This is a genomic window from Runella sp. R5_40 (genome assembly GCF_057652295.1).
Genome location: NZ_JBYFCH010000012.1, coordinates 115,343 through 172,027 on the forward strand (window position 1 = coordinate 115,343; position 56,685 = coordinate 172,027).

At 41.3% G+C, this 56,685-nt stretch carries 40 protein-coding genes and 1 pseudogene (1 of these 41 running past the window's edge); 21 read left to right on the top strand and 20 right to left on the bottom strand.

The window, feature by feature from the left end:
• The 6 genes from AC23N5_RS19865 to AC23N5_RS19890 all read left to right on the top strand — a co-directional run.
• Nucleotides 1–91, top strand: partial view of a TraJ family protein gene (locus AC23N5_RS19865; protein WP_487756944.1) — the 3' end only. It extends 962 nt beyond the left edge of the window; 91 of the gene's 1,053 nt are visible here — the last part of the coding sequence; its start codon lies beyond the left edge, outside the window; it ends in the stop codon at nucleotides 89–91.
• A 227-nt stretch (nucleotides 92–318) separates the two neighbouring features.
• Complete coding sequence (traK, locus tag AC23N5_RS19870) at nucleotides 319–939, top strand: conjugative transposon protein TraK (RefSeq protein WP_183980699.1); 621 nt, start codon at nucleotides 319–321, stop codon at nucleotides 937–939.
• Entirely contained in the window at nucleotides 939–2,267 is a 1,329-nt protein-coding gene (traM, locus tag AC23N5_RS19875; RefSeq protein WP_487756945.1) for a conjugative transposon protein TraM, read from the top strand. The genes traK and traM overlap by 1 nt, the downstream gene beginning before the upstream one ends.
• A gap of 7 nt (nucleotides 2,268–2,274) precedes the next feature.
• The gene (traN, locus tag AC23N5_RS19880; protein WP_487756946.1) at nucleotides 2,275–3,198 is read left to right on the top strand and encodes a conjugative transposon protein TraN; all 924 of its coding nucleotides are present in this window, start codon (nucleotides 2,275–2,277) and stop codon (nucleotides 3,196–3,198) included.
• Complete coding sequence (locus AC23N5_RS19885) at nucleotides 3,195–3,737, top strand: conjugal transfer protein TraO (protein WP_487756947.1); 543 nt, start codon at nucleotides 3,195–3,197, stop codon at nucleotides 3,735–3,737. The genes traN and AC23N5_RS19885 overlap by 4 nt, the downstream gene beginning before the upstream one ends.
• A 4-nt stretch (nucleotides 3,738–3,741) precedes the next feature.
• Nucleotides 3,742–4,194 carry a hypothetical protein gene (locus tag AC23N5_RS19890; protein ID WP_487756948.1) on the top strand — a complete coding sequence of 151 codons (453 nt, stop codon included), beginning with the start codon at nucleotides 3,742–3,744 and terminating at the stop codon, nucleotides 4,192–4,194.
• A 358-nt stretch (nucleotides 4,195–4,552) separates the two neighbouring features.
• Here AC23N5_RS19890 and AC23N5_RS19895 read toward each other — a convergent pair whose 3' ends face one another.
• The 4 genes from AC23N5_RS19895 to AC23N5_RS19910 all read right to left on the bottom strand — a co-directional run bounded on the left by AC23N5_RS19895 (nucleotide 4,553) and on the right by AC23N5_RS19910 (nucleotide 6,676).
• Nucleotides 4,553–5,215 (bottom strand): transposase, encoded by a 663-nt coding sequence (locus AC23N5_RS19895; RefSeq protein ID WP_487756949.1) that lies wholly within the window; start codon nucleotides 5,213–5,215, stop codon nucleotides 4,553–4,555.
• Entirely contained in the window at nucleotides 5,127–5,408 is a 282-nt protein-coding gene (locus AC23N5_RS19900) for a transposase (protein ID WP_487756950.1), read from the bottom strand. Before AC23N5_RS19900 ends, AC23N5_RS19895 begins: the two co-directional genes overlap by 89 nt.
• Before the next feature lie 147 nt (nucleotides 5,409–5,555).
• Nucleotides 5,556–6,407 carry an IS3 family transposase gene (locus tag AC23N5_RS19905; RefSeq protein ID WP_487756979.1) on the bottom strand — a complete coding sequence of 284 codons (852 nt, stop codon included), beginning with the start codon at nucleotides 6,405–6,407 and terminating at the stop codon, nucleotides 5,556–5,558.
• The gene (locus AC23N5_RS19910; protein WP_487756951.1) at nucleotides 6,404–6,676 is read right to left on the bottom strand and encodes a transposase; all 273 of its coding nucleotides are present in this window, start codon (nucleotides 6,674–6,676) and stop codon (nucleotides 6,404–6,406) included. The genes AC23N5_RS19905 and AC23N5_RS19910 overlap by 4 nt, the downstream gene beginning before the upstream one ends.
• A gap of 1,170 nt (nucleotides 6,677–7,846) precedes the next feature.
• Between AC23N5_RS19910 and AC23N5_RS19915 the strand changes: the two genes are divergently transcribed.
• Nucleotides 7,847–8,788, top strand: coding sequence for a RepB family plasmid replication initiator protein (locus AC23N5_RS19915; protein ID WP_487756952.1), 942 nt, complete (start codon nucleotides 7,847–7,849; stop codon nucleotides 8,786–8,788).
• Nucleotides 8,789–8,802: 14 nt separating this feature from the next.
• On the opposite strand, the gene AC23N5_RS19920 is transcribed toward AC23N5_RS19915, so the two are convergent.
• The 6 genes and pseudogenes from AC23N5_RS19920 to AC23N5_RS19945 all read right to left on the bottom strand — a co-directional run.
• Complete coding sequence (locus AC23N5_RS19920; protein ID WP_487756953.1) at nucleotides 8,803–11,340, bottom strand: toprim domain-containing protein; 2,538 nt, start codon at nucleotides 11,338–11,340, stop codon at nucleotides 8,803–8,805.
• 13 nt (nucleotides 11,341–11,353) lie between these two features.
• A complete protein-coding gene (locus AC23N5_RS19925; RefSeq protein ID WP_487756954.1) occupies nucleotides 11,354–11,593 on the bottom strand; it encodes a hypothetical protein in 240 nt (79 codons plus the stop codon).
• Between the two features lie 21 nt (nucleotides 11,594–11,614).
• Nucleotides 11,615–12,154, bottom strand: a complete 540-nt coding sequence (locus AC23N5_RS19930; protein WP_487756955.1) for a hypothetical protein — start codon at nucleotides 12,152–12,154, stop codon at nucleotides 11,615–11,617.
• 272 nt (nucleotides 12,155–12,426) lie between these two features.
• Nucleotides 12,427–12,921, bottom strand: coding sequence for a hypothetical protein (locus AC23N5_RS19935; protein ID WP_487756956.1), 495 nt, complete (start codon nucleotides 12,919–12,921; stop codon nucleotides 12,427–12,429).
• A gap of 107 nt (nucleotides 12,922–13,028) precedes the next feature.
• Nucleotides 13,029–14,600, bottom strand: a complete 1,572-nt coding sequence (locus tag AC23N5_RS19940; protein ID WP_487756980.1) for a TraM recognition domain-containing protein — start codon at nucleotides 14,598–14,600, stop codon at nucleotides 13,029–13,031.
• Between the two features lie 165 nt (nucleotides 14,601–14,765).
• Nucleotides 14,766–15,206 (bottom strand): annotated as a pseudogene (locus AC23N5_RS19945) (YWFCY domain-containing protein); the annotation flags it as partial.
• Nucleotides 15,207–15,309: 103 nt separating this feature from the next.
• Between AC23N5_RS19945 and AC23N5_RS19950 the strand changes: the two are divergent.
• From AC23N5_RS19950 to AC23N5_RS19985, 8 genes are all read left to right on the top strand, one after another.
• Nucleotides 15,310–15,741 carry a hypothetical protein gene (locus AC23N5_RS19950; protein ID WP_487756957.1) on the top strand — a complete coding sequence of 144 codons (432 nt, stop codon included), beginning with the start codon at nucleotides 15,310–15,312 and terminating at the stop codon, nucleotides 15,739–15,741.
• Complete coding sequence (locus AC23N5_RS19955; RefSeq protein ID WP_487756958.1) at nucleotides 15,723–17,714, top strand: hypothetical protein; 1,992 nt, start codon at nucleotides 15,723–15,725, stop codon at nucleotides 17,712–17,714. The genes AC23N5_RS19950 and AC23N5_RS19955 overlap by 19 nt, the downstream gene beginning before the upstream one ends.
• A gap of 191 nt (nucleotides 17,715–17,905) precedes the next feature.
• Nucleotides 17,906–18,790 carry a hypothetical protein gene (locus AC23N5_RS19960; protein WP_487756959.1) on the top strand — a complete coding sequence of 295 codons (885 nt, stop codon included), beginning with the start codon at nucleotides 17,906–17,908 and terminating at the stop codon, nucleotides 18,788–18,790.
• A 66-nt stretch (nucleotides 18,791–18,856) separates the two neighbouring features.
• Entirely contained in the window at nucleotides 18,857–21,766 is a 2,910-nt protein-coding gene (locus AC23N5_RS19965; protein WP_487756960.1) for a T9SS type A sorting domain-containing protein, read from the top strand.
• Between the two features lie 51 nt (nucleotides 21,767–21,817).
• Nucleotides 21,818–22,987 carry a type IX secretion system outer membrane channel protein PorV gene (gene porV / locus AC23N5_RS19970; RefSeq protein WP_487756961.1) on the top strand — a complete coding sequence of 390 codons (1,170 nt, stop codon included), beginning with the start codon at nucleotides 21,818–21,820 and terminating at the stop codon, nucleotides 22,985–22,987.
• Nucleotides 22,980–23,423: a DUF1896 family protein gene (locus AC23N5_RS19975; RefSeq protein ID WP_487756962.1), complete on the top strand. Its 444-nt coding sequence runs from the start codon at nucleotides 22,980–22,982 to the stop codon at nucleotides 23,421–23,423. Before porV ends, AC23N5_RS19975 begins: the two co-directional genes overlap by 8 nt.
• A gap of 24 nt (nucleotides 23,424–23,447) precedes the next feature.
• Nucleotides 23,448–28,445 (top strand): helicase-related protein, encoded by a 4,998-nt coding sequence (locus tag AC23N5_RS19980; RefSeq protein WP_487756963.1) that lies wholly within the window; start codon nucleotides 23,448–23,450, stop codon nucleotides 28,443–28,445.
• A gap of 149 nt (nucleotides 28,446–28,594) precedes the next feature.
• Entirely contained in the window at nucleotides 28,595–29,998 is a 1,404-nt protein-coding gene (locus tag AC23N5_RS19985) for an AAA family ATPase (protein ID WP_487756964.1), read from the top strand.
• A 62-nt stretch (nucleotides 29,999–30,060) separates the two neighbouring features.
• Here AC23N5_RS19985 and AC23N5_RS19990 read toward each other — a convergent pair whose 3' ends face one another.
• The 6 genes from AC23N5_RS19990 to AC23N5_RS20015 all read right to left on the bottom strand — a co-directional run bounded on the left by AC23N5_RS19990 (nucleotide 30,061) and on the right by AC23N5_RS20015 (nucleotide 40,528).
• Nucleotides 30,061–30,168 (bottom strand): WCX domain-containing protein, encoded by a 108-nt coding sequence (locus AC23N5_RS19990; protein WP_487756981.1) that lies wholly within the window; start codon nucleotides 30,166–30,168, stop codon nucleotides 30,061–30,063.
• Between the two features lie 369 nt (nucleotides 30,169–30,537).
• Complete coding sequence (locus AC23N5_RS19995; protein ID WP_487756965.1) at nucleotides 30,538–31,476, bottom strand: hypothetical protein; 939 nt, start codon at nucleotides 31,474–31,476, stop codon at nucleotides 30,538–30,540.
• An 11-nt stretch (nucleotides 31,477–31,487) separates the two neighbouring features.
• Nucleotides 31,488–33,797, bottom strand: a complete 2,310-nt coding sequence (locus AC23N5_RS20000; protein WP_487756966.1) for a DUF4062 domain-containing protein — start codon at nucleotides 33,795–33,797, stop codon at nucleotides 31,488–31,490.
• A gap of 35 nt (nucleotides 33,798–33,832) precedes the next feature.
• Nucleotides 33,833–38,284 (bottom strand): tetratricopeptide repeat protein, encoded by a 4,452-nt coding sequence (locus tag AC23N5_RS20005; RefSeq protein ID WP_487756967.1) that lies wholly within the window; start codon nucleotides 38,282–38,284, stop codon nucleotides 33,833–33,835.
• A complete protein-coding gene (locus AC23N5_RS20010) occupies nucleotides 38,284–38,931 on the bottom strand; it encodes a TIR domain-containing protein (RefSeq protein WP_487756968.1) in 648 nt (215 codons plus the stop codon). The genes AC23N5_RS20005 and AC23N5_RS20010 overlap by 1 nt, the downstream gene beginning before the upstream one ends.
• 157 nt (nucleotides 38,932–39,088) lie before the next feature.
• Nucleotides 39,089–40,528, bottom strand: a complete 1,440-nt coding sequence (locus AC23N5_RS20015) for a hypothetical protein (RefSeq protein ID WP_487756969.1) — start codon at nucleotides 40,526–40,528, stop codon at nucleotides 39,089–39,091.
• Nucleotides 40,529–40,727: 199 nt separating this feature from the next.
• Between AC23N5_RS20015 and AC23N5_RS20020 the strand changes: the two genes are divergently transcribed.
• The 4 genes from AC23N5_RS20020 to AC23N5_RS20035 all read left to right on the top strand — a co-directional run bounded on the left by AC23N5_RS20020 (nucleotide 40,728) and on the right by AC23N5_RS20035 (nucleotide 46,984).
• Nucleotides 40,728–42,113 (top strand): toll/interleukin-1 receptor domain-containing protein, encoded by a 1,386-nt coding sequence (locus AC23N5_RS20020; protein WP_487756970.1) that lies wholly within the window; start codon nucleotides 40,728–40,730, stop codon nucleotides 42,111–42,113.
• A 21-nt stretch (nucleotides 42,114–42,134) separates the two neighbouring features.
• Nucleotides 42,135–43,844 carry an nSTAND1 domain-containing NTPase gene (locus AC23N5_RS20025; RefSeq protein WP_487756971.1) on the top strand — a complete coding sequence of 570 codons (1,710 nt, stop codon included), beginning with the start codon at nucleotides 42,135–42,137 and terminating at the stop codon, nucleotides 43,842–43,844.
• A gap of 5 nt (nucleotides 43,845–43,849) precedes the next feature.
• The gene (locus AC23N5_RS20030; protein ID WP_487756972.1) at nucleotides 43,850–46,762 is read left to right on the top strand and encodes a tetratricopeptide repeat protein; all 2,913 of its coding nucleotides are present in this window, start codon (nucleotides 43,850–43,852) and stop codon (nucleotides 46,760–46,762) included.
• A gap of 63 nt (nucleotides 46,763–46,825) precedes the next feature.
• Nucleotides 46,826–46,984 (top strand): hypothetical protein, encoded by a 159-nt coding sequence (locus tag AC23N5_RS20035; RefSeq protein ID WP_487756973.1) that lies wholly within the window; start codon nucleotides 46,826–46,828, stop codon nucleotides 46,982–46,984.
• Here the strand turns inward: AC23N5_RS20035 and AC23N5_RS20040 are convergent.
• From AC23N5_RS20040 to AC23N5_RS20055, 4 genes are all read right to left on the bottom strand, one after another.
• Nucleotides 46,977–48,239, bottom strand: coding sequence for a type II toxin-antitoxin system HipA family toxin (locus AC23N5_RS20040; RefSeq protein WP_487756974.1), 1,263 nt, complete (start codon nucleotides 48,237–48,239; stop codon nucleotides 46,977–46,979). The genes AC23N5_RS20035 and AC23N5_RS20040 overlap by 8 nt on opposite strands.
• Nucleotides 48,226–48,537, bottom strand: coding sequence for a helix-turn-helix domain-containing protein (locus AC23N5_RS20045; RefSeq protein ID WP_183978438.1), 312 nt, complete (start codon nucleotides 48,535–48,537; stop codon nucleotides 48,226–48,228). Before AC23N5_RS20045 ends, AC23N5_RS20040 begins: the two co-directional genes overlap by 14 nt.
• Nucleotides 48,538–48,677: 140 nt before the next feature.
• On the bottom strand, nucleotides 48,678–49,598 hold the full coding sequence (locus AC23N5_RS20050) for a toll/interleukin-1 receptor domain-containing protein (RefSeq protein ID WP_487756975.1): 921 nt from the start codon (nucleotides 49,596–49,598) through the stop codon (nucleotides 48,678–48,680).
• A 105-nt stretch (nucleotides 49,599–49,703) separates the two neighbouring features.
• On the bottom strand, nucleotides 49,704–52,538 hold the full coding sequence (locus tag AC23N5_RS20055; RefSeq protein ID WP_487756976.1) for a COR domain-containing protein: 2,835 nt from the start codon (nucleotides 52,536–52,538) through the stop codon (nucleotides 49,704–49,706).
• A 173-nt stretch (nucleotides 52,539–52,711) separates the two neighbouring features.
• Here AC23N5_RS20055 and AC23N5_RS20060 point away from each other — a divergent pair, with 173 nt between their 5' ends.
• Both AC23N5_RS20060 and AC23N5_RS20065 read left to right on the top strand, forming a co-directional pair.
• The gene (locus tag AC23N5_RS20060; RefSeq protein WP_487756977.1) at nucleotides 52,712–55,663 is read left to right on the top strand and encodes a potassium channel family protein; all 2,952 of its coding nucleotides are present in this window, start codon (nucleotides 52,712–52,714) and stop codon (nucleotides 55,661–55,663) included.
• Nucleotides 55,660–56,685 (top strand): tetratricopeptide repeat protein (locus tag AC23N5_RS20065; protein WP_487756978.1); only part of this gene is annotated, 1,026 nt, incomplete at its 3' end. The genes AC23N5_RS20060 and AC23N5_RS20065, both read left to right, overlap by 4 nt.

A 56,685-nucleotide genomic window follows, 5' to 3' on the forward strand; every position in this document is an offset into this window, starting at 1 on the left:
GGCATCGAATAAAGCTCAAAACATGGCCAATAAAGTACAAACCTCCACTCGTTTTAAAAACTGGAACCAAATTTTACAGCGTAAAAAATAACACTACAAGTATGAAGCCGCATACCGCAAATTATCAGAATAACTTAGTCCAAGTTTTACAAAAGCGCTTATTGTACTCTACAATCCTTTGTTTTGTGGCTTTTGGAATTGCTTCTGTGTCGTTGCTTTTTGCATTTAATGAGTATGAACAAAAAACCAGTAAGGCATATATTCATCACCGAGGTAGCACCCTTCAGGTAATGATAAAAACCCAATCTATCCGTTAAAATGAAAGAGTTATTAGAATTGGAGAAACAATTTCAACGCGCTAAATACTTAACATTTACCGTAGTAGCAGGCTGTCTTACAATTGCACTTGCAGCAGTCGTACTTTCTCTAAACTACGCCCACAATTTTTCAAAACGCATTTTTATTTTGAATCGGGGTGTTGCGTTAGAAGCCTTTTCAGGAAATGTGATGGACAACCGCGCTGCTGAAGCAAAACACCACGTTGCACGTTTCCATGAACTGTTTTTCACCGTTTCACCAGATCCAACATCTATAGAAACCAACGTAAAAAAAGCCTTTTTCCTTTGCGATGAAAGCGCAAAAAAACTGTATGACAATTTGCGAGAACAGCGATTTTACGACCAAATTATAACGTCCAACATCACACAACGCGTTAATATTGATTCTGTTAGTATTGATTTACGCTATTATCCCTACCCTGTAGTAGCCTATCTAAAATTAGTGCAAGAGCGAGCAACTGCACGTAGTACCAGAACCCTTATTACCCAAGTTGAAATGGTGGATGTTAATCGTTCCGATGCAAACCCCAATGGTTTTTTAATGAGAAACTTTAGGGTATATAGTACCAGTCAGCCAATCGAAGAAAACATTGTAAGATAATGACCTCTAACCAACCATCAAGACTGGGGGAAGTAAGTGAACAAATGCAAACCAGCAAAAAAATAGTCGCACTTTCGCTCATCCCAGTGCCCGTTTTAATCATTATTGGGCTTCTAGGTTACCAAAAAGACTGGATAGTAAGCACTGAGCCAGCTGTACCAGAGACACCCCTAAGTTTACAACCGCCGTCTGCCAATCTCAAGGAATTTGATCACCAAAATAAGTATGCCTCAAACCCCAACGGGATTACCGTATCTGGCAGTTTACTCGATGAAACAGCCAATCAAAACACCCATAAACTTACAGGTACTAACCCCGAAAATGATGGTTGGGGAGAAAACACTTCAACTCAAGTGTCAACCGTTGAAAAGCAGGTCCAGAAAAAGGAGCTTTTGGGTATGTATCAGCAGGCTCAGAGTCAGACAATTGGAAGACAGAACTCAACTATCCAGTCATTGTACAAAAACGCAGCTGCTCAAAATGAGATAGAAGACCCTACAACGAAGGCGGCCAATGAAGAGTTAGTAAAAACACTTCGTTTTAATAACAGGCTACTCGAACAGCAAGTATCGGGCAAAGCGCCGACGAATATCGACTTAGAAAACTGGAGAAATGGTTTAAAAGAAAGAATACACCAATATGAAACACCCAATATTGATACAATGTTTCAAACGTCACCGTTCAGTGATAAAATTGGTGAAACTAAGTTGAAGTTATCAACTGAAAGGATAAATATCCAGGCTAATCATGCTCGCAACGGATTTTATGGTTTAGGTGGCAAAAAAACGGATGCTGGTGTTGTCAATCCTAATACCGATGCTCAAACAATTCCTGCGGTCGTTCACGGAGAAGGTGAAGGAATAACGGTTGAAAATGGGATGTCCATTTGGATTCGCCTTACCCAAGAAACGCAACTTATCGTTGGAAAAAATAAGCTAAAACTTCCAGCCAACAGTCTCATTTCAGGAAATTGCTCCGTAAATGGTGATCGGCTAAAAATTATCGTAACTAATATTCGGGTCGAAAACAGTTTACATCAGATTCATCTCGTTGCATTTGATTTAGACGGGAAAGAAGGACTGTATATTCCAGGTTTGCAAGAAAAAACAAAAATCGCGCAGAGTCTAAGTCAATCAGCCAGTGGGAGTGTCTCACCATATATGTTTCTGCCACAAGGAAATGTAGGTCAGCAAGTAGGGGCTCAAGTTGCTATCCAAGCCACCAATGCAGGTTTCAACGTTGCGCGTGGACTTATCCAGCAAAAAATGTCCCAGCCGAAAGTTACAATTAAATCTAATCACAGAATTTTACTGCGTGTTCGTTCCTAATACTTTTATGAAAACCTTCATTTTTTTACTTATTGCGGCAGGGTGGGGGAGGAGTTGCTTAGGTCAACTACCCGATACCTCTCGTATTTTTGTTACGGCAAATCCCTACTTATTACCCATTTCCAAAGCAGCCATTAAAGGATCATATCCAATAGAAGTCGCCTATCAAAAAACAACCCACATCATTTTTCCTGCTCGAATTAAAGATTTTGACGCAGGCTCCGACGCTGTAATCGCCCTCGTTCCTGAAAATGTCACCAATGTTTTACGCGTAAAAGCAAACATCAAAGGGTTTGCCGAAGAGACCAACATGACCATTATTACCGAAGATGGCGGTTTTTATTCATTTTTAGTGAATTACAACGAAAACCCAGAAGTATTTAACATCAACATTGCCAACAATCTTCAATCGGATGCGAAAGTTGCTTCCCACCTTGGAATTGGTTCAATCAACCCTTTTAATCAAACGCAAGAGGCAAAACGTATCATTCCGACAAATGAATTGCTATCGTTTTGTCAGAAAGTAAATACAAAAAGTGCGTTCCTCGTTGGCATCGGGATGGTGAAAAACGAGTGTACTGCAATGATTATGGGTGTTTATCGCAAGCAGGATGTTACCTTTTTACAAATCAAACTACAGAATGAGAGTGAGCTCGACTATGAATGGGATTTTATCAAATTTTTCGTCAAAGAACGTCATACGATTAAACGGATGGCAGTGCAGAATGAAGAATTGACTCCTCTATATATACATCCAGAATCTATTCAGACCATTGGTGCAAAAACCGAGCGAAAAATGGTGTTTGCACTACCCATCAAATCTATTACTGACAACAAACTAATCAGTATAGAAGTTTATGAAAGAGGGGGCGGGAGGCACTTGACTTTTGAAATAGATGATAGCGTACTTAATCAAGCAAAAAGTATATGAGAATCTATGTGACTGCCCTCATGTGGTTGGCATTTAACCTTACCTCTTTTTGCCAGCAGTTGAAAGGCCAACGGTCCCTCGAAATATCAATAGCCAAAATAGACTGCTTGCGGTCAGCAAATAATTCGGGTTTTAACATCGAATTGAACCGTGGAAAACTCATAGGTAATCGCTTAATCCGTCAATGGGGGATTTCCTATTTAAGAAAAGACTACGCTGTTCTAAAACAAGATGTCCCAGTAGAGACAATGACCATTCACTTCGCAATGGGCCGAATATTATTTCAGCAGAAAGGAGTAGCAGGACTTGTTACTTTGGGGGGTGTAGGAGGGTATCAGTTGATAAATCGAGGAAAAAGTATTCTTGATAACTCAGCTTATCAACTGACTAATCAAAATAGGCTAATTGTTGGTGGAAAGGCCAAAGTGAGTTTAATCGTTGCTTCTACCATCTCCGTTTTTACTGAAACGCTTTGGTTTCCTACCTCAGATGTCCAAAAATTTCATCTCGCGCTCGGGGCTTCAATTTTCTTTTTCTAATTTCATGAAAATCATCAAGTTACTACCATTTGTACTACTCATTTTGGGCTGTGATGGAAATCTTAATGTGGCTCCATTAACCCCTGCGCTCGAATCATTGCCTGATTTTAATTTTCAAATACGAACGGTATCAGGAATGGAGACGATTCGTCAGTCAGAATATCAAAGATTTGAGTTATATGTAAAACAGCAAGGTGCGGAAATTCTTGCTACGGACTACATTTTTGAATTTTCGGTCAATGAATTTGATGGAAATATCGAATTTAACAAAGCTATCTATCGTCAGAACGACCAGATTCGTATTCCATATACTACTCTTACGAAGGCACAAAATCTGCTTTACTTCAACTACTACCCCATTAAACCAGCTGTAGGAGTACATACAGTGACATTTACGCTCAAAGACGCCCAAAAACGTGTAAAGTCAGTCCAAAAGAAAGTGGTGGTGTCACTGTAAATAATCCATTTGAAATTATGAGTGCTCGCCCCTACTTACTCTTTTTTCGCTTCAACTAGCACCTTAACACTAAGTTAATAATTGGACTTTTAAAAGAATCTTCAAGTCAAAACAGGTCTTTTTTACCTATAAATTTGGGTTAATAAAGTAAACAGTTTCACGCATTTTGTGTAGATTTCACAGGCAAAAATGTAGGTTTCACGGAAAATTAGCAACTAAGTGGAGCGTTTTGCACGATTATTGCTAGAAGGCTTGGCCCGATTTATTCGTATTTGCATCTTTCAAAGAGCCTATTGACAAGCATAGGTTTTTTAGCTCAACTTTGGCTCCGTATTCGATACTTTAGTAACGAAGCTGTTTAAACTTTCTGTTTTTTGTTGATTTTTCGTAAAAAGATGACTGAGAATGCCATAAAATGCAGCGAAACCCAATTTCTTACAGAAAATTCAAATCTCACTAATAGTGCTTTAAACCCATCAATCCAAGCGTTGGCATGTTCGATGACAGACCTATCTTTGTAAAGTTGCTCATCAAAAATATGTGTGCCTGATTTGTAAAGCTCTTGATTTGTGGAATTTCTTGGATTAGGCTTTACATTGAGGATAATTTCTTCCCTTTGGCAAGCCTCTTTAAATTCTTTTGAATCAAATCCTGAATCAGCATTTAAGAATAGACCTTTAAGGTTGATTCCTGCCGATTTAAGGATATTACATATTTCGTCAAATAGTGTTTGTATCTCAAAAAGATCATGGTGTTGGCCTTCTTGCGGTGTAGACATGCCAAGCATAATACCCTGGCTATCAGACAAAAACAAGGCATTTGTTGTATTAGATGATTTTCGTCCCTGATAACCTACGGCATCACCTCCATTCTTTGCTGGCGTATGACTACCATAAAATTCAGCACTTGACAAGTCCAAAAAACTTTGCTTCTCAGATAAAATATTTATCCATGCTTTTTGCCAACATCCATCTTTTGACGGCACGGGCCGCCCCGCACTCATTGAAATGATGATATACACTATTCCAACTCAGTACTTTACCGCTGAAAAACTGTTTAGTTGGCAATTCGCGCCACTGACAACCTGTTTTTAAGCGATGAAATATAGCATCTACTATCTCATTTATTGGAACTGTTGGCTCAAAACCACGTTCTCCAACACTCAAATACGGTATTATCCATTTTTCCATAATATCTTTACTGACGATTCCCATTGTAGTGAGTTTTATGATTAGTCACCACAAAATTCAGCCTAATTTGGGAATCTTTTCAAAAGTTTAAACAACTTCTGAATAAAACTATGGACTATCCAAAAGAAACAAATGAAGAGTTTTCTTCCAGAATGGACATGTCCTGCTCCCCTAAGCCGCAACCGCTTTAAAGTAGAGATTTTGATTTTTGTCAATAAACTGTTGTGGGGTTAAATATCCCAGTGCTGAATGCGGTCTATCAAAGTTATAACTGTTCCACCAGATGTCCAAATCCCGTTGAACTTCTTGTACTGTCTTAAAATATTTCAGATTTAAACATTCTTTTCGTTGTGTACCGTTCAATCGTTCTACCAAGCCATTTTGGGTCGGTTTTCCTGGTTGTGAAAATCGAATTTCAATCCCATTTTCTTGTGTAAATTTTTCTAAAACACGACTTATAAACTCGGGTCCATTATCACATCTGATATAGTCAGGTTTACCTTTCTGAGTTATCAGTTCTTGTAATAGCTTTACGAGTTTTCTTGCTTTAATGCTTGGTGCAGCAAAAGATAAAAGTACCTTTCTTGAACACTCGTCAAGTACGTTTAGAACTCTCACTTTACGCTCATCACTTAAAAGAACATCGCTTAAAAAGTCCATCGACCATCCTTGGTTTATTTGTTCGGCAGGTAATGGGTTTATGGCTACCCTTTTGATTTTTTTGCGTGCTTTGGGGCTTCTTAAATTCAATTTTTCAGCCTTATAGATTCGATAAACCCGTTTTTTATTCCATGGTTTGCCCTGATTACGACACCAATGAAACAACAAACGAAAACCCCAATTGGGTTGCTCAATAGCTTTACCTTTTAACATTGCAGCTATTTGAGCATCTTCATTTTTTCTTTTGTGTTTGTAATAAATACTCGCTTTACGTTGCCCTAATACTCGGCAGCATCGCCTCACAGAGGCCTCTTTTTTTGTGCTAATTTGATTAACTGCATGCTGATGAGTAGTAGAGCTTATAGCTTTTTTAGTAACTCGTACCCCTCCTTGAGTATGTCATAGTCAAGGCTTTTGTCCGCTAACAGTTTTTTTAACCTTGCATTTTCTGATTCCAATTCTCGCATGCGCTTGAGCTCGTCTGTGCCCATGCCTCCATACTTACTTTTCCAATTATAGAAGGTTGCTGGTGAAATACCATGTTCGCGGCATACATTTTCAACACTCTTGTCTTTGCCTACACTACCCAATATCGCTACGATTTGAGCATCGCTAAATTTACTTTGCTTCATTGTTTTACCATTTTGATTGTGAAACCTAAGAAATTCCCTCCAATTTTAAATGGTTACACCTTACGGGAGCAGGACAGTAGAATTACAAGTGATTCCTAAGTATTCTTTGGTCATTGAGTCTAGCCTTTCGGCGGAGATTAAGGCGGCTTTTGTCAAAACAATAGATAAAGTAAACCCAGTTTCAATTGGAGTACATCTTCGGATAGTTAGGGTGAGATAGATAGGATAGTGTGGTCTTGTTTGGTTCTTGCCTTCTGATGCAGTTTCGGAACCTGAATTGTTGAAATCAATCTATTATAAGGCCTTTTAATTAATTTTATAGTTCCACGTATCCATCCTTTGTTGGTAGGTGATTGATTTTGATTGTTTTTTGTTTTGAAATTTTTTGAAAGAAGAGAATTGTTGAGATAACTTTTCCCCTAGAAGAAAGACTGTATTTAATTGTTTAAAAACTGGTTATATTTTTATTTAAGATTGATGATTAAAATATTGATGATTTACGGGGCTTATAATTCATTGATTACAAGAGGGTTATGTAGTCTAATTCTGTCAAAATGTAGTCTAATTCTGTCAAAATGTAGTCTAATTCTGTCAAAATGTAGTCTAATTCTGTCAAAATGTAGTCGAACTCTGTCAAAATGTAGTCTTTAATTCTGTCAAAATGTAGTCGAACTCTGTCAAAATGTAGTCAAACTCTGTCAATTAATATGACTGACATTATTATTTGACAGAATAAATTTTGAATGTGATAAAATTAAATATTATTAAATTTGTTTTTTTTGTATTATTAAATAGTTGTACTTTTGTAAACCTAGATTTCCTACTTCAGAAGCTACATATTGTCAAAATACTTGTTTTAATTCTGTCAAAATGTAGCCGTTTTTCTCTTTTATTGTTTGTAATTATTTGGTATTCAGTGATTTATATGTATTTCTTGTATTGCTGTTAACTGTCAAGGTGTTGAGAAGTCGTAAAAATGGCATTTTTTACGGTATTATATTGAAAAAACTTCATCTACTAAAAAAAAACAATTTTGTAATATATTGATATACAGTAATTTGCATTTAATTCTGTCAAAATGTAGTCCAACTCTGTCAAAAAATTAAAATTTCTGACACTTTTTTTATTTGACAGAGTATTTTTTTTAACTTGCTTTCAAATCAAAGAAAAATGAAGTTAAAGCATTACAATAGACAGCCAAATGCTTCGATTATGACTCGCCAGAGTTTTTCGCTTCTGGAGAAGAGAGTTTTTTATATCGTGTTGAATCAATTAAGTGAAGCAGATATAAATCTAAAGCAAAATAAGCAATTTAGAATACCCGCCAAGCTCATTACCCAAAATTATCGACAAATGCTTGGGATGGCCCAGTCGTTGATGCGTAACTGTCAGATATGGCTAAGAAACGATGAACAAAAGGAGTTTCAAGCTTATAATGTATTTTCATCAGCTCGATATAGTGCCAAAGAGGGCATCTTTGAAATAGGGTTGTCGTATGAGGTGATACCCCACATTGCTCAAATTAAAAGTGGCTATACAGAATATGAATTAGCAATTGCGCTATCGCTCAATAAAACCTATTCGCAAAGGTTGTATGAAATGCTATCGCGTTGGAAGAACTTTAATGGTGGTACTTGGTCTCAAGTCTCAGTGGAAGATTTGAGAGACTTACTGGGGGCCAATGAGGAAACCTATGATGATTTTGGGCAACTAAAGAGACGCGTGTTGGATCCAAGTTGTGAAGAAATTTCGGACAAAACTGATATTAGTTGTAGCTACCAAATACAGAAAACAGGCAGAAAAGTAACTCACCTGAGTTTTTACATTCAAACTCAAAATTCGAAAGCAATACAAGAACTGCAAGAAATTCGTGAGGCATTGAATGCCCTAAATATGGATGACCGTTGGAAATACATGCACGAACGGTTGGAAATGTATGATTTTACTAAAATTCAAAGGAACAAGATCCTTCAAGATGAAGACTTGGCTAATCGCTTTGTAAACGCCGATATGGAAATACAAGCTGGCAAAAGAAAACCCAATGATGCAACGGCATATATGGCTGTCATTCTTGGCTTTAACGAAAGTAGGGCAAGAAAAGCAAAAAAATAAATGCTCGGGAGTATTTAGATGACTAGCTTGCTTTGTGCTTTAGCGGGGTTCTGACTCAAATTCAGATTAGCAAGGGGGCGCGGGGATAATTTTAAAAGGCTACTGTCGGGGAGCTTTTCGCCATTACGCTGTTGTAAGATTTCATTAAAGTCTTTTTGTGTACGGCTGGGGCGGCTAATTAGAAATAGAGGATGGCTTTGCTTTTGGTTAATGCTATCCGAAAGTCTGTTGAGTGCTCGAATGAGCATATTTGTGTCGTTGGGAAAAGAAATGACAACATGGGTGCATAATTTGTCTTTACTAGGCGTTTGTAAGTGGCTCAATTGACTGGCTTTTGCCTTGAACTCATTTCCTTCTTTTGTTACAAACTTATTCAAGCTAGCGGTTAAGTCGTTAATGTATTTTTCGTGTTGATGTTCAAGTGATTGCAACGTAGAGCCTTGTAACTTGTGCGAAAGTTCGAGCCGAAGATGGTTTTGCCCCTTTATGAAATTAACATCTTTTGTTGGAAGATGCCCGTTGTTTTCAATTTTAGCGTTCCCAATCAGTTGCTGTACACTTTGGATACCAATAGGTGGGGCGCTATAGGTGATATAAGGGGTTAGGTTAAAATCTTGCTGTTCGCTGGGATGTTTAAGCCCAAGGTAATTAATTGCAAACCGAATTCCAGCATTATCACCATCCTGCGCAATTACCACTTCAGCCAATGGATTTCGGTTAAGAATATGTTGAATATGCTCCATTTGATGTTTAGCTGGAGTGCCACAAGTGGCAATATAAAGCCGACGTTCATCAGCTGTTTCGGGGTTTAATTGAGCGAAGGACAAAGCATCAATTGGACTCTCACAAACTATAAGGCGATTGGCTGATATGGGCTCAAAAAGTTCTGCCACTTTGTTAGAGGGAATAGAAAGTTGAGTGGAGAGATTAGCTTGATCAAGGTAGCAAAAGTAAATTTCATTATTACTTAGATTTCGGTAAAGTGTACCCAAGGTATTTATAGGAACGTGTTGATATTGAGTTGTTAATCTAAAATGGGCGTTAGATAACCAAAGTGCTTCACGCCTTTCTACGCTAGGAAATTGTTTAAATTTATCGTTCCTTATGTCTAACGACGCTAAATTTCCATCAATTGCAAATAACGGGAAAGCCGTATTTTGGAAGACTAAGTCTTTGGATTTTAAGCGGTTTAAATATTTGTCAATGAAAACTTCATTCAGAGCGAACCGATTGATTTGCCCATCAAGTTTTGTGAAGAAAAACCTATCTTCCTGGTCATTAGATTGGAGTTGCTCTTTGGTAAAAAGCAATGTACCCTTGGAAAGCACCACGTTTTTTCCTTTGGTATTATTGAGTACGAGTGGTTCAATTAATTCGTAGGCCAATTGTTTTAGGCCAACATTCAAAATTTTTGACACAAAAGCAGGGTGGCTCAGGGTTGGAAGATTGATTGCCCGATTGAGCAGATAACGGTTGTCTTTCAATAGGATAGGCGTATAGGTTTCTTTTAAATCGGCCTCTCTGAGTGTTGTATCTTTCAAAAAATAGCTTTCAGAAACCTCTCGAAGCGGGGCTAATTTGGCTACCTTGTGTTGGTATTGGGTATCTCCTAAAATTTGGTCAACAACAGCAAAGGTGCTCTTCCAATTCTCATTTTCCATGCGATGAATAAATTGAATTGAGTCACCTTTGAAGCCTTCGCTTCGTTTCCAATTTCCTTGGGCGTCTTTGTACGGTTTTCCCAAATCGTTCAGGTCACAAAACCCTTTATATCGGTACTTACCTGCGATGTTACAAACCGCTAATCGTTGCTTATCCCCCTTAATCCCTGTTTTATAAATTCTCCAAACACCATTTTTACTTGTTTTTTGGGCGTCCAGATCATAGCCGTAGTGTTGTAATACAATCTCAATATCTAATTCTTTTCTCAGCCAATCAAAATCACGTTTGCTGGGGGGCTCGGCGTGTGCAATCTTGGTAATTTTTGGAGGTAAGCCATTTTGAATTTGATAAATGTTTCTTATGTCAAGTTTGTTCCTTTCAGCAACTTTTTCCAGAGCGGTAGAGTCCCATAGTTTTCGGGATGAGGTGGACTGTAAAATACTGGCATAAAGTTGATGGATGTTCAACTGTGGGAGCGAAATAATCTGAGATGGTAATTGCTCTCCCCACGCGGTTGCTTTTCCAGTGATACGCTGCTGATAAGTGTTTAAAAAGTCATCGGCCTTGAAGCCAGCAATACATGGATATAACTCTACTTTGAAATTGGGTACGCCAACAGACAGTATTCTTTTTGATACATTTCTAAGTGGTATTGATGTTGGTAGTTTTGTATATAAGCGATTGGGGTTTGCTTCCTTTAGGGCCTGATTTAATCGTTCAATATTTTTTGGCGTAGAATCTATCCAGAGTTTAATATGTGTAATGGGACGCCCCTTCTCAAAAGTATTGATTGCGAAGTCGCCAAAAATCAAATACTTGACTTGATGTTCATTAAAAAAATGCAAAAGGTTAAGTTGTTCAGAGTGAGCGTAATTTGTGTGTATATCCAAAGTTTTACGAAAATTATTCGTTTAAAAAAATACTGTTGTTTGCGAAAACCGCCATAAAGTTTTTAAGAATGATATCACGTTGTTCCTCGTCTAAATTGAACCAGTCGGTTGGGTGCTCGACCCTCAAACGAGGAAGCGTAAGTTTTAAATCATGTTCATCTATCCCCATTTCAACAGGTTCAAGAATGTGAGTGCCAAATTTCTGTTGAAGTTGTAAAATGAATTCTTCTTGGGCTTGTTGGGAGTATTTCATTAAAATGTTGGCTAGTTGTTGTTAAATGCGAAACCCTTTTCTAGTGTTAAGGTTGTCTTGAACATCTTGCGAAGGGGTTTGGCTGTTTGAAGTGTCGATACTGGGTGTTGCTTTTTGCTGAAATGATTTTTTAGGCTTTTCGACTTCAAATCGGAAAGTAATTTCTCCATTAGGAAATGTCGAGGATTGGAGTAAAATAGGACCAATATAGCCTACTTTTTTCCCGAAGGCATCAAACAATGGGAGGGATTCGACAACAGATTGTTCTTTTAAAATAGGGAGCTTGGATTTTGTAAAATCGTTAAACCAAGCCTGGGATAATCGTTGAAATGGTGAGAGTGAACTAAGATTCGGAGTTGGGCTCGATAACTGAAGGTCATTTTTTATTAAAACTTCTAGTTCAGGTTTAAGCCATTTTAGCAGCGCAATCCTGGTCGGTTCTCGTTCTTTGTCAATGAGTTGTTCCACTATTTGTGTTTCTGACAAAGATTTGGCAGCTTCCCTTAGAATTTTTGGACGAATCTGGTCATAAATTTTTTGGGCTTCTTTTTGTTTAAGCATCTAATAAATTTTATTTTGATTTAATTTCGCAAATTAACTAAATTAAAATAATTTAACGAAATTAAATTTATTAATTAAATTTTAATATCTTTTATAAACTAAAAAATGCCCAAATCACCGCATAAAGAAAGCAAGTTGAAGTCACACTAAATGAATGGATTATCAGTATCGAATGTTGCTAAATCACTAACGTGGGCTGTCAATGTGGAAATAAGATACCATGTTGCAGCATTACCTCATGAAGTTTTGCCACAACAATCAGAGCTTGGTAATTATGAAGGGGTAGGCGTGGTTCCTTTTTCTAATAGGCAGTAATACTGATAGGCGGTGTTTACGATAGAAGGGTGATACATGAATTCTTCTATCGAAAGCCCATGCTTTTTAGTAAAAGTCATAAATTTCAACAAAGTAGAGGAGGTGTTTTTTCCAAAAGAAAGATCGCGTAGCTGAAAGTATTCTAAACCAGCCATTTGAGCAATGTCTTTTACTGAAAGTACTCGCTCAAATTTGCCTTTTATTTTACTCAAATCGCCCTTAAAATGTTTGGTTTGGTCGTCTAATAGTTTGGCTTTTATAAATTGTACACATCCGCTAAATACTTTACCATAGTAAAATTTTTCGCTTTCGGGATGTGAAACTATCTGGCTGATTTTTTCAAAAATAACTGTTTGTTCTTCCTCGCTAAGTGAATCAAAGGAAGTGGAGCTAAGTTCTTGAATTACAACAAATTGTTCAGTTTCTGTTAACGATTTTTGAAGCTTTCGCATGATTTAATTGCAGGGTAAATTGTATTATGTTTGTAAGATAATGCAATTTAAGCATCTTATAAGATTAAATCAAACTTAATTATATAAAATAGTTTTATTTAATAAATCTACTTTTTTGAGGAGTTTGATATACCATTTCTTTTATTAATGGATATACCAAAAGAAACAGCTTCATTCTCGACCAGTTCTCTGACATCCTGTTTTACTTTTTGGTAGCATGAAGAGGTTAAATGCTCTCTAATGAGCCGCTTGGTAGATTCACTTTGGGTGGCATAGCCCTGAGAATAACCCATTTTTATAGCAAATTGCTCAAAATCCTTAATTGGTGGCAGTTGTTTATGCTTTTTTGTGAGCGTTTTGTCAATAAGAATTTGTCCTTTGAAAGTCTTCAAATCAACCTCTTCCCCAAAGTTATCAACTGTTTGACCAACAAATTCACCCTGTTTGAGGGTCGCGATTTTTGATGGAGGAATCACATCTTGTTGCTGAGTTTGTAAGTTAAGGGATGTATCAGTTCTTGAAAATGTAATACTTTCCTTCAATTGGTTCGTTTTACCAAAACGTTTTGACAATGTTTCAGCTGAATTAAACACGACTACCCCCGAAAAGAAATTGCCAACGGTATTCATAATCACTTTGGCTTCTTTGTCACCATAGTCACGAGTAAGTTGCTCAAAATCTTGAAAACCAAGCCATGGAGCGACTTTGTTGGAACGAGCAGTAGCAATTAAGGTATCAATCCCTTTAATGAACATGGTGGGTAATTCATCCCAAAACAGGGCCGATTTTAGTCTTCCCTTTTTGTTGACCATTTTGAGCATCCGAGAAGTATAAAGCGAAAATACGGTACCGTAAATTCCAATTCGTTCGGGATTGTTTCCTGTACAGAGAATTTTTGGGGCTTCAGGGCTATTAATATCCAAGGACAAGTCGTTGCCAGTCATTATCCAATAAATAGTTGGCGAAGATATTCGAGTAATCGGAATTCGTACGGAAGCAATTTGACCAGCGAGTTGCTCAATGGCGCCGTCTTGCCAAGCATCTTTGAATGGTTTTACATACACTTCTAAATCTTGGTATTTACTCATTATCTCAAACATAGAACCGTAGTCTTCGTTTACAAATTCAATAACGTGTGGGAATGTGCATACCTGTGATAGCTGTTTGTAACGATTGAGGGCATTTGTATCTTGTTCAATTTCAGGTTTTTGGGTCTCAATTTGATGTAAGTTTTTGTATTTTACACTGGCAGAACGCAAGTACCAAATAACGGCGGTTAGAAAGTTGATGGCTGATTCAACAAAAAAGTCGCCTTGTTTTTGTACCCAAGTTCGATTCAAATTCAACATGATGGTTTGAGCTGCTTCGTAGGCGTCCATGATGTCGGTCATTGAATCTGGGAAAAGGGGGTTACAACGGTGTGAGCGCTCAATATCATCGAAATTGATGACTAAAAATTGGGGAATGAGTGGTTCTCCATTTCCCTTTTTTCCCCAAGCATAAGGATTTTCGGCCAACGTATGTCGGTAGGCATTGTAAGCTTCGAGGGTTAAGTCAGGATACTTAAAATCATAAACATAGGCAGTGTAACCTTTCCAAATGGACTGCCAAATTGCGGGTATCAGTACCGCAAACGATTTCCCCGAGCCAGGGGTCCCTAACACCATTACTGATCGCATTGGGTTAATAATGTTTATCCAGCCTTGGTGCCACTTTTTCTTAAAGTAATATTGAGTTCTGAAGTGGATAGAGTACTCATTTTCAACGTATTTCTCATTCTGAGGAAATGTTTCGTTTTCTTCGTTAAAGATGTCATCATTTAGATTCCCCAAAAACAAACGGCTAGCGTATTGTAGCCCTTTTATAAGAAAAAATACGCCAGTTACAGTGGTGAAAATATAGAGTAAATGGTTGCCAATGTTAGAAATGTTGATGGGATAGTATAACAAAATCGTACTCCCGAAAAAAATAAAAAAACCAATAAAAACCGTCCTTTTGACCTTTTCAACGGTTATGCTTGACTTAAATGTTCCTTTTGACCCGAGTCCGTGAAAGACCAACAAGGCGAAAATAATAAGTTTAGACGTAAATGGGTTATTGAATAAGCGATATTTATCATTCAGTTTGCCTAAAAAATTTTTTAGAAATTCAGATAGCCATACGTAGTTAGAAAAAAGAGATAAATCAAACCAAAAGTGGTGGCATGACAGAAGTAAAATGCTGATAATGAGCAATAAATCAACGCCTTTGTGGTATGATTCACCATTGTTGGATGCGAGTCCCATATATTAAATTGATTTTTATAATTTAATTATATTTAATTTTATTGTGCAATAATATTATATTTGTACCGATTTATAACAACCAAATTATTGTACGGGCAAAGTAATGAGTTACACAATTGACCAATTTGTGGCCTATCTTCACCGAGAAGGTTTTGAGGCTGCTTCTTCCGAACGGACACAGTGGCATCAGTTTTATGACAAGAAATTAGATGAGCATGTCACCATTAGAGTGTATCTACCTCTATTGAAGAACGATTTCTTTTCGGCGTCTTCAGGGGTTAGGATGTATTTGTATCATGAAGTTTTACAACGATATGTTGGTGAAACGGCCTACTATGAATGGACAGACGAAGCAGATTTAGAAGATGCACTCAAATTGAGAATTGAAGTATTTAAAGGCGCTTATCTTTCAGGTCAGTACCGTAGTCCGCTGAATATCAATGGCTACGTTTTTAAAAATGGATTACAGCCTTATTGGGTTTGTCGAGAAACAGGTGGCACCTTTACTGATGAGGAATGGAAAGCAATGCAATGATGAAAGGTCTTTATTTGTTGGTCTTGATTTTGTTGGTTCGTACTTTGAATGCTCAAACACCCAGAATTAGAATAAACTCTTTTCTTCAGGGAAGTGGCACTGTATCGGTGAGGGTATGGAGTCCAACAACGGGCTACGATTATACAATGCAATATGATTTAGGAACACCTTACCAAAATCAAGACCCTGAAATCCCATCACCGCCAGCGGGGAATAATTATAGTATTTTGGTGACAAACCACTCGAATCAAAGTTTGTCATTTGCGCTTACTCAAACAGGGATTAATTGTGATGCTTCTCGGACTCGATATACGAATTTTGCAGGGCCAGATTACGGATTTGTTGATCTTTTGGCCAATGAAGTAATGTCAGGGCAGTCTTTCTATATCGCTAAAGACACCCTAAAAATTCGTACGAACGCCAGCTATGGGCAGGTTTGTACGCAAACAACTGCCCAAAATAGTTACCAAACGGGAGAATTGTTTGTGAATTTGTTTTCGGGGAATGGTTACATTCGACTTCAGCCAATTCGTTACATAGACAGAGTGCTGTATTTTTCGTCTGTTAATGAAAATTGCGTGTTAAATGGCCAATTTAAAGTGTATGTCAATGGAAACGCGGTTTCTTATACGCCTGATTTCTTGGGCTATGGGTTGGCATTTTTGCGGCTGAGTTCATCAACTGAACTGTCTGTAGGGGATGAAGTATGGGGTTTTAACCAATGTACTGGCCAAATTTCAAATGTCGAGTACCCCCGCGATGTTTTTGCCTATTTAGAGGTAAAGGATGGTTTTTCGCATACTGGAAACCGAATAACACCGACTTATTCGTTACCTCCTTATGGATTATACACAACACCCGTTGAGGTTAATCAATGCACGCCTGTAAAATTATCTTCTCATGTACTGTATGAATTGGGTTTGAGTAATTCAGGGAATAACGATAATACGTATCGTGAAGAGGGACCTTACAAAATCAACGGACAACTGGTACAAGAATCTGAGATGTGGCATGGATTTGTTCCCCCTAATGCGGGTACGTATATACAGCAGGGTAAGGTGTTTACTAATAATGGACTCATCAGCTGGTTTACTCGTCAGCCAAGAGCAGCACCTGTAAAATGGGAAGTCAACTACCGAGGTATCGTTGGAAATGACGAAGGAGATAATACCTTTTATATGAACGGTTCTGGCTTTGCCCAAATGAAAGATGACAACTATGATTTATTTCAGACTACTTATTCCGAACACGACTTACCAAAGAACAAAAATAAAATGCCAACTTCTAACCCTGCTAACTATACGTTGGAGGCGACAAAGGAGGGCGTCATTCGTTTTTGGCATAATGGCGTAAAAATCGACTCACTAGTGGAACGGGTTAAATTTGAAGTTTTGGGCGGAAAAGGTCTGCTGAGTGAGACGGGGTCAGTCCCGTACGGGAAAGAAGTGGTATTTACTCCACAAGACACGGGCTATTATTATGTAAAAGCTACATTTAATGGACAAATCGCCGTCAAACAATTGTTTCATGTAAAATCAAACCCTCCGAAATTATCGGTGGGAGATACGCTTAAAGTAGTGACAAATCAACAAGTAATGATTTCGATAACCAACTGCGCAGGAACTGTCAAATGGGACGATGGTAGTACTGGTAGTTTTATTCAATTTAGCGCCAAAGAGAGTCGCACGGTAACGGCGAGTTGCCAACCCGAGACAGGTTGTTTTACAAAAACGGTGCAAACGTATGTACAAGTAAAACCCCCGAAGCCGACTGTTCAAAGTTCATTGACGGACGTTTGTGAAAATACCATGGTTACTTTTAGTGCGGGAGGCTGTACGGGACAGTATTTGTGGTCGAATGGAGCGAGCGGGAACCAAATTACTTTAGTAGCAACCCAGCCGCAGTTATTGTGGGTCAAGTGTCAAGATACAGCGGGCACATCAGACCCCAAATTTATTCAATTTCGGAATTAATCAATTAACACAGGTCTTCCCCAAAGACATTTATCCAAAAACACACCTCCTTTTGGGGGAAGGGGGCTTATTTTATGAAAATATCAATTTGTGCCTTTTTTGTACTTCTATTATGGAGTTCAGTGATTGCTTTTGGGCAAGACACCACCTTTGTTACCATTCGTAAGTTACCATCAAAGGTTTCTCTTACAATGAATACAGATTCAATTTATCTCGGACAAAAAGCCACGCTAACTGCATCAGGTTGTGCTGGAACTGTTACATGGTCAACGGGACAAACGGCAGCCTCCATTCAGGTATCGCCAACTACTCAAACATTCTACAGCGCTTTTTGTACCTCAGCTTTTGGTTGTGTAGGAGTGAAAGATTCACTGAAAGTACTAGTAAGAAAAGCTCTTGTCCCTAAAGCTAGTCCTACGACGATTTGTGCAGGCGATTCTTCCGTTTTAACTGTAGCAGGTTGTACAGGTGGAACGTTGACGTGGAATAATGGAGGTGTTGGAACGAGAATAGTCGTAAAACCCAACGTGACTACGCAATATTCTGTTACATGTACTCAAGGAACACTGGGTACGTCACAACCTGTGTTAGTGACGGTAAGCGTCAATGCCACGCCAACAGTTCCAGTTTTAACGGCTAATCCTCAAAACGTAAAAACGGGAGAAAGTGTAACTCTGGCTGCCACCGGTTGTAGCGGGACGATTACATGGGCGCACGGAAAAACGGGAGCAAGTATTACAGAAACTCTGACCAAAACTACCGTATTTTCGGCATTTTGTACATCCACGCAAGGTTGTAAAAGCCCTACCGCCAGTGTCACTGCGGGGGTAGATTCTCCGATTCCGATTGTCAATGCAACGCCCAACGAACTTTGTGAAGGGCAAAGTTTGACTTTGAAAGTATCGGGTTGTTCGGCAACAGGTACGTACGAATGGCGAAATGCCAGCGACCAGCTTGTCAATAGTACGTCAACTTATACCCTAACTGTTATGGGCAACCAAACGTTAAAAGTTGTTTGTAAAGATAGCGCAGGTACATCCCAACCCCGAATTGTAAGCCTTAAAGTAGCGAACTAAACGCCCAAAAGTGGGGAGTAAGTATTGTTGTAAATAAGCAGCTATTCCCCACAAAAACTTTACTAGATGATTTCAAGAATTGTTTATTTAACGCTGTTGAGTCTGGGACTACTGTTGGTAATGTCGCAAAATTCTCAAGCGCAAGATTCTCTGTATGTAATTGTGGGTCAAACGCCTCCTGCGCCGTTGCTTTCCGCCAACAAAAACCCAGCTAATGTCAATGAAAAAGTGGTACTTGTGGCCAATGGTTGTACAGGACAAGTGGTTTGGTCTGACGCAACCATTGGCGCAAGTCGTATCGTAGCTTTGGAACGAACCACAGAGTTTAGGGCGAGGTGTGTCACAGCCCAACGGTGTACCAGTTCAGAAACTAAATTAGAAGTGCAGGTAAAACTTTCACCCCCACAAATCGAAGGATTAAAAGAAGTCTGTGAGGGACAAAATGTGACATTGACTGCGCGTGGGTGCCCGCAAGAAACGCGTTGGCAAGACGAGGGCGTTGGAGAAGTTCGGACATTTCGACCCTCGGTAACGACGACTTACTATGCAAAATGTATTCAGAATGGCTTGGTGTCAAATAACGCCGACGTTTTGGTGACAGTTAATTCTAAGCCAGCTCCGCCTACAATAACAAAGAATGAACAGACAGCAGACAATGTAAATGAGATTTCATTACATGCCAATTGCAATGGAGCAACTGTTAGGTGGGATAACGGCTCAACGCAACCCAGTATCAATGTCATACCAGTTCTTGCAACCAACACATATTCCGCAGTATGTATCTCACCCCAAGGGTGTCAGAGTGAAAGCACCCGTTTTACCTTATCACTACAAGTCAGTAAACCAGAATTAACAGTTTCTAATCAAAAGGTGTGTGCGGGTCAATCGGTTTCTTTGATTGCCAGCAATTGCAATGGCTCATATGTTTGGTCTTCGGGGGAAAGTACTGCAGTCATCAACCCAATAGTGAGCAATACCAGTCAGTTTTGGGTGAAATGTAAGACGAGTGCGGGGCTATCTGAACCCACATCGGTAACGATAGAAATTATCCCAACCCCAACTTCTCCCGTGCTTACGGCACAACCTAGTTCATTGCTATTTGGACAATCAACTCAAATAACCGCATTTGGTTGTAATGGAGTGGTAAAGTGGTCAAATCAAACTACAGGTAATACCTTACGTGTAACACCTAATGGAACCAGTACGTATGAAGCCTATTGTGAAACCCAAACGGGGTGCCGAAGTGCTACGTCTAGTGTTGTAGTGACGGTTTATCCATCTACCACGAGACTGATAGCAGCGCCTGCGGCCATTTGTGCAGGTGAAAAAACCAGTTTAAAAGCCATTGGTTGCAAAGGAACGGTAACGTGGTTGTTTGGCTATAAGGGGGATAGCGTGCAAGTTGCTCCGACGCGGACAACCACCTACTTTGCCGTATGCCAAACGGGCGACGTGAAAGATACGAATGCAGTAGAAGTCTTGGTTTACCCTTTGCCCAATGAACCAACGCTAACGGCAAACAAAACGCAACTCCAAAGTGGAGAGTTAGTGGTGTTAAATTCACAAGGTTGTAGTTACCGAACAATATGGGATACAGGCATTGTAGGTGAGAAAATACAACTATTCCCCCAAATTTCGACGGAATATGCGGCTTATTGCCAGAGTGAAAAAGGCTGTGTGGGAAAAATGGCCCATATCAAAATCCAAGTAAATGCCGCTACCTTGACGTTAACAGCCAATCGCCCCAAAATATGTCAGGGTGAAACATCTACCCTTGTGGCAGATGGCTGTCAAAATGGAACACTAACTTGGGAGCAATTTCCTAACCAAAGGAGTAATTCCTTGCTGGTTCAACCAACTGTAACCACCATTTACAAAGCAAAATGTGAAACACTTTCAGGAGTATCAGAAGCAGTAATTACAGTGACAGTAAATCCTAAAACAAAACTTTTGGTTTCAAATGTTGAGTTATGTGAAAACGCTACGATTGATTTGCGAAAGCAAGTTTTGAATGCGAGCTCTTTTGGTAATTTACTGTTTAGAAAGAGTACGCCAAGTTCAGCTAATATCTCTTATATTCAAACACTTACTCAAAGTGGTACGTATTATGTAATTGGAACGAATCCTAATTCATGCCTCGACACTGCCCAAATTGCACTTATTGTTAACCCTAAACCAGCCATCCCTTCGGTAAATACCCCTTTGGACTCTGTGATGGCAGGAAGTAGTTATTTTTTACAGGGAAAGGGTTGTGAAAATGGAACCATACATTGGTGGGTCAATGACAAAAAAGAAACAGGAGGAAAAATCAATCTTGTGGCGGAACAAAATACCCGCATAAAGGTCATTTGTGTAAGTACGAAGGGTGGATGTGCCAGTGATACCAATTTCTTATCAATACCTGTCAAACAAGGAGTTCCTGCACTGGCCATTTTATCTTCAAAAGCCTGCGAAGGAGGAACAGTATCGCTTGAGGTAAAAGGATGTGCTCAAGGTTTGTTGGTAGGCACACCCAATGATTTTCGTATTCTGCCCGTCACTTTTTCGCTATCAGTACCATTAAATAGGGATTCAATCTTCTACAATGGCACTTGGGTTGGTACCAAGCTCAAACGGGGAGATTCCCTTTTTGTCGTCTTACCTGCTTACTGTTACACAGGCAATATCAGTTCTACGTTCAAAAGTACTCCTCGCCGCCTTGAAATCCCCATTCAATTTGTATCATTAACTGATTTGTATTTTTATCCTAATCCTGCGTCGGGCAAAATTCGTATCAAGGGGCGAGATTGTGTCAATGGGCTCCGCCTCAAGGTATGGGATTTGGTAGGGCGTCTATTGATGGATGATTATGGCATCAACGTTGACAATGAGATTGAACTGGATGTCTCTACTTTGGCTTCAGGGGAATACCTTTTGGAAATACAAACGGCATCGGGAGAAAGTAATGTCAGTAGGTTATTGAAACACAGTAAGTAAAGGCGTAATAACCAGTTAGCGAGGTGCAGTAAAACCACGAAAAATAAAAAAATGAATACTTGGAACATCAACAAATTCCTGTTTGGAGTCGGCATCACGTTACAGAGTATTTGCCAGGCTCAAATTAATACACAACGTATTCCAGTGTCCGCCCTTGAATATCTTTATATTGTCCCCGATGCACGTCATGGAAGCATGGGCGCTGGTGCTGCTTCTTCTCCATCGGCGTATAGTACGGCTACAAACGTAGCCGTACCTGCATTTTGTCAAGATTTTCAGGCATTTAGTTTGAATTATACCCCTTGGAATATTGACTTAGTGAAAGACATGCGAATGCTACATTTTAATGCTTACGGGCGTACAGATGAAAATGGGCGTTGGAATGTATCTCTAAGTCATTTTAACTACGGTAAAGCTGAATTGAGGGATGATTTTGGCAACTATCAAGGAGAAATTAGCTCTTACGATATGAATTTGCGACTCGCTCACGCACGTAAGCTGACCCAAAATCTATCAGTTGGCGTTGGTTTACGTAGCTTTTATTCTAACCTATTCAGTAGAATGGCGTGGCAAGGATTTCAATTACGGCCTGTTTTTGGGGTGAATGCAGACCTAGGGGCTTATTGGCGCCAAGAGCGTAGCGAAGAGCGAGACTGGTTTTCAGATTGGGGAATTAGTATTCACCATTTGGGGGGGCGGATCAGCTACGGAGATGATAAGCGGTTGAATTTTCAGCCTACTTTATTTCGGGCAGGAGTGGCTCTTTCGCATCCTATTGATAAAGAGGAGGGAAGAGAAGTACAGTTTTATTTGGATGCCCTCAAACAACTCGTACCAACGCCACCCGTGTATGGAGTTGACGGAAAGCTTGAGCGCGGAAATGACCCGACGAAGCAATCGGGAATGAGGACAATTTTTACGAGTTGGGCAGACGCCCCAGATGGGATTAAAGAGGAGATTCAAGAAATTTGGTGGACCATGGGAGGGCATTACCAACATAATTCAACTTTGGCACTCCGCCTAAATTATTTTACCGACCACCGCAACAAAGGAAATCGCCACTTACTGACCGTAGGATTGGGTTTGATGAATCTTAACGGGAACAAAAGTGCATTGAAGATGGACTTTGATGCTTCATACACTTTATCTGTAAAAGGGTATAATCCATTGAACCATTCATTTCAAATTGGCTTATTAGTGAAACGTCAACCAGATGAATAGCACGGATTTAGACTTTTTTGAACTCTACTTAACTGATTTTTTGCGGTCGGATTTTCCTGAGTTGTTGCAAAAATTGAGTTCATCAGAAATAAAAACCCTCTTGACCATGCGGGCGTCAAATGCAACCACGGTGTTTGAAAATGCTCGCCGAGAGGGTTTAACGGTAATGGCTGCCCAAGAAGTAGCTATTCACTCACTGGTGAAAGGTCTTGACTTCTCAATTTATAACTTCTTGCATGATACGTTAGAAAAAGAGTTTAAACAGATTTTTGAAACCCTCACTCAACAGCAGCGCCTTGTTCCCATTTTATTGTCTTTTTGTGCCCCTTTGAATGATTTTATTCTTCAGTACGAAATAGATGATACGCCTACTAAACAAATTAGGTACAGTTTGATTGTGAACACATTAAGTCAAGCATTGGCTAAAGTGGTTTGAGACGTTGGCAGCTAAAAAATAAACATGGCGTTTAATCCTAAACAACACTTGGTAACCAATACTGAGGCGATAGCTCTTGCGTTGCAATTGCAAAAAGAAGGAGCCAGTCCAACGTCTGAGCAAGCCGATTTAATTCGTCGCTATGCAGGTTTTGGTGGAATAAAAGCGATTTTACTGCCATTTGAAGACGACAGTGCTTGGCAAACGAAAGCAGATATTGAATTACGCCCCCTTATTCAAACACTGTGGGAAACAATAAAAAATGCGGTAGGCGAACAACGGGCCGAGGAATACTGGCAAAGCCTTAAAAATAGTGTATTGACCAGTTTTTATACTCCTCCAGCGGTGATTGAAGCGCTCGGAGAAGCTATCCAACAAACGGGATTTGAAGTAAATAACTTTTTAGACCCTTCGGCGGGATTGGGGCAGTTTTCGGAAGGGTTTCAGCAAAAAGGTTTATCCCTCCCCAATTCCCTTTTGATTGAAAAAGACCTGCTGACGGCTACGCTGTTGGAAACGCTGTATGCCAAAAATCAAGTAAAACAACAAGGGTTCGAAGACATCAGCAGTCGCTACTTGAATACCTTCGACTTGGTAGCCTCCAACATTCCTTTTGGAGATGTGGCGGTATGGGATGCAACCTTTGCCAACAGCAAAGACAAAACCAAACGCCAGGCTTGCCGAAGTTTGCACAGCTATTTTTTTGCCAAAGCAGTGGACGTAGTTAAAGAGGGTGGGGTAGTGGCCTTTTTGACAACTGATGCGTTGATGAATAGCCCAAGTAATGAGCCCATTCGGCACTACCTGATGCGGAATACAAATCTGATAAGCTCAGTTCGCTTACCTCACAATCTATTTACTGATTTTGCGGGTACAAGTGTTGGCAGTGATTTGATTATTCTCCAAAAAGATTCCCAAAAAACAAACTTTAGCCACCGCGAACGGCTCTTTACCCAAAGTCCACGGGGAGAGTATCCGAGCAGCCGCTATTACGAAAACTTGGGGCGTATTGTCCATACCCAGCTTCAATTTGATACCGACCAGTATGGTAAACCCGCGCGGATTTTCATTCATCAAGGGGGAAGCGAAGCCATTGGTCAAGAATTGAAACGAATGCTGGATGAGGATTTGGGTCAACACCTCAAACTAATTGTACCAACTGAAAAAGCGCGGGTTGTCATTAGTAAAGCCCCACCTACGCCTCAACTTGACCTTTTTGCGACGCTTCAACCAACGTTAGTGATTGAACTTCAGCTTTTTGAAGGCATAAAATACCCTCACTTAAAAGAAGGTTCGTTGGTAGAACAAAACGGGCTTGTGGGAAAAGTGTACGAGTTGGCCGAGGCAAAACCTTCTTTTCGTCCTCTGGAAATCTCGAAGACCCAACAGGAAAAAGTGAAAAGTCTGATTCAGCTTCGAGATAACTACCAACTACTCTACAATTTTGAGCAGGAATTTCAAGCCGAAAATGCAGGATTACGCCAGCTGCTAAATGAATCGTATGAGCACTTTATTGCCCAATACGGTCAGCTAAACCGCAAAGAAAACGTTGGAACCATCTTGCTCGACCCGCAAGGAAAAGAACTGTTGGCCTTGGAGCGGGTCAAAGAGGGGCAGTTTATTAAAGCCGATATTTTTGAACAGCCTGTTTCATTTTCCACAAAACAACGCATTGAGACGGCCGAAGATGCCCTACTTGCGTCGTTGAATTGGTTTGGGAAAGTCAATCTTGACTACATGCAAGAAGTGAGTGGTTTAAACGACGAAAAGCTGCTGAATCAGTTGCAAGACCGCCTGCTTTTTGACCCGATTCAAGACGAATATAAAACCCGAGAGATGTTGCTTTCGGGCAATGTTTTTGAAAAATTGAGGACGATTGAAGAATACCTCGAACAAAATACGACGGAGCGGCATCAGGCACAGGTTGAAAAAACGTTGGAAGCACTACGCGAAAGCCAGCCAGAAAAAGTACCGTTTGAACTGTTAGAATTTAATTTTGGCGAACGTTGGATACCGACGCAAGTATATCAAGACTATTTGAGTCATTTGTTTGACCTACCCATTCGGATTCAGTACGCACCATCTACGGATACGTTTACGGTGAGACCCTTGCGAAGTACCCAAAGTAATGCCAAAATTACCACTGAATTTGCCGTAAATGCCCAAACCCGCACCTACGATGGCCTAGATTTAGCAGAATATGCGTTGCTGAATACCAATCCTCACATTACCAAAAAGTTGTGGGAAAATGGCCAGGAAATGACGATTAAAGACCAGGAGAAAACCCAATTGGCGGCCAGTAAAATTGAACAAATTCGTCATCAGTTTCCTGTTTGGCTAAACGAGCAGTCAAAAGACCTCAAAACAGAGATAGAACAACGTTATAATCAACTGTTTAACTGCTACGTCAAACCACAGTACAATGGTCAGCACCAACAATTTCCGCACCTCAATTACAAAAACTTGGGGATAACGAGCTTATACCAAAGTCAAAAAGATGCCGTGTGGATGTTGCTTCAAAACGAGGGAGGCGTAGCTGACCACGAAGTAGGTTCGGGTAAAACCCTGATTATGTGCGTGGCTGCCTATGAAATGAAACGACTGGGTATTGTCAATAAACCCATGATTATCGGTCTCAAAGCCAATGTTCACCAGATTGCAGAAACCTTTCAATCGGCCTACCCAGAAGCGAAGCTGCTATATCCCCAAGCCAGTGATTTTAGTCCCGAAAACCGTGTCAAGCTATTTAATGACATCAAAAACAACCATTGGGATTGCCTCATTCTGACCCACGACCAATTTGGGAAAATCCCTCAGTCGTACCAAATCCAGCAAAAGACGGTTCAAGCGGAATTGAACAACGTAGAACTGGATTTGGAAGTAATGCGTCGCCAAAACAACGAAGTATCCAAGGCTGCTTTGAAAGGACTCGAAAAGCGCAAAGCAAACTTGACGGTTGAGATGGCTCGTATCAACCACCAACTCAAAGAAAAAAGAGACGATGTCCCTGATTTTCAGCAAATGGGTATTGACCACCTGTTTATTGACGAAAGTCACCGCTTCAAAAATCTGATGTTTACCACTCGCCATAACCGAGTGGCGGGTTTAGGTAACCAAGAAGGTAGCCAAAAGGCCATTAATTTGCTGTATGCGATTAGAACGATGCAGCAACGAAAAGGCAAAGACCTATGCGCCACTTTTTTATCAGGGACAACCATTAGTAATTCACTGACTGAACTCTATTTGATTTTCAAGTACCTCCGCCCCAAAGAACTGCAAAAACAGAATATTGTCAATTTTGACGCATGGGCTGCGGTATATGCCAAAAAAACTACCGATTTTGAGTTTTCGGTCACCAATAACCTGATTCAGAAAGAGCGCTTTCGATACTTTATCAAAGTACCTGAGTTGGCCATGTTTTATAATCAGGTTACCGATTTTAGAACGGCCGACATGATTGGCATTGAGCGCCCTCAGTTGAACCAAAAACTCATACACGTATCGCCTACGCCTCAGCAAGAAGATTTTATCCAAAAACTAATGAAGTTTGCCGAAACGGGCGATGCGACCTTGCTCGGGCGTCCCAAACTAATCGAAGGAGAAGAGGCGGCGAAGATGCTAATTGCGACTAATTATGCCAAGAAAATGGCCTTGGATATGCGTTTGCTCAATCCAAATTACGACGATCATCCCAACAATAAAGTGAGTCAATGCGCCCAAAAACTGGCCGAACACTATCAGCAAACCCTGCCCCACAAAGGGACACAGCTGGTTTTCTCGGATTTGGGAACGTACAAACCTCAGCAGTGGAATGTCTATAGCGAATTGAAACGAAAGTTGGTAGAAGAGTACCAGATTCCACCTTATGAAATCAGGTTTATCCAAGAGTGTAAAAATGAAGCCCAACGAACCAAACTCTTTGCAGACACCAACGCAGGCAAGGTAAGAATTCTGTTGGGCTCGACCGAAATGTTGGGTACGGGCGTGAATGTACAGCAGCGTATTGTGGCCTTGCACCATTTGGATATTCCTTGGAAACCCTCCGAATTAGACCAACGTATAGGGAGAGGGGTTCGTAAAGGAAACGAGATTGCAAAATTGTACGGCAACCAAGTCCACAACTATGTGTATGCCGTCGAAAAGACCTTGGATAACTATAAGTTCAACCTGTTGCAGAACAAATCGTTGTTTATCAGCCAAATCAAAAACTCCAACTTGGCCACTCGACGAATTGACGAAGGTAGTTTGGACGAGAAAAATGGCATGAATTTTAGCGAATACATTGCCATTTTGTCGGGCAATACCGATTTATTGGAAAAAGCCAAGATAGAAAAGCGGTTGGGCAGATTAGAGTCCGACTTATTGATTTACAATAAAGACGTGATAACGGCGCAACAGAGGTTGAATGCCCAACAACAACAGACCGAAAAAACAGCGCAAAAATTGGAGAGCCTGCTGGCGGACAGAAAGCTGTTGCGAGAAAAACAGGCTTATACCGAAACGGATCAAATTTCTGGCCAGCTTAAAGTGGCAGGCTTAGAAAGTGAAGACCCCAAAGAAATTGGTAAAAAATTGGTCAGTATTGATAAAAACAATCGTAGCGCTTTAGAACAAAAGGTGGGGGAATTACACGGGTTCCCGCTAGTGGTATCCACCAGTACTCATTTTGTAGATGGATACGCCCATAAGGTGAATTATTTCTCGGTAGTTTCACCAAATGGCGTAAAGTACCAACATAATGGCGGACAGATGCCGCGAACGCCAGAGTTAGCCGCGCAGTTTGCCCATAATGCACTTGAAAAAATCCCTAAATTAATAGAAGATCAGCGCAAGCGGGTAGGGGACTTCAAACGTGATATTGAGCAATTACGAGATTTTATATCGAAGCCGTGGCCCTACAAACAAGAGCTTACGCAGCTCCGCCAAGATTTGCAAAGCATAGAGCGTAAAATTCAGGATTCGATGACAGTAAAGGTTTCGGAGAAAAAAGAAGAGAAAAGGGTGGGGGTGAAGGTGGGGTGAAACAACCAACTTTTAGAACATATAAGATTCTTAGTGGCATTGCTTTCATATCAAACTCAGCGACATCTTCTCAAAAAAACATAGGTATCGCTAAAATTTATATTGTTTTTTAGCGATACCTATTATATTTGTGCCAAAATGTACTGATTATGGACATAATAGGTAGAATTGCTGAGATTCGAGAATTCGATGAGATAATGGCTTCTAAAAAGTCAGAATTTGTGGTGGTGTATGGGAGAAGGCGAGTGGGGAAAACGTATTTGATTCGGCAATATTTTAATAATAAATTTAGTTTTTATTCAACGGGCTTAGCACAGGAAAAAACTGATGTTCAGTTAGCTAATTTTAATGCTGCTCTCCGACAAAGCCCTTTTTATGAAGAACAAAAAGACGCCAATAATTGGATGGATGCCTTTCGGAATTTGATAAAGATATTGGAAGCAAATCCTGATGAGAAAAAGGTGGTCTTTATTGATGAATTGCCGTGGATGGACACCAGGGATTCTGGGTTGATTTCGGCAATTGATTTTTTTTGGAATAGTTGGGCAAGTGCCAGAAACGACATCAAATTTATCGTTTGCGGTTCGTCGGCCTCTTGGATGATTGATAATCTTTTGAGAAACACCAAAGGACTCTATAATCGGGTTACGAATCGGATAAAATTAAAACCCTTTACGTTGAGAGAAACAAAGGAGTACTTGACGGCAATGGGAGGAAACTACGATAACTATCAGGTGATTGAGTTGTATATGGCGTTGGGGGGAATTCCGTTTTATCTCAACTTGGTGAAAGCCCAAGAAAGTGCTTCGCAGAATATTAATAGGATTTTTTTTAGTGAACAGGCAAAATTGAGAGATGAATACTACCTACTTTTTGCTTCATTATTCAAGAACTATCAGAAGCATGTTGCCATCATTAGTGCTCTTGCCCAAAAGAAAAAAGGCTTGTTTAAGAGCGAAATTGTGAAGGCATCCAAAGTAAAAGATGGTGGTACACTCACTACTATTTTGAAGGAATTGGAAGCTAGCGATTTCGTCAGAAAATACAATATGCCTGGGCAGAAAGTACGGAATATTATTTATCAACTGACCGATAATTTTACTCTTTTTTACCATAATTTTATTGAGAAATCAGAGGAGACAGACTTTAATTTTTGGATAAATACTATCAATACGTCGCGATATTATGCTTGGGCGGGCAATGCTTTTGAGATGGTATGCCTACTGCACAGTCAGGAGATTAAAAAAGCCTTGGGTATTGCAGGTGTTCAATCAAGTACGTATGCTTGGTCTAACACAAAATCACAGATTGATCTCATTTTTGACCGTAAAGACAACGTAATCAATTTGATCGAAATAAAGTTTTCGCATCATAAATTTACCATCACGAAAGACTACGAAGCTAAACTACTCAACAAAGTGAGTGAGTTTAGAGAATCCTATAAAACCAACAAAGCCCTTTGGCTCGTGCTGCTGACGACCTACGGCTTGGCTTCGGTAACTCACACAGGAGCGGTGCATGATAGTTTGGATATGGGAGTGTTGTTTGAGTGAGTTTTCATTGAACTGTGTCAATGCTAATTTTCGAGTTTATCAATTTGAATCTTGCGGACAAATTAAACATAATATTGCAGTGCAGCTTTAAGAATCCCAGCTACTTTATTACGAAGAGAGGCTGGTTCCAATACTTCAATGGCGCTACCATATTCTAAGATTTTTGTAATTTGAGTATGTTTTGGATTGTGTAAAACGAATAAAAAGAGTCAGTCGTTAGCTTGTTGAATCTCACCCGCTCGGGCGGGCTCCGTCAAACAAGCTAAATGAAAGTGAAATTCTCTGTAATGACTGACTCTCAGTGGCAAGTTGTCAAAAAAAATAATTGATAACCAAAGTGAATGCCACATTTTGGATTAACAACACGGGTTCCCAATGGCGAAACATGGAAAGTAAGTACAAAGCATTAAATCAGTTCAGTTCATCGGTGAAGACGCAGGAATTGATGGGAATAAAAAAATAAATGACCGAAACTGTACTGATTGCACAGAGTCTTGTCCCAAGCTCATAAAAAACTAGTGAAAACGGTTAGGAGACCTCTACACCTTGGCTTCTACTTTTTTGTTTTGGTACCAATTTAGCCAATCAATGTGCTCTCCCATAAAAAGACGATACAGACTTTTGGCCGCTTCTTGAAGTTGGGCGGGGTCTTGACTTTCTTCAATTTTGACCCGAACGTTTTCGTACCGTTCATGGACTTTCTGCGAAATACGGATATTCCGTTTCCATTCGCTGAAGTAGTATATTCCTTCTAAGGCGGCATACAGGGGTGGCAAAAAAATCACCAAAAACTTGGTAGCTTTGAGCAAATACAGGTGCTCGTGAATAAAAGGTGAATGGGTGTATTCCATCCATTCAAAGGCATATTTAGCCACGACCACTCCTCCAAAAACGTACAAAATCACCTTTAGCCAAAACTCCAAACGGTGTTCTTTTTCTTCGTACCCTTCAATCCGAATCTCGGTGTGGTACTTTTGCTGGCTGTTGATAAAAGCAATGAGTGACTGTTTGATTTCAAAAAGGTTATAGACATGGGTAGGTACGGGTACGTAGCTTTTTTCTAACTCACGTAGTTCGCTCGGGATTTTAAAGTGGATTTTATCGGTGGCTCTCATTCCTTCTTTATAATTGAGCGGTGTGGTAATGAGCGGCAGGCCATTTTCGGCAAACAACGTACGCACTCGAAGGTACTCCGCCCAGTGGCGGTGCTGGAGAAAACGTAGTTTGGCCCGCGAAGCCGAATAACCCAGCAAAACAAAAGTACCCGCGACGAGCAGTACCTCCGCCGTGGGAAGCACTACCCCCGCCCACAGAGGAGGAAGGTACGCATGAAAGGCCACCAACGTGGAAAAGAGAATGACCGCAACTAAGCCACAGCCAATCCCAGCCAGCCAATTGCGAAGGATAAAATGATTTTTGAAGCGAATGGCTTGGATATCGTAATACTCCAATGCCTCATTAAAGGTGCGAAACTTCATCTTGATAAGTATTAAAAGTGATACCAGCTCTCATCGCTTAACTCCACTACCAACCATTTTTGATTCTCTTGTAGTACACCTGCCTCAGCGAGAGGCCGCAGGGCGGCGTAGCCTTCTTGCCGCATGGCTTTGATGGCTTCTTTGATGCCTGGCACTTGCTCGGGTGGATATTGGTTGTTTTCTATAAGATGTTTGATAATATCAGTGGTGTATTTGGTATTGAGGGCAAAGTAAAAAGTAAAAGCTACGATTTGTCCTTGGGTGGCTTGCCAAAGCTCCGCAAAGAGCGTACGGCTCTCCAAAAAGTGAGTAAGGGCTTCCCCGATTTGATTTTGTTTCAGATAGAAAGTGCCCAAACGAGCTAACGAAATTGCGAGCCCGTTTTTGTAGGAGAGGTTCTCAGGGCTGCTTTCATAAATCTCTTTCGTTATGCTGAAATCTTCTTGATAATTGACGAGCGCGTTCTTCCAATCGCCCGTGGCTTCGTAAATGCCGCCCAATTTAGAATACGAAATTGCGAGCCCGTTTTTGTAGGAGAGGTTCTCAGGGTCAGTTACAAGCAACTTTTGGTAAATAATACCGTATTGGGAATAGGCATACTGTTCGCCCGTTATGTTGCCTGTGTTATTGAAATATACGCCAACGTTAAAATTCAAAAATCCAATGTCCCAGCTTGGATAGGCTTCCAAACTCTTATTGATTTGGTACAGTAGTTTGGCGTAGGGTTCGGCAGCGCTTAGGCGGATGCGTAGTAAATTATAAGCATCCGCTTCCAAAATATAGTTGAGCCTATCCAACAGTGCTTGAGCATCCGTTTCCAGTGTTTCATGGTTTTTATACAACAACAAATCCTGCACCACGGGGCTGAGGCGGTAGGTGTTTTCGGTTTGGGCTATCCAGCCTTTTTTACTCAAGCTCTTGAGGGTTTTGCGTACTGCCAAATCAGTTCGGGTGCTGTCGTTGGCTAACAGGGAGTTAATAAAACCCAAGGTATAAGGTTCGGCGGGTAACAAGGAGAGGCTGAGCAACACAAAGCGTTGCTCTTCGTTGAGCTTCCCAAAGTCGTAAAGGGCATCCAGAATTTCGTCGGTAGTGGCGGCTTTTGCTTTTACGGCGATGGTATAGTCGGTCTTTACTTCAAAGCTATGTTCACCCAGATGCAAACCTTCTTTTTCTAATTTTTGCAAGAAATTTGCCATTTTTATGCCCAATTCGGCACTTTCTTGCATGTTTTTTGCAAAAATCTCAACCAATAGCGTATGGTAACGGATGGCTTCCAACAGCCGATTCAACAGGGTCTCAAAATCGAGGCTATCTTCCTTGTAATACCGTTTAAAAAGTGTCTTGGCCAGAGGCGGGGGAAGGTGCGTAATGGGCAGTTCTTGTTCATTTTCGAGTACACCTTGGCAACGGCTCGTGATGAGTACGTGCCAATGAAACCCCTCAAAGGTTTGCCTGAACACACGGATGTCGTCGTCGTCGTTGGCGTTATCAAGTACCAACAAAAAATCATCGTGCACACCCGATAGGGCATGTTTGAGGGCGGCGATCTGCTGAGCTTCGTCCATGCCTGCCAAGTCGAGGTTGAGCTTAGGAGCCAAGTCTTTGAGGGCATTCACGATGCCGTTTTCACAAAACAGCCAAGCATTGTGTTTGTAGGCGTAGAGGCTTTCGTTCCAGTACTTGGCGGCGAGGGTGGTTTTTCCAATGCCGCCTTCGGCGTTGATGAGCATCAGTTTGCCACAATTATCGAGTCGTTTCCTAATTTCCCGCAGTTCGTCTTCCCGTCCAATAAAAACAGTAGGCTTATCGGCGCCGTTGGGGCTGAGGAGTTTGGCGGGTTGAGAAAAGCGATGGATGGGAATATGCGGCAACAGACACTCCAACAAATCGGCTCGGAGTTCGGTTGGATTGGCAAAGGGGTGTGTGGGTTTCCCTCCAAATTTGGCCAAGAGCTCGGCGTGCTTGGCAGGATTATCCAGTTGTGTGGGCTCAAACGTACTAAAAGGAAAGCAAAAAATCTTCTTACCTTTATCTGCCAAAGCCGTATCGAGTTCGATTTCGGTGTAAGTGCGGGTTTCGTTAGGGGGAAACGAGCCTACTTTGTTGCCCAAAATGAGCAGGTAAATATCGGCAGCCTGAACCTCCCGCACGCACTCCTCCACGAAAGGCGTTTGCGAGCCATCGTCCCACATGCGTTCCATGATGTTGCACAGCTCAAACGAAGCCGCCAATTGATTCTCAAACAGACTTTTGACCAAAGTACGGTACTCTTTGAGGTCTCTGAAAGTAGAGGAGATATAGACTTTTTGTTTTTTCATTATCTATTTCATCGTTTTCAAGTTTTGTACGTTTGCTATCCTTGCTCCAACTCCCCAAGCCACTCATTGACCATCTCCAAGTGTTTCTTAAAATTGACTTCCTCAGGGATTTGGGTGACCAATTGTTGGAGTAGTTGCTGGGCATTTTGGAGGATAGGGACAGCCTCTTGGGCCATGCCTGCCATCCGAAACACATTGCCGATGCGTAGAAAATCCAAGGCATAATCAAAAAGGTACTGCACCGAGCTTTCATCTATGCCAAGCAGAACTTCATGGAGGGTTTTGGCCTCGACGTAGTGGTTGAGGGCTGTTTGAACATCCCTTTGATTGAGGTAGAAATCGCCCATTTTGCTCAAAGACGTGGCCAAATCCTGCTGCCAACTTGTATTCTGCTCATCCAAGGAGGCCAGCTTTCGGCATATTTTCAAATCTTCGCTATAATTTTCTTCGGCTTTTTTTGCATCTCCCAAGCGCAAATAGAAATCGCCCATTTTGCTCAAAGACGTGGCCAAATCCTGCTGCCAACTCGTGATCTGCTCATCCAAGGAGGCCAGCTTGCGGTTGATGCGTAAGCCTTCGCTATAATTTTCTTCGGCTTTTTTTGCATCCTCCAAGCGCAAATAGAAATCGCCCATTTTTCTCAAAGACGTAGCCAAATCCTGCTGCCAGCTTGTATTCTGCTCATCCAAGGCCGCCAATTTTCGGAGTCTTGACAGAGCATCGCTATAATTTTCTTCTGCTTTTTTGACATTCCCCAAGCGCAAATAGAAATCGCCCATTTTTCTCAAAGACGTAGCCAAATCCTGCTGCCAACTCGTGATCTGCTCATCCAAGGCCGCCAATTTTCGGAGTCTTGACAGAGCATCGCTATAATTTTCTTCGGCTTTTTTTGCATCCCCCAAGCGCAAATAGAAATCGCCCATTTTTCTCAAAGAGGTAGCCAAATCCTGCTGCCAACTCGTGATCTGCTCATCCAAGGCTGCCAATTTTCGGAGTCTTGACAGAGCATCGCTATAATTTTCTTCTGCTTTTTTTGCATCCCCCAACCGTAAATAGAAATCTCCGAGCTTGCTTAATGAGGTAGCCAAGCCATTTTCGTAGCTCAGATTTTCGGGACTGCTTTCATAAATCTCTTTAAATACTCTAAGCTGTTCTTGATAATTCAAAAGCGCGTGTTGGAAATCGCCCGTTTGCTCGTAAATACCCCCTAATTTTTCATACGAAATCGCCAGCCCGTTTTTGTAGGAGAGGTTTTGGGGGCTGCTTTCAACAATTTCTTTTTCAAGTCTATTGTATTCTTGATAGTTGTTCAGGGCGTTTTTCCAATCGCCAGTCGCCTCGTACGTGCCCCCCAATTTAGAATACGAAATGGCCAGCCTGTTTTTGTATGAAAGATTTTCGGGACTACTTTCATAAATCTCTTTACTGAGTTTATGACTTTCTTGATAATTCAACAGAGCGTTTTTCCAATCGCCAATCGCTTCATAAATATTACCCAAACGAGCCAGAGAAATGGCCAAACCATTTTTATAGCTCAGGTTTTCGGGACTGCTTTCATAAGTTTCATTACTTAGTCGATTGCATTCTTCATAATTTGACAGGGCGTTTTTCCAATCGCCAGTCGCCTCGTAAATGCTCCCCAGTTTTTCATACGAAATTGCCAAACCGTTTTTGTAGTTCAGGTTTTCGGGACTGCTTTCATAAGTTTCATTACTTAGTCGATTGCATTCTTCATAATATGACAGGGCGTTTTTCCAATCGCCAGTCGCCTCGTAAATGCTCCCCAGTTTTTCATACGAAATTGCCAAACCATTTTTGTAGTTCAAATTGTGAGGTTCTCTTTTTAGCAAATTCTGATAGATAAAACCGTATTGTTCCGCATAGTATCGAGCATTAGTAATGTCCCCGATATTGTTGAAGTAAACTCCCGCATTCAAGTTGATATTTCCAATCTCCCAACTTGGGTAATGGGCCAAACTTTTGTTCAGTTGGGGCAAGAGTTTTACAAAGGATTCGGTGTCTTTTAATCTGATATTCAATAGATTATATCCATCTGCATCCAAAATATAATTTAGTCTATTCAGCAAATCCTGTGCGTCGGTACCGAGGCTGGGTTGGTTTTTGTGCAATGCCAAGTCCTGCACCACGGGGCTTAGTTTGTAGGTATTATCGACTTGGGCTATCCACCCTTTTTTACTCAGACTTTTCAGGGTATTACGTAAATCTAAACCAGTACGATGGTCATCATTGGCCAAAAGGCTATTGATAAATGGCAATGTGTAAGGTACAGATGGCAACAACGATAAATTTACCAATAAGAAACGTTGCTCCTCAGTCAGTTCGCCAAAATCATAAAGGGTATCTAAAATCTCATCGGTAGTAGCAGCTTTTGCTTTTATGCTTACAGCGTAGTCCGTCCGTACTTCAAAGCTATACTTTCCTAAATACAAGCCATTCTTATCTAATTTTTGTAAGAAGTCTGCCATCGTTATGCCTAACTCAGAACTTTCCTTCATGTTTTTGGCAAAAATCTCAATCAATAAAGTGTGGTAGCGGATGGCTTCCAATAGTCTGTCCAAGAGGGCCTCAAAGTCCAGATTGTCTTCTTGGTAGTACCTCATGAAAAGGGCTTTGGCCAAGGGTGGGGGCAGATGCGTAATGGGCAGCTCTTGTTCGGGGTCCAGCACGCCCTGGCAGCGGCTCGTAACGAGAACGTGCCAATGAAAACCCTCAAAATGCTGCTTAAATCCCCAAATGTCTTCTTCGTCGTTGGCATTGTCGAGAACCAACAAAAAGTTGTCGTGAACGGCCAATAAGGCGTGTTTGAGGGTTTTTATCTGTTGGGCTTCATCCATACCCGCCAAGTCGAGGTTAAGCCTGAAGGCCAGTTCTTTGAGGGCATTCAAAATGCCATTGTCACAATAGAGCCAGGCTGCATACTGGTAGTTTTTGAGATTTTCCTTCCAATATTTTGCTGCTAAAGCTGTTTTTCCGATTCCTCCTTCACCATTTAATAAGATAAAAGTTCCACTCTCTATCAATTTCGATTTGATTTCCAAAAGCTCATTTTCTCTTCCCAAGAACAAAACACTTTCTATCGGGATGGTTTTACTAATTATCTCAGCAGAAAGGGTTCCCTCTAATATTTTAGTAGTTATAATTTCACCTAATTCATATTTACTACTGTAAGTATAAGTCGAGAGATTTCTCAAATACGTGGGGAGGTCGTCATTTTTTTTCTTAAATAATAACACCTTTTTCCCTTTATCAATTGCATAGTTTAGTTCAGTTTCCTGAGTTTTGCTGATGAAAGTATCGCCGAAAACTAAAATAAATATGTCGCTAACTTCAATTGGCTCATACAATCTGAGTAACCATTCATCGCCTGTTGCAATCTGAGCATTTGAAAAACATCTGAAATATATATTATTTTCCAAAAAATTATAGTTTAATTTAGATTCAATTAAAGGTATAATATTTTTTAAGAATTGTAAGTCGGAGTGTTTATAGGAAAAGAAAATATTTAATACCTTTCTGCCTTTTTTTAAATGCCTTTTTACCTTAATGTCACCAGATAGTACGTCTTTTACATAATCGTTTGATTCCAAAAAAATATCAATATCTCTCAATCCGTTGAATAGAATGGCAGAGAGTTTTTGGTAACTCTCTAAAAGACCACTTGTATCTCGTTGATTAATAATAACTTCCTCGCCAAACGAGTATTTGGGAATGGCTGGAATAAACACCTTTTCAAAGAACGTTTGAGAATGCTCTACAGTATTTTTGAAAATGAAGTCATCACATAGTTCTGATAATTTTTTAGCAAAAATATCAAACCACTTCGCAGCTAAATCTCTTTCCGAAATAGAATCAATCCTACTTGGAATCGGCAACCTGAGAATTGTTTTACGTGTAATAGGTAGTTGCCTCACGGCCTCATTGATGTGTTTACCAATTTTGTAAATCCCATCTATTCCCTGCTCAGTTGCTGTAAATAGTAACACGAGTATATCAGGAAGCTGCACCGTACAGACGCCACCAATGTCGGATATACCCGTCCGACTATCAACAAAAATAAAATCATAATTCTCTTTCCATGAATTCCTTAGTTTTTCAATAAACATTCCTCCCTTTTCTTGGGTGAAAAACCGATCAAAACTAAAAGACTGAACTTTATTGAAATATTGGTCATCTTTTTTGCCCGATTTAATCAAATGTAAACTGCCGTTATTGCTTATATGATAATGTACTATTGTATCTTCCCACAAATCTGATTGGGTCATCAATAATTCGATAATTCCATCTTTTTTTGAATGGTCTTCGTTAATAGCAGGAAAATATTTTTCCAGGCCAGGCGCTTCAAAATCCCAGTCAATCATCAAAACTTTTTTACCCCAAAAGGCGATTTGAGTAGCTACATTTGCGAGGGCCATACTTCGGCCTACTCCACCTTTATAGGAATAGAATGTAATAATTTTTCCGTCCATTAGCTTGTAATCATCAAAGGTTTGAAAGTCCAACTGTCTTGATAACCCCTATAACATTTTGCCAATGAAAGGACTTTAGCTTCATAGTGCAATTTGAAATCTTCAAAATCACAATAACTACTATTATCATTTGGAAGAGCATTTGCATTCATTATTATTTTTATCTTTTTTGATATTGCTTCTGCCGATTTTCGAATTTCTGCCTTCCACGCTCTAAGGTCATCTTCATAAATATAGTCATCTATATCTTTTGTCTTGAATAAATCCCAATAGTCAAAATTAAGTGAATTGATATCTGTGGGTTCGACAAAGAGAATCGGTAGTATTGGGGTATAATGTTGGAAATGCGGACTCAGCTTCTCATAAATGTATAGCATATACGCATATTCATGTAAGGCGTAGTGGTCTGGAAGCCAATAGTTTGCTGAAAGAATAGGAACAAAGAACTTTGAACTTTGTATCGCATTAATAATTTTTCGGTTGAAAGCATCACCGATTTTGATCTCTTCTTTATCAATAAAGATATTAGGTTCTGGAATATGCAAACGAAGCTGCTTTTCTAACTCGACTAAGAAATAATTGTATAACCAGCTCTTGGGAGGCTCTGAGCGTCTATAACTAATAAAAATGTCGTATTGGTATGCCATAAATATATTTAGGTTTGAGACTGGGTATCTTCTTCTATTTTCTATCAAAAAGTCTTGTTTATTATGTTTTTAATGCTACAAACCGAGCCGATGAAGCCAAAAAGATGCGGTAGGTTTTCATGTTTTGGGTGGTTTGGATTTTCAAAATACAAAAAAATCAAATATGCACCCCAGGCGTGAGGGAGGCTACGCGGTCGGCCCATTCGCTGTTTTCCTTTTCGAGGGCAAGGCGCAGGTTTTTGCTGGCTTTATTTAGCATTTTGTCATCGGTCGCCGCAAAGATTTCAGCCTGAATTTTCTCCAATACCCCTTTCATTTTTTCGGCTTCGTATTGGTTGCGTTCCCATTCCTCAAAAGACCGCACCGTTTCCAATACCGCATACACCGATGGCACTACAATCAAGAGCAGATTGAGCCACGGCAATAGAAAATCAATGTGTAGGTGAAAAAAGGCCCAATGTTTTTCGTGCAAAAAATGCTCTACTTCAATCACCACCTTCACACTAAGAGACCCATAAAATACCCACTGCAAGACGTGCAAGACTTGGTGGATCATTTTTTCTTTGGTTTTGAGGGGTTTGAGTCGGGTTTTTTCGTGGTAGTCTATTTGGTCTTGGGCAAAAACCCAAAGTTTGCGTTTGGCATCCTCAAAAACGCTGGCTGATTGAGGTTTCTCGGTCAGAGATTGTTCAAAAGCCAAGATAGCGGGCAAGATGGCAATGGGCGTATGCTTGGGCTTTTTGGTGTCAAAAATTTCTTCTTGGCTCACCAAAGGTAAGGCTATTTTGGCCTGTTTGAACCACTGCAACGTACGCAAAAACTCGGCATTGCGGCGGTTTTGGAGGAAGCGGTTTTTGTAGCGTCGGGCAAAAAACAAAATCAAAATAGCCGATAAAATGATGAACAATACCTCATAGCCAGCCAACGACAGCTTAGACTCGGCACTTTTGAAATCGGAGTGAAAGGCCAAACCAATGGCAAAAAATACCACGCCCACAATGGCGAACAACAGCCCCACGTACCAAGCGGGCTGAAAGAATTTTTCCTTGTTCTTGACGGCCCCAAGGTCTAATTGATCAAAAAGTATCTCTTCGTCTTCTGGGACAGACTTGACCCGCAGCCCCCTGATGATGTGTACCTCCTTGCCTTGCTCGCGGGCGTAGGCCACCACGTCGCCCGTTCCGCCTTTGCCTGCGGCGGGCTGCTCGTCCCATACTGCCAACACAATGTTGGCCTCGTCCGCCAGTCGCTTGCCTACGGCCAAATACGCCTCGTTGCGTTCGTCGGCGGCATTGGTTTTGAGGGGTGCAACGACTTCAAAAGGCTGGTGTTCGAGTAAATCTTGGAGGGTTTGGCGTTGGGTTTCGTCAAAATCCTTTTGGTATTCTTCCAACTGAAACGGCAGAAAGTAACGCGTGGAAATCTCCTGTTTCAATGCCTCCTCCACAAAAATAGTATCGGCTCCCACCGCCAAGGCCGATAGTGCTTCGAGGTTTGGGTATTGGGCTTTGAAATACGCAAGACTGTACGCGATTTGCTTGCGCACTTCTTTGGATTCCAAAAGGTTACAATGACCCGTGATAGCGATTTTTTTCATAAGGAGTAATTGAAAGTCGAGATGGAGTGATTGAGGCAACAATTTATCAAATTATTGGAGATAGAATGGGCCTCTGTCGTTATTTTTGATAATTTGTAACAAGAAATTTAGATATTTGGAAAAGAACAAATAAATGATGTGCACAGGTTGACAAATATTTGATATTTTTAAGCCTAAACTCAACTAAGCCAAATACTTGATGGATTGGAAAAACGAATTTGACTGGGAAGTAACCCTCGAAGAAATCAGGCAACAGAAGTGTGTATTGGTAATTGGCCCCGATTTGGTTAATTATGAAAACGACCAAACGCTTTTTCAGCTCTTATGCCAGCAGTTGAATCAAGACCCCAAACGCCGCGATTACGTGGACTTGACATCGTCGTATATATTTGAGCACGAGGAACTTCTGCAATTGGGCAAGCCCAGTCACCAAACTTCGATTCATATATTCTTGCGCGAGTTTTACAAATCTCGACAAGAGTTTGAAGCACCCTTTCAACAAATCGCGCAGTTGCCTTTCCATCTCATCATCTCGCTTTTACCTGACGAACGCCTGCGGCGGGTATTTGAGCAGTCAGGCCAACCGCACCATTTTGGTTATTACTCCATCAAGCGTCAGTGGGAGTCAGTCGAAGTACCCACCCAAGGGCAGCCACTTCTTTACAATATTTTGGGCCTCAGCAACGAACGAGAAAGCGATGCCGTCGTTACCTTCGAAAACCTGTTTGCGTATTTAAAGCGCATCTTAGGCGAAAAGCCCCTTCCGCCTCAGTTGGAATTGGCCTTACAAAACGCCACGAGTTTTTTGTTCTTGGGCGTACATTTCGAAAAATGGTACATTCAGTTACTGTTGCGGGTCTTTATGTCTTACAACAAAGACCAAGACCTCAAACAGTTTTCGTTGCTCAGGTCTCAGCACATCAACGACACCACGACGTTTGTTGCCCGACGCTTGTCAATCAATCCAATTTCGGTCGAACCGCTTGAATTTTTGGCCGAATTGTACGCGCAATGTACCCACGCGGGCATGTTGCGCAGCCACATAAACAAAGCCCGAAAGCGGGTTTTTATGTCGTACAGCCACCAAAACAAACCAATCGTGGCAGACCTTAAAACGTTTTTAGAAAAGCACGATTTGGAGGTCGTTATGGATGAAACAGCCATGCGGGCAGGCGAAAAAATTCAAAGGTTTATGGATAGTATCGTTCAAATGGATTTTGTAGTGGGGGTGATTTCAAAAAATAGCTTACGCTCGGCCTATGTGGTCTATGAACTCACGTACAGCCTCGAACATAAAATACCACTGGTGACATGTCATGTAGATGAGCATTTTTTGGAAATAGGAATTGTTGCAGAGTTAAAACTATGGGCAACTGAGCAAATAAGAGAAATCACCCAACAAAAAATCAAACGCCTCGAACAAGATGCAAGAGGTGATATGACCGATTTGGATAGAGAATTGGCCCTGTGGGGAAACTATCACGATAAACTCCCAGACTTGATAGCCCATCTGCAAGGAAGCAAGAGTATTGCGCTCTCCCCTGGGAGCGATTGGCGTGACATTGTAAATGGATTGACCTCATAGTAAAGTACTAACCATCATCTCATGCGGCACGAGCAGGCATATACCCGACGCCGTTACCCTGGCGTAAAACCCTTTGAAACAGACCAAAAAGATGTTTTTTTTGGCCGCGAGAAAGATATTGCCGACCTCTACCACCTCATTGCACTCAAACAAACGGTAGTACTCTATGGCAAAAGTGGCTTGGGCAAAAGTTCGCTGCTCAACGCAGGTATTATTCCCAAACTCCAAACAGAGGGCCGCTATCAGCCCCTGTACGTTCGGTTCAACAATCTCGCTACTCAAAACGAGGTGATTTTGCCCGTTGATACCCTCCGAACGCGTATTCAATCGCTTGCCGATACCCAAAAAACCTCGCCCCTCGCCGTATTGACCCAAACCGATGATTCCCTTTGGCATTGGGTCAAAACCTTACAGTGGCAAAAACGCGCCATAGTGCTGCTCATTGACCAGTTTGAAGAGTTTTTTACGTACCCGCCCGAAGCCGTACAGACACTCTCCGAACAACTCGCCGAGGTACTCCATGACACCATCCCCTCGCGCTACAACAACCGCTTGATGGAACTCAGCGAAGCAGGTGAACTCGACGACGACTTCCACGATTTTCTCTATCAAAAACCCGACCTCAAAATCGTCTTTTCGATACGGACTGATCGCTTGGCGTTGCTCAACCAACTCACCGACCGCCACCCTGCCATTTTACAGCATTGCTACGAGTTGATGCCCCTCCGCGCCGACCAAGCCGAAGCGGCCTTGACCCAACCCGCCGCCTTGCCCGCTACCGACTACGATAGCCCGCCTTTTGACTACGCCTCCGAAGCCGTGCAGGCCATCCTCGACAGTATCCTCAAAAATGGGCAGGTAGAAGCCACTTCCGTTCTGCAAATTGTGGGACGGCACACCGAAAGCAAATTAGTACTGGCGCAGGGGAAAACCTACATCACGGCCAATGACCTCGGCCCCGTAAAAGATATTATCCAAAATTACTACGAGGATATACTCCAAACACTTGCCCCCGCCGATCGTGACAAGGCGCAGCAACTTATCGAAGAAAAACTCATCTCGGGCCAACTCCGCAACGCTCTTTCTGATGCTTATATCCGCCAAGAGTTTGGCATTAGCCAACGCCTGCTCAAAGACCTTGAAAACAGCACCCTGCTGCGCAGCGAACGCGCTGCCTCTGGCCACTTACTCTACGAAATTAGCCACGATACGCTCGTAGAACCCATACAGCAGGTGGCACAAGCGCGCTTGGCCGTGGAGGCCGTCGCCCGCCAACGCCAACTCGAAGAAGAACAAGCCCGCCAACTACAAGCCGAAAAACAACGCGCGGACCAATTGGCCCACCTCAACCAAACCATCCGCGCCCGTGGGCGTGTGGCGTGGGTGGTGGCGGTAGTGGCCTTGGTGGGGTTAGGAGTGGCAGTGTATTTTTGGCGTAGCTCGGTAGAAGCAAAAAAAAACGCAGATGCCGCGCTGCAAGCTGCCCAACAGTCTTTGACCAATTTGAACTACCAAAAAGCCTCAGAACTGTACGCCAAAGCCAACCAATATACCGAATACGGTGAATATACGTTGGCTTTGGCCACTTTTGAACAAGCCAAGCGTTATGTGGGAAATGAATCCAAAACAGGCAATTCTGTGAAAGCCGAAATGATAGATGACAAACAACGATATGCTTTGTTTGTGAAGATTAACGACCAAATTGATTCTTGTAAAACCAAAATAAAATAGAGAAAATGAAAACTGCACTTATGCTCTCCTTTTTCTTGGTTTTTAGCTTGGCAACTTATGCCCAAAACTGTAAGGACTACGAGCGTTTAGTAAGCGAGGGGAAAAGGTTTTTAGAGCAAAAAAATAAACAGTACCGCCTTGCCCTCAATAAATTCAATGCTGCTAAACTTTGCGACCCAAGCAAAAGTATTGAAGTGGATAAACTCATTACGGTGGTTTTTGATGCGATTGAGAAGGAGAAAGAAGAGGCTGTGAGATTAAGAAAAAGTGCTGAAAATGAGAAAATAGCTTTATCTAAATTACAAGAAACAAACACTAAAAATAAACAACTTGAAATAGGCAAGCAAAATGAATTAATAAGAAGATTAAAGTTAGAAAATGAAAAATTAGAAATGGAAAAAATTTCCAATTTGAATTCCGAATTACGGTCTAATAGTTCATTACTTATCAAAAAAACAATATTACTTTTAGAAGAAGGGAAAAATGATGAAGCACTTAAAATATTGATTGACTTATCAAAAAATAGTAAAATAATTGCTTCTGAAATTATAGAAAATAAAGCATCGTTTTCAAATAACCTAAAACTTTCAGAACCTTTCAGTATAAAACAAGAACGAATATTTGGTGAATTGCAAATTCAAGCAGAATTGTTCTTTCTTGGAAAAGATTCTTTGAATGGGATTAAAACGTATGACTTAATAATTAAGTCTGATTCAAATAATTATATTGGATATTATGGATTAGCTAACTATTATAAGAAAAATAATAATAATAAAGAAGCTAAAAAATATTATCAATTGGCATTGAAATATACTATAAGAGAGGATATTCGTGGAGAAATTTATAATAATTTGGGTGAAATTAACAAAGAATTTGGTGAAACAGATCAAGCATTAAAATCATTTAAAGATGCTTATTATTGCTTTGAAAGAATGTTGAAAATTTCTGAAAAATATAAAATTAGTTATAAGAAAACCTTAAATAACATTAATAAATTGCTTGAGAATAATTTAGATGAAGTAGAAAAAAACAAATGGAGAGATATACTTTTGTCTGTATTCACAGAAATAAAAGTCGAAAATAGTTTAGAGTTTTCACAAATTAAAGGCGTTGTCGTAGAACAAAACTCTGGAAAAAAACCAGTAGCAAATGTTGTCATTACAGCAAATGATACTAATCCTGTACTTACTGATGCTAATGGAGAATTTGTATTGACATTTAGAGGATCTAAGATAGGTGAAATAGTTGTTTTAAGAATTGAAAAAGACGGCTGGGAAGTGGTTAATGAAAAAGAAATGAATACTATAATAATACCCGCAAAATCGAATGAAAACCATGTAAAAATAGTGTTGTGCAAAGCAAGTACATTTGCCATTGCTAAAAGTAAATATTATGATATTTTTGAGCAAAATTTATTAAAGGAATTAAACCGACAAAAAGCCTTAAATAAAGGTAATGAAAAAGAAATTGCTCGATTGGAAGAAGACTATACCAAAGTACAAAAACAATTGAATTATTTGGCAGATGAATACAGTCGTATCAATTTGGATGATGCTTCCGAAATAGAACGCCGAGCCAATACCTTATTTATAAAGGGGAAAATAGATGAGGCAATTAAGCTAAGAGAGGATTTGAAATCTGGTATCATTCTAAAAGCAGCGAAGTTAGCTGATTCTATAATTACTTCCCACTCCCAAAGGTTAAAAACAAGAGCAAAACTTTTTATTTTAAATTATGATTTTAAAAAGGCTGAGCAAACATATGAAGAGTTGGTTTTTGCTGATACTTCTAATTTTGAAAATATTTATGATTTTGCATTTTTCTTACAAACTCAAAACAAGTTAAGTGAATCAGAGAAATGGTATAAGAAGAGTTTATACTTAACCAAAAATCAAGATAAATTAGCAAATGTTTACAATAATTTAGGAGTATTGTATCTTAATCAATACAGTTTAGTCTTGTCAGAAAAAATGCTGTTAAAAGCCTTAGAAATAAGAGAAGGCTTAGTAAAAAATAACCCAATAGAATATGATTCTAAATTAGCTGAAACACTAAATAATATTGCTGAGTTATTTCAACAGAAAAATGATTTCGATATAGCTAAAACCTATTATACAAAATCATTAGTAATATATGAGCGGCTTGCCCAAAGCAATCCTGCTACCTACGAGCCTGATGTGGCTACTACCCAAAACAACTTGGGGATTTTTTATCAAGCTAAAAATGAGTACCCCTTAGCCTTACAAGCCTACACGAGGGCCTTGGAAATCTATGAACGCTTAGCCAAAACCAATCCTGCTACTTACGAGCCTGATGTGGCGATGACCCAAAACAATTTGGGGATTTTGTATAAAGATAAAAATGACTACCCAGCGGCCTTGAAAGCCTACTCAAAAGCATTAGAAATCAGAGAACGGCTCGCCCAAAGCAATCCTGCTACCTACGAGCCTGATGTGGCGATGACCCAAAACAATTTAGGGAGTTTGTATCAAGCTAAAAATGACTACCCAGCGGCCTTGAAAGCCTACTCTACAGCCTTGGAAATCAGAGAACGGCTCGCCCAAAGTAATCCTGCTACCTACGAGCCTTATGTAGCTACTATTCAAAACAATTTGGGGAGTTTGTATCAAGCTAAAAATGAGTACCCAGCGGCCTTGAAAGCCTACACGAGGGCCTTGGAAATTTATGAACGCTTAGCCAAAACCAATCCCTATGAGTATGAAATAGAACTTTGTAGAATTATAATTCTTCTTGGGTTTTTACAAAAAGATGGCTACAAAAAAGATAGTAACATAATAAACAGAAATAGTTTAGTTGATGTAAGAAAGATATTATTAAAGTACCCCAATTATCCTATTACGACATTACTAAATGAAAAGCTAAAAGCATTAGAATTGTATTTTGATATAAAAGAATAGGTACTTTTTTTGTCTTGTTCAAACAGAAAACATTTAGTAGTAGTAGGCAAAGCCATCCTCAAAATGGATCTCCAAACGCAGCGGGGCAACTTTTTCAGCTACGGCGATGGCGAGCCGCTGGATTATACCTATGAGGAGATAATAGAATGGATGAAAGTCTTTGGGGATGAGTACTTAGGGCCACTGTCGGAGGAGGTGAAGGAGAAGTATGGGGTTAAGTAGTGCTATTCCACAGAAAAGCCGAGCGGAGTCGTTCTTGTTCATTGCGGCCAATACCTACCTCAGTGGCTACCTGCTCCCACTGCTTCACGGCTTGTTTGACCTCCTCAACGATATTCCGCGCCGTTGGGTGCGCAAGTCGAAAGAAAGGGGCTACTTCTAAGGCCAGTTCTACGTCAAGGGCATTTTCGGTTTCGTTAATATTGAGTTTTAAGCCTGTTCCGTTTTCATTGGGATTGAGGTCGTAGGCGGGGGAGAGTGTCCAGCCTTGCGGTGTCAGCAAAAAACCGTGGTTGCGGAGGTGGTCGTCGGTATTGGCTACGGCCATATTGAAAACGATACGCCGCCAGAGCGCGGCCAAATTTTCTTCTACATTTACCCCGTGGCGACTGATAAACTCCGCCAATTGGAAGTAGCTTACGCCGTCTTGGTGATCGTTACCGTCGGTATAGCCCAGCAACGTCATGGCCGAAGCAAAATGAATCCGCGCTGCTCCAATGCGGTCAAAACGCTTGGTAATGAACGTGTGATGGCGGCTATGATAACGCTCCGCAAAAGCGTCAGCTACGTTAATGCCCGCCTTTTGGGCTAACCGATGCACTACCAACTCCCACGCGCCTACGTCTCGGTCATCATGCGTACTCGGAAATTTCGCTATCCATAGATGCTGATGTGGATCGATGACACTCGCTTTGGGACGCGCTCCGCCAAGCGACGAGCCAGGTGCCATCAGCATATTGAGCCATTTGAGGTAGTCAGGGTCGTTGGGGCTATCTTCTGATTCGAGGCGGAGACTTGCCTGTTCGAGCTCGCGCAGCGATGTAAAAGGCGGTGCAGCCATGGCTTGATTGTCATGCAGGAATGGCCCATCAAGTTCTAATGCAAAGCGCAATGCTCCCATTCGATGCCGATCATATACGCCCAGCAAATAGTCTGTTTCGTAGAGCGCCTGCGGTTTTCGCTGTTCCTGACGCGCCATAGCGGCTTCTCGGCGGCGCATGAGTAAGCGCCCCCAACGGTCAGGGGAGGAATCGGTAAACAACCCAAAATTAGGTTTGGTATCGTTGAGATACTGACGGCCTGAAAAAGAGTACAGGTCGGGGTCGAGCAGTTGGGTTTGGGTTTTAAGCCATGATTTATCGTACTCAAACGCAAAGATTTCCTTCCCCCGTAGCTGTGTGGCGTAGAGATAGCCCATAAGCGTTGGCGTGGGTAAGGGATGCCAATGGGCGTAAACATAAATTTTACGTTCGCTCATGAGAAGGTTTTTTCGGTGCGCGTTTTTTGGTCAAAATCTCAGCATCTTGAAGCTTACGTCCCAGTACGTCGTCGTTGGCTAATTGGAGCAGGTTTTTGTCAAAACCCAACACAAAGAGTACTTGCAGATAAGCCCCCATAGACACCGATGGGATACCTTTCTCAATTTGCCAGAGCGTAGAGCGGCTTATACCTGCTCGTTCGGCAACTTGTTCGGTACTGAGCCGCCTCCGAAGTCGCGCCAATTTGAGGTCTTCCCCCAACTGTTCCAGTATTTTTTGTTGGTTTGGAAAAAGCATAACGTTTAATATAACGAACAAAAATACCTATAATATCTTTTAAATAAAACATTATTATTGAATTAACGCGCTTTATTACGCTTCCTATCTTGGGTATGCATTTGTAGGAATAAGTTAAAAAGAGCGTATGTCGGAGGAGGTTAAATTTTGATATAGTCATAGATAGAGCCAAAATTTTTAGAGCGCATTTCAAAAACCTCCAAATGTCGGAGTGTCAATGGGAGATAATCATTTGATATAGACTCGTGTTTTACTGTAAAAAGATTACCATTTTTGCGGTCGTTCATTTTTTCAGTGTAATATGAACTCCATTCATGGCGAACCCAATTAGCATTTGCATACTCAGGTTTTGAGAGTACGACAATCATATGCTTACAATTTTCAATGGCGTTATCAATTTCCCGATGATAATCGGCCTGCTTCAAATCAGGTAGGTCTTCCTCTGAGACAAACAATCTCAGCCCTTTAGCCCTCAGAAAATCAATCAACGGTTTTGCAAAACCATAATCATTTGATTTTTTAGAAATAAAAATCGTAGAAGATGTTACTTTCGGAAGGGTTGGAACAGTTTGCTTTGTCAACTGTGCTCTTAAAGACTCATTTTCTTGACGGAGCATTTGGAGTTCGTTTCTCAATAAAGTTACTTCATCTGTGGTATTTTGCGATAAAATTTTCCTAATACTATCGAGAAGCTGTGGTAGATACGACGTAAAATCCTTTCCAAAAGCATCAATATTGGTTTTCCCCGCAATTTGAAATTGAAGCTGGTCAGATAACGGTGTGATTTCCTTGAGAAAACTAATGACAGGTTTTTGGTATTGATTAGCCAGTCGAATCTCTGACAATATCTCAACAGAAGAGTTTAAAGTCTCGGTTATAATCAAGACAAATATACGGGCTTCTGAAATTGCCCTTTTTAGATCTAATCTCCAATTAGCACCACTTTGAATATCACGATAAGCGAGCCAACACTTAACACCATTATCTTCCAAATGCTCAGCTACTGTTTTAGCAACCTCTCGGTCAGCCGATGAGTAACAAATGAATACGTCGGGTGCCATCTCTTTTTTAGTTTAATATGCTAATATACAACCAATTACTGCAAGTTAAACATATCACAAGTTTTGAGCCAAAATTCTATTCATTCAATGGTTCCCTGAAAGCCCCTAAATGAATTTCCTCAAAACCTCTTCCCTAATAAAACGATTGATAAACTCCTGAGCACCACTTTTATCAGCAGGCATCACCTCGCATTTATTAAATGAGTTGAACACCGAAACGTCATGGCTTTCCCTCAACGTAAATGCCCCAACGAATAAATTGATGACGGGTACAGATTTATCCCTTTGACGCTTTAAGATGGTCGGGATTTCCTTTTCGTGAATGATTTTCTTATCCACCATCATATAATGTGGGCTGATAAGTAAAATATACCCATCTGCATTGTCAAACTCCTTTTGTACAGCTGCTTCCCATCCAGATGTATTATCTTGCTTTTGATCATGCCAATAATCAAAATCCATGGAATACCCCATAAAATAGGTTTCTAACGTCTCTAAGGCACCAATATCCTCCTTCGCGTACGAAATTACTATTTTCTTCTTGCGATGAATAGGAGGCGACACGTTTTGAGCCACATCGGGTAAATTTTCTAAATCACTCGCCAATTTTGGCACCGTATCCTCAAATGGGGATTCATGATTCCATATTTCTCCCGAAATGAGTTGCCACTCTGTGTTTTGCTGGTCTCCGTGAACGATTATGGAATCAACAATGGCCTCGTACCATTCGGAAGCGATGCTTTCATCTAACGTCAAGGTTAGGGTATGTTTTTCAAAATCAGCTTCGATACAAAATCCCTCTAATTCTTCGGCGTTAGTATAAATCAAAATTCCGCTGCGCCAGAAATACTCGTAATGGGTTTTGACGCCAAACTTACTAATAAAGGTATGCAACGGATAATAGGGTAAGAAATCGAACTGCTTTTGGTATATGACTTTATCTTTTCCCTTGAGCCATAATTTGACATTTGGTGGTTTTGTTGAAGTTAAAAATTCAGGGAACACATAGTAGGTGTAGAGTGTGTCAGGGTCAGAAGGGTTAGCTTTCAATGGGAAACATAGGCCACAACTGTGCATAAATTTCAAAAACATCCATTTGTCTTCGATAGCATAATTCGAGTCAGTTTCATCAAAATCTTTGAACAGCGTTTCTACGGTGCATTTTCCATTCAATCGTGTACGCATTTCTTCGTAAAAAGTGCTTCTTCGGTCAAATACTTTGTAGATGGCTTCCAATGCCCAAATTTGGTCGATGATGATGTCATTGCCCAATTCTTCACGGTAGTATAATGTCCCTGTATTGTGGAGGTGCTCAAGCAAATCGTTGTCCCCTTCTTCCAGTACATTTTCGCGCCGACAGATTTCATAAAAACGCTCTTTGGTAATGGTTTTTGACGTGCTTTCCCTCAAAAACGTCCGTACTCGTTCCCAATAATAGGGCACGGGATAGCCATAAATCGACATTTGGGTCGCCGTATCTCGGATAAGCGCTTTTAGCGTATGAGTATAAATTCGGTCTTGCGCATTTACTTTCAAAATTGGAAAACCCCATGACGTGCCAAAAGGAGAAAGTATGTCGCTTGACTTGTTTTCCGCAACCAGAATTTTGCTTTGGGGACTTAACTCTTCAATACGACTCAGGTAGAAAGGTACTTTGAGATTTCTGACCGTTTCCTCCTCTTTAAAACGGTCGGGGGCAGTGGCCGCTTTCTCCGTCTCAGCGTCAAAAACCACTAATTGAACCGCAGGCGACCTCATAAAAATGCGGTGAGTACCGTAGTAAATTTCTTGGCCGCCCAAATCCCACACGTGCAAATAAACTGGTTGGGGTTCGTCCAGCCATTCGATTTTATCTAACTGTATCGCGTGGGTTGAACTAATGGCGGGATCGTGTGGCAGGCCTTTCAAGGCCCGAAGCAGACTGCTTTTGCCCACGTTGCTGTTTCCGACCAATACCAATTTGACATTGCGATTGGGTTCACTCCTACGACCCAATTCAGCCAAATAATTCTTGATAGTGCGCAGGCAGTTCGTGTTTTCATTTTCTCCTAAAATATCGGGCTGAATACCAGAGATAGGATTCCCATACAAGTAGAGTTCCTTTAGTTTTTTTGGAAATTCGGGCACTTGAGTAAGCTTATTATGGCAAATAGCTAAGCTTTCCAACGTAGCAGGCAGTTGGATATTCTCAAGCTGATTATGATTGATTTTTAGGTATTTGAGGCTTTTAGGAAAGGTGGAAACTTGATGAATGTCATTGTGATTTACCTCTAATTGCTGGATGCTGTTGGGTAAATGCTCAATGTCGCTTAGGCGATTGCCATTTAGCTTCAGGAAGACAACTTGCTTTGAAAGTCCTTGCGTATTTGAAAGTAGGTTGTTACTCAAATCAAGCTCAATGACAGAATCAGGGATATTTTCTATGGTTTTAAGCCGATTGTTGGCCAAACTGAGTTTTTTGATTTTCTTCAACGCCTTGAGCTCCGCAGGAATAAACTCCAACCCAAGGTCTGAAAGGTTGAGTGAAGTTTGGTCTGTTTTTAGAAATTCTTTTATTCGCTCTAACGCCAGATCGTTGGGCGTTTTTTGAGGAATGGGTGTAGGGGCTGGAGTTGGTTTAAAGGTGTTTTTGGTGTCTAAGTCTATTTTACCAACTACTTTTAGGCCCATTGGCGAAGCCTCTGAGCCAGCCACTTGACCCTCACCAACAGCTGGTGGCACAATCACTCCGTTTTCTCCCTTATTTATTGTATTTTCTCCTAATAATGCATCCACCTTGAATTCTCTTGCCAAAAAATCAAGTTGTTCGCCATTTAGCCTCGTATTAGGATTGTTGTCCACTTTGTACCCTTTAGCGGCCAAAATACTTGCAACCGCTGCATGATTTCTATTAAGTATTCGAGCCGCTTGGCTGAGACGCATTGAACGTTCGGAATCCATGTATTTGCTTACGTTGAGATTATAACAAGGCCACAATTTACAAAATCATTAAGAAATGTAACTACTTCAATAGATACCCACCACCACTTGATAAATTTCTTCTAAAAAAAGAGGTTACTTTCTGACAATCTTCTATTTTTGATTAACTAACATCTCCTTCGTTACTCAACTCTATGACTGCTCAACCAATCTCTTATTTAACCCCAGAAAACTTTCAAAAAAAGTACGTTGGCAACCCTCATTGGCTCATTGTTGGCGTAACGGGACACCGTGATTTGCGCCCGCAGGATGAGGAAAGGATAAAGGAGTTGGTAACTCAACAGCTAAACAGCCTGAGAGAACAGAACCGCACAAAAAAACTACTTCTCTGCTCCGCCCTCGCCCCTGGTGCCGACCAATGGGTAGCGCAGTGTTTGACGGAAAACGACAAATTGGTAGTGGTGAAAACGTTGCCTGACCACGAACTCAAAAAATACACTTTTGAGATTCAATCACCCAATGACCCCGCATTGCCAGCAAAGGAAGCCGCTTTCGACTACTTTACCCAAGCCAACCAACACAACGAACGAGTACAGCTCTACTATGATTCTCAGCGGAGCTTCACCACGGAAGAACGCAATAGACAATTTGTTCAATTGGGGCGCTTTCTATCCGAGCATTGCGACCACCTCATTGCTCTTTGGGATGGCGTGGACGGTGGGGGTTTGGGTGGCACCTCCGACATTGTTCGGATGTGGGTCAAGGGCAAAGGCTTGGATGGGAAAAAAATCAATCGCCCCCAACAGCCCCAAACCTTGCATCAACTGGTTGTTCCACGGCAGCAAAATCACTTTCCTATTGGTCGTCGGTTTGCCCAAACGCAGTTGCACTTACCAATGGCGGGGGCCTTTGAATGGTTGACGACGGTATTGCCCAATCATACACTTCGATGGCACGAAAAAGTAACGCGTTTTTGGCAGCATCACAAGGTATGGCTTGTGTTGGGAGTTGTACTATTTGGATTATTGATAATCGTTGATTTTGTCAAAGGATTTGACGTAAACGACCTCCTTCCACTAGGATTTTTAGCGCTGCTCTACGGAGGTGCATGGAGGATATATCATGCAATGGATTACGCTCGTCCGTTGCTGTTGCAGTTTGTTTATCCCACGTTACTCGCCGTCATTGTCATTACTGCGGGGTATATCGGTTTCAAAAACGACAAAACCTCGATTGGCAACGCCTTTTTTTCTGCGGCAAACCTCATCACGCTCAACTCCTCCATCTTTTCCGAAGGTTCAAATATTACAAAAACCTTAGAATTAGCCCGAATTTTAGGAGGCTTTTTGGCGGGCTACGCCTTTATCTTGGCATTTTCGTTTGCCGCAGGCAAAGAAGGGTTCAGCCGTATTCAATTTTTTGTGTTCCGTAAATTTCTTCGTCGCCTCACCAATACCCCTTTTACGGTGGTGGTTGGCAACGGAGAAAAAGCCTTAGACGTTGTATTGGACGTGGAAAAACGTGGACAGCGTGTGGTAATGCTCGATGAAGGTGCTCATCCGCTCGTAGAGAAACTCCTCAAAAACCGACGGGTATGGTATTTGAAAGGCGATGCGAGTTCGTCCGTAGATTTGCTCAAAACCCATTTTCATAAAGCCGCCGAAGTTTATTTGATGAGTGAAAATGACGAAGAGAGCTTCCGAACAGCCCAAGAAATGGACGAGTGGATGAACCGTACGGTAGTGAAAAATCAACAACGCTACGTTCACTTGCACGACCTGCGCCTGCGCGGACTTTTGCATCAACTAGCTCGCCGCAATGAACAGATTCGGACGTTTAGCGTGTACGAAAATACGGCTCGTCGCTTGTTAACGCGTTATCCGATTGATCGGTTTGCATACGGCCAAACAGTGGCGCAGGTTATTCTGTTGGGTTTTGGAAAACTGGCCCGCGAGATTGCGCTCACCTGTTTGCGTTTGGGGCACTACCCTGCCCCTAAATACCTCTCCATCAAGGTTTATTACTCACCCGAAGAACAACCACTGGTGGAAGCGTTTAAAACAGAACACCCTGAGTTGTTTAGAAATCAAGGCGTTTTTGACGATAATGTGCTCCACCAAGAAGCCCAATCTTACACCTTTTTCAATCACTTACCAGCGGGAGAATCACCCATCTCGTTTGAGGCGTTGCCACCTGCCGAAAGCGACCTGAGAAACCCCCTTTTTTCGATGTACCAACTCATCCAACCCCATCGGGCGGTGAGCCTCTACGCCTGCTTGGACTCGGGCATTGCCTCGGCGAGTATGTTGGGGATGCTACTGCCGCGAATCCAATGGCTCAAACAGCACCAACCCACCCAAACCGACGTACAGGCGTTTTGCTTCTACAACTTCCCCGACGAAGAAGAAGAAGCCTACGTCGAAACCCAACTCAACGCCCTGGCTTCCTACTTGCCCGTGTTTTGTTTTGGCAATTTCTTGCAGGAATGTGCCATACAAGCCATCCGCAACGAGGCCATGAACCAAGTAGCCAAGCGATTGGCGATGCTCTACGCTTGCCTTTACAACGACAAGCAGGTGTTTGAACTTCCTCAATTGAGTTGGCTGGCCAGCTGTGTTACGGACATTGATAAAAAATTGAAGAAACAGGAGTGGCCATCGTACAACGACCAGATGATTGAAAAAACGCATTTGTTGTTGCGGCGGCTGAATGATTTTATAGAAACGACTCGCCAAAACGGTGGCGAAGACCCGAGTGTTTTGTGGATGAACGAGCTTTGGAACAGCATCACCGAAGACGAGCGCGAGTCGAACATCCAAGCCGCCGACCACGCCTGGGTGAAGTTCCGACAGATGAATCAAAATCCATTGGCGCTTACGGCATCCGCTTGGAAAGACAACGAACTCGAACTTCTCGGCGAACTCGAACACCGCCGCTGGAACGCCGAAAAACTGACCTTGGGTTGGTTGCCGTTTGCCGACAAAGCCCTTTGGAAAAGGCACAAACAAACCCTAAAAACCCAAAAATTGCACCATTTTTTAATGCCCTTTGACCAACTCCCCGACGACGAACGCAACAAAGACCACACGCAAGCAGTGGGGATAAGGTATTTTTTTGAGTATTTGTTTAAAGATGTTAGACCATGAATACACTTAGCCCAACCCTCCGCCTTACTCACCTTGGGTTTGTACTCATGGGTGTTTGTTTTCCCTCCTTTTTGATGGCCCAACAACTCGTGGGCTACGTAACCGAACAAAACTCAGGCCGAAAACCCGTGGCCGACGTACAGATCAAAGCCACGGGCGCCAACCCCATCACCAGCGCTGCCAAAGGCCAGTTTGTGCTGACGTTCCAAAGCTACGACGTGGGCGAAGTGGTAGTAGTGCGCCCCGAAAAAGTGGGTTGGGAATTGGTAAACGAAAAGGAGATGAAAACTACCCTCTTGGCCAAGCCCAACGAAAGCCCACTCAAAGTCATTATGTGCAAAGCGGGTACATTGGCTGCCGCCAAGCAGGCCTATTACAAGGTGGTGGACCCGTACATCATCCAGCAGTTTAACCTCAAATTGGCCGCCCTCAACAAAGAAAAAGCCACCTACCAAGCCGAAAAAACTAAACTGCAAGAAGAACGCAACCGCCTCCAAGTGCAGTTGGATGAGTACGCCGAGGAGTTTATCCGCACCAACCTCGACGATGCCTCCGACGTAGAGCGCCGTGCCATTGCCTTGTTTAAAGCAGGCAAAATAGACGAGAGTATCAAGCTAAGGGAAAGCCTCAAATCTGGGGTGGAGATTAAAAACGCCATACAGCGCAAGGCCAAAGAAGACTCCATCATTGCCCTGCACTCCCGCAACCTCAAAGCCCTGGCCAAAGACTACATCTTCCAATTTAATTTTAAAGCCGCCGAGCAGAAGTACGAAGAATTGGTACTGGCCGACACCACCAATTTTGACAATACCTTTGAATTTGCCTATTTTCTTGCTCAGCAAAACCAGCATGATAATGCTATTCGATATTACCAAAGGGCTTTACAATTAGCCAAAACCGAGCCTGATGTGGCGATGACCCAAAACAATTTGGGGATTTTGTATCAAGATAAAAATGACTACCCAGCGGCCTTGAAAGCCTACTCAAAAGCATTAGAAATCAGAGAACGGCTCGCCCAAAGC

Coding starts and splice junctions, on each gene's coding strand:
- traK (WP_183980699.1), top strand. CDS start 319: ATGAAAGAGTTATTAGAATTGGAGAAACAATTTCAACGCGCTAAATAC.
- traM (WP_487756945.1), top strand. CDS start 939: ATGACCTCTAACCAACCATCAAGACTGGGGGAAGTAAGTGAACAAATG.
- traN (WP_487756946.1), top strand. CDS start 2,275: ATGAAAACCTTCATTTTTTTACTTATTGCGGCAGGGTGGGGGAGGAGT.
- AC23N5_RS19885 (WP_487756947.1), top strand. CDS start 3,195: ATGAGAATCTATGTGACTGCCCTCATGTGGTTGGCATTTAACCTTACC.
- AC23N5_RS19890 (WP_487756948.1), top strand. CDS start 3,742: ATGAAAATCATCAAGTTACTACCATTTGTACTACTCATTTTGGGCTGT.
- AC23N5_RS19900 (WP_487756950.1), bottom strand. CDS start 5,408: ATGGGAATCGTCAGTAAAGATATTATGGAAAAATGGATAATACCGTAT.
- AC23N5_RS19910 (WP_487756951.1), bottom strand. CDS start 6,676: ATGAAGCAAAGTAAATTTAGCGATGCTCAAATCGTAGCGATATTGGGT.
- AC23N5_RS19915 (WP_487756952.1), top strand. CDS start 7,847: ATGAAGTTAAAGCATTACAATAGACAGCCAAATGCTTCGATTATGACT.
- AC23N5_RS19925 (WP_487756954.1), bottom strand. CDS start 11,593: ATGAAATACTCCCAACAAGCCCAAGAAGAATTCATTTTACAACTTCAA.
- AC23N5_RS19930 (WP_487756955.1), bottom strand. CDS start 12,154: ATGCTTAAACAAAAAGAAGCCCAAAAAATTTATGACCAGATTCGTCCA.
- AC23N5_RS19935 (WP_487756956.1), bottom strand. CDS start 12,921: ATGCGAAAGCTTCAAAAATCGTTAACAGAAACTGAACAATTTGTTGTA.
- AC23N5_RS19940 (WP_487756980.1), bottom strand. CDS start 14,600: ATGCGATCAGTAATGGTGTTAGGGACCCCTGGCTCGGGGAAATCGTTT.
- AC23N5_RS19950 (WP_487756957.1), top strand. CDS start 15,310: ATGAGTTACACAATTGACCAATTTGTGGCCTATCTTCACCGAGAAGGT.
- AC23N5_RS19955 (WP_487756958.1), top strand. CDS start 15,723: ATGGAAAGCAATGCAATGATGAAAGGTCTTTATTTGTTGGTCTTGATT.
- AC23N5_RS19960 (WP_487756959.1), top strand. CDS start 17,906: ATGAATACAGATTCAATTTATCTCGGACAAAAAGCCACGCTAACTGCA.
- AC23N5_RS19965 (WP_487756960.1), top strand. CDS start 18,857: ATGATTTCAAGAATTGTTTATTTAACGCTGTTGAGTCTGGGACTACTG.
- porV (WP_487756961.1), top strand. CDS start 21,818: ATGAATACTTGGAACATCAACAAATTCCTGTTTGGAGTCGGCATCACG.
- AC23N5_RS19975 (WP_487756962.1), top strand. CDS start 22,980: ATGAATAGCACGGATTTAGACTTTTTTGAACTCTACTTAACTGATTTT.
- AC23N5_RS19980 (WP_487756963.1), top strand. CDS start 23,448: ATGGCGTTTAATCCTAAACAACACTTGGTAACCAATACTGAGGCGATA.
- AC23N5_RS19985 (WP_487756964.1), top strand. CDS start 28,595: ATGGACATAATAGGTAGAATTGCTGAGATTCGAGAATTCGATGAGATA.
- AC23N5_RS19995 (WP_487756965.1), bottom strand. CDS start 31,476: ATGAAGTTTCGCACCTTTAATGAGGCATTGGAGTATTACGATATCCAA.
- AC23N5_RS20000 (WP_487756966.1), bottom strand. CDS start 33,797: ATGAAAAAACAAAAAGTCTATATCTCCTCTACTTTCAGAGACCTCAAA.
- AC23N5_RS20005 (WP_487756967.1), bottom strand. CDS start 38,284: ATGGACGGAAAAATTATTACATTCTATTCCTATAAAGGTGGAGTAGGC.
- AC23N5_RS20010 (WP_487756968.1), bottom strand. CDS start 38,931: ATGGCATACCAATACGACATTTTTATTAGTTATAGACGCTCAGAGCCT.
- AC23N5_RS20015 (WP_487756969.1), bottom strand. CDS start 40,528: ATGAAAAAAATCGCTATCACGGGTCATTGTAACCTTTTGGAATCCAAA.
- AC23N5_RS20020 (WP_487756970.1), top strand. CDS start 40,728: ATGGATTGGAAAAACGAATTTGACTGGGAAGTAACCCTCGAAGAAATC.
- AC23N5_RS20025 (WP_487756971.1), top strand. CDS start 42,135: ATGCGGCACGAGCAGGCATATACCCGACGCCGTTACCCTGGCGTAAAA.
- AC23N5_RS20030 (WP_487756972.1), top strand. CDS start 43,850: ATGAAAACTGCACTTATGCTCTCCTTTTTCTTGGTTTTTAGCTTGGCA.
- AC23N5_RS20035 (WP_487756973.1), top strand. CDS start 46,826: ATGGATCTCCAAACGCAGCGGGGCAACTTTTTCAGCTACGGCGATGGC.
- AC23N5_RS20040 (WP_487756974.1), bottom strand. CDS start 48,239: ATGAGCGAACGTAAAATTTATGTTTACGCCCATTGGCATCCCTTACCC.
- AC23N5_RS20045 (WP_183978438.1), bottom strand. CDS start 48,537: ATGCTTTTTCCAAACCAACAAAAAATACTGGAACAGTTGGGGGAAGAC.
- AC23N5_RS20050 (WP_487756975.1), bottom strand. CDS start 49,598: ATGGCACCCGACGTATTCATTTGTTACTCATCGGCTGACCGAGAGGTT.
- AC23N5_RS20055 (WP_487756976.1), bottom strand. CDS start 52,538: ATGGATTCCGAACGTTCAATGCGTCTCAGCCAAGCGGCTCGAATACTT.
- AC23N5_RS20060 (WP_487756977.1), top strand. CDS start 52,712: ATGACTGCTCAACCAATCTCTTATTTAACCCCAGAAAACTTTCAAAAA.